Genomic DNA, 57,671 nt, shown 5'->3' on the forward strand with positions numbered 1-57,671 from the left:
GGCAACAAATCGTTGTTTGCTCTTCGAAACTTAACTTCTTCCAATTATATGTCACTCAAGCCGAGTGCTGACAGACCACGGACCGCGAGCGTACACGCTTTGGTACCCGGGCCTTCACCTCCGGTCTTGTTAAAAATATTCAGGTGCCTATATCGGCGGTGTCCACCTCTTCCCATTCCGAACAGAGAAGTTAAGCCCGCCAGAGCCGATGGTACTGCGGTAACACGTGGGAGAGTAGGTCGGTGCCAGATCTTAAAGAGAGGCCCCGTAGCAACAGCTACGGGGCTCTCTTCGTTTATGGCCCTTTTCGAGCGGCATGGGCCTCCAATCACAAACCCGGGCCGGGCAAAGCCCTGCTCTTGACAGGCAAATTTTATTTATGTTATTCCAAAAAAGAGTGAATTAGTGGTTGTTAGGTTTTTATTTTGCTTATAAACGCCTCTGCAAATATTAGGATGTAATTGCTCTACCAAAATAATTACATTTTCGTTAAAAGAACCCTAGTATAAAACTGAATCGATGCAAATATGTTAATATGCTAAGGTTTGCCGTAATATTTGGTTATCTTTGTTTTTAATAAAAATATAAGTATAAGTAATGAGTTTTTTTGCAGATAAAAGAAGGGAAGTAATGATGCATATTGAAAAATATATGCTCGAATCGATGGGAACTTATTTGAAACCTATTGATACAAACTGGCAACCTTCTGATTTTTTACCAGATTCTACAAGTGAAACATTTTATCAGGACATCAGAATTTTAAGAGATAATGCAAAAGATCTCTCTTATGATTTAGTAGCCGTTTTAATAGGCGATACGATTACAGAAGAAGCTTTACCTACATATGAATCGTGGCTTGCAATGGTTGATGGACATAGTGGAGACGAAGAGGGTGGTTGGATGAAGTGGGTTCGTCATTGGACTGCAGAGGAAAATCGCCATGGTGATTTGCTTAACAAATACTTATATTTATCTGGTCGCGTTGATATGCGACAAATGGAGATTTCTACTCAGTATCTTATTGCCGATGGTTTCGATATTGGTACCGGACATGATCCTTACCGCAATTTTATATATACTAGCTTTCAGGAATTGGCAACTAATGTTTCTCACAGAAGAGTAGCATCTTTAGCTAAGAAAGACGGTGATACCTTACTTTCGAAAATGTGTGGGGTTATTGCATCAGATGAAGCTCGACATGCAAAAGCATACAAAGATTTCATGAATCGTATTTTCGAGGTAGATCCTAATGAAGCTATGTTGGCGTTTGAAGATATGATGCGTAAGAAAATCGTAATGCCAGCACATTTCTTAAGAGAAGTTGGTTTAAAAATAGGCCAAACTTTTGGTCACTTTACAGATGCAGCGCAACGTTTGGGCGTGTACACTGCGGTAGATTATGTTGAAATTATGCAACAGTTAATTATCGACTGGAAAATTGAGGGGATGCGTGATTTAGATGAGGCAGGAGAAAAGGCTCGTGATTATATCATGAATTTACCTTCGAGATTATTGAAAGTTGCAGAACGTATGAAAAACCCAACGATTGATTATAAATTCAGCTGGATTGCTGGATAAGCATTTCATACAGTAAAATATAACCCTGTTTCTTATTCAGAAACGGGGTTTTTTATTTAAATCTTTCGTGAAATGCCCTTTCCAAATTCTCAATATGAGAAGGATGGGCAATACTAATGAGTGCCCTGGCTCTCTGTTTCAAGTTCATGCCGAATAAATTTACTTTTCCATATTCTGTAATAATCCAATGTACATGCCCACGTGTGGTAACCACGCCAGCGCCCTCTTTTAAATATGGAGTAATTCTAGAAATGCCCTTATTAGTGATTGATGGTAAAGCGATAATAGGTTTTCCACCTTGTGAAAGAGATGCCCCACGCATAAAATCCATCTGTCCGCCAATACCAGAGTATTGATAAGTGCCTATTGAATCTGCACATACCTGTCCGGTTAAATCAATTTCTATTGCACTATTGATTGCGATCATATCATTGTTTTTTCTAATGATACTCGTGTCGTTTACATAACTGATATCCAATACTTCTATTTCTGGATTATCATCTACAAAATCATATAGCCGTCTAGTACCAGCCATAAAACTAGTCACCGATTTACCTCTATTTATTTTCTTCTGACTGTTATTAATAGCTCCATTTTGGATCAACGGAATTACTCCATCGGAGAGCATTTCGGTATGAAGGCCTAAATTTTTATGATTTGTTAGATTTTTTAAAACTTGATCTGGAATTGTACCTATTCCAAGTTGTAATGTAGCTCCGTCATCTACTAATTCTGCAATATTTTTGCCAATCTGTTTTATCGCTTCTGTTGCACCATGCTCATAATTTATTTCTGGTAAATCAGCTTCATGCCAAACTAAATTATTTATTTTACTCACATGAATGAAACTATCACCGTGAGTACGTGGCATTTTTGGATTGACCTGTGCAATTATAAATCTTGCCATTTCCACTGCAGCTCTTGCTATATCCACAGATGTTCCTAGTGAACAATAACCATGTTTGTCTGGAGGAGAAACATGAATAATTGCTACATCAATTGGTAAAATATTACTTTTAAAAAGCTGTGGAATTTGGCTTAAAAATACGGGCACATAGTCACCGAAGTTGCTATTTGCAATTTGTCTTGTGTTAGCGGATACAAAGAGAGAATTTATGTAGAAACTCTCTCTGAATTTTTCATGATTGAAATCAACATCTCCAAAACTGGTGATGCTCACGAGCTCTACATTTTTTAATTCCTGGTATCTGTTTTGAAGTGCATGAATAATATGAATTGGTGTTGCAGCACTTCCATGAAGAAATACACGATTACCAGAATGAATACTTTGAACGGCTTCAGCAGCACTTATATAATGAAATGTGGACATGGATACCTTGAAATTAGTTTGTACTAAGTTATTGATTGCCAAATGAGAGCATAGTTTTTACAATCTCAAAATAATATGATATTTATTACTTCTTATTCGAATTTCGTTACATATTTCTTCTATATTGCCCTCCAACCTCGTAAAGGGCTTTACTAATTTGCCCCAAGGAACAAATCTTACAAACCTCCATTAACTGTTCAAAAATATTATCACCGGCAACAGCAGATTTCTGGAGTTGTTTTAATAGGCCAGCAGATTTATCTTCATTTCTATCTTGAAACTTTTGGAGGGCTGAAATTTGATATTGCTTTTCTTCTTCAGTTGCACGAATAACTTCACCAGGTATAATTGTTGGAGAACCATTTTTGTTTAAAAAAGTATTGACACCAACTATAGGATATTCTCCGGTATGTTTTAGAGTTTCATAGTACAAACTTTCTTCCTGAATTTTGCCACGTTGATACATGGTTTCCATAGCACCGAGAACTCCACCACGATCGTTAATTCTTTTGAATTCGGCCAGAACTGCATTCTCAACTAATTCTGTTAATTCTTCTATGATAAAAGCTCCTTGTAATGGATTTTCATTTTTTGCTAAACCTAATTCTCGATTAATAATGAGTTGAATGGCCATTGCCCTACGCACAGATTCTTCAGTGGGGGTGGTAATCGCCTCATCATAGGCATTGGTGTGAAGAGAATTACAGTTATCATATATTGCATACAATGCTTGTAAAGTTGTGCGAATATCGTTAAAGTCTATCTCTTGAGCGTGCAAAGATCGGCCAGATGTTTGGATATGATATTTTAATTTTTGAGAACGGTCATTTCCCTTATATTTATTTTTGATTGCTTTTGCCCAGATTCGTCTTGCTACACGACCGATAACTGCGTATTCCGGATCAATTCCATTAGAGAAAAAGAAAGAGAGATTTGGAGCAAAATCATCAATATGCATCCCACGACTTAAATAATATTCTACAAAAGTAAATCCATTACTTAATGTAAAGGCAAGTTGCGAAATTGGGTTGGCGCCTGCTTCAGCAATGTGATAACCTGAAATAGAAACAGAATAAAAATTTCTAACTTTTTCATCAATGAAATACTTTTGAATATCGCCCATCATTCTCAAGGCAAATTCTGTTGAGAATATACAGGTATTTTGAGCTTGATCTTCTTTTAAAATATCTGCTTGAACGGTTCCACGGACTGAACTTATTGCTTTTGCCTTTATTTTTGAATAAACATCTGATGGTAAAACCTGATCTCCTGTTACACCCAAAAGTATTAATCCCAAACCATCATTTCCTTCTGGTAAAGTGCCTTCATAAACTGGGCGGTCTATATTTTTATCTTTATAGATGATTGCTATTTTTTCCTGTATCTCAGTTTGTAAATCATTTTCGATGATGTATTTTTCGCATTGCTGATCAATTGCTACGTTCATGAAAAAGCCCAATAGCATGGGAGCGGGGCCATTTATGGTCATGGATACCGATGTAGAAGATGCACAGAGGTCGAAACCTGAATAAAGTTTTTTTGCGTCGTCCAAAGTAGCAATGCTTACTCCCGAGTTTCCAATTTTACCATAGATATCTGGGCGAATATGAGGATCTTCACCATAAAGTGTAACGGAATCGAAAGCGGTTGACAAACGGTGAGCAGGCTGACCTAATGATACATAATGGAAACGTTTGTTTGTTCTTTCTGGGCCACCTTCTCCAGCAAACATTCTAGTAGGATCTTCTCCTTCGCGTTTTAAAGGGAATACGCCAGCAGCATAAGGGAATTCTCCGGGAAGATTTTCAGTTAGGAGCCAACGCAAAATATCGCCCCAATCTTCATATCGTGGTAAAGAAACTTTAGGAATGTTCAGTTTAGATAAGGATTCGTAGTATAGCGGAAGTTTAATTTCCTTATCCCTGACTTTATATATAAAAAACTCTTCTTTATAAGCTTTTTTTGTTTCAGGCCATTGGCGGAGTAGTCTCTTACATTCTCCATCTAACTGCTCTTCAAAAAAAGTGTAAGCTTCTTTTATTCCATCACCCAAAGAAAGAGATTGATGTTCTTCGGACAAATCAATAACGCCTTTAAGTTGATACATTTTTCTTGCAATACTAGCTTGCTTATCAACCCATTCATTATACGTTTGGCTAGATTCTGCAATTTCCGCTAAGTATCTAATTCGATCTGGCGGAATGATGTAAATCTTTTCTGATTGATCGGAAGTAAGCTCCATTTTTGCATGGAAATCAGTTTGCGTTTTCTCTTTTATTTGTTGCATTAAGGCTACAAATAAATTATTCATTCCAGGATCGTTAAACTGAGAAGCCATTGTTCCGTAAACGGGAATCTCCTCATCCTTGGCATCAAAAATATTGTGATTTCTTTTATATTGTTTGCGTACGTCTCGCAAAGCATCCAATGCACCTCTCTTATCAAATTTGTTTATTGCCACTAAATCGGCAAAGTCGAGCATATCGATTTTTTCCAGTTGAGTTGCAGCACCAAACTCGGGTGTCATAACATAAAGGGAAACATCGCAATGCTCGGTAATTTCTGTATCAGATTGGCCAATTCCAGAAGTTTCTACAATAATCAAATCGTAGCCCGCCGCCTTGCAGATATCTATACTTTCTTGAACATTTTTTGATAGGGCAAGATTTGCCTGGCGTGTTGCTAGGGATCTCATATAAACTCTAGGATTATTAATCGCATTCATACGGATTCGATCGCCTAGAAGGGCTCCACCAGTTTTTCTTTTAGATGGATCGACAGAAATAATAGCAAGCGTTTTATCTTTAACTTCAACAAGAAATCTTCTTACTAACTCATCTACTAAGGAAGATTTACCTGCGCCACCTGTTCCAGTAATTCCTAAAACTGGTGCTTTATTATTTTTTGAAAGTTTTTTTAACTCATCAACAAATTTTTGTGCACCTTCGGGATCATTTTCTGCAACTGTTATTGCTCCTGCAATTGCTTTAATATCTTTTGATGGGATGGTTTCCAATTCATTGGTGATGCTAGTTTTTGTAATGAAGTCCGTTTTTTGCAACATATCATTGATCATTCCCTGCAAGCCCATTTTGCGCCCATCATCTGGAGAATAAATTTTTGAAATTCCATAAGCCTGCAATTCTTCGATTTCCGAAGGAAGAATTACACCTCCACCACCGGCAAATATTTTAATATGACCCGAACCTCTTTCTTGCAAAAGATCGTGCATGTATTTGAAATATTCGATATGCCCGCCCTGGTAGGAAGTCATCGCAATGCCTTGAACGTCTTCCTGAATGGCACAATTAACCACTTCATCTACCGAACGGTTGTGACCTAAATGGATAACCTCGGCACCAGATGATTGCAGAATTCGACGCATAATATTAATAGTAGCATCATGACCATCAAATAAAGAAGCAGCGGTTACAAAACGTATTTTATTCTTTGGTTTATATATTTCTACTTGTTGCATAGTACGGAATTTTTTGATTAGGAATTTGAAGAATTCCTAGACTTTGGCCTATTTATATTTGGTATGCAAATGTAACAAATACTTATAATAGGATTGGTTTTTAATGGTATTGATACATTAATATAACAAAAATGCCCCCATTAAGTGTGTATCACTTTTGGGGGCATTTGGAGTTGGTGATTTTAAGCTTTATTTATTTGTAATTTCAGTTATAGGTTCTCCCACACATCCATTTGGCATTTGTATGTGGAGTAAAGCGGCCAATGTTGCCGAAATGTCCGTCATATAATGCGTTTTGTTTGATGCACCTTGTTTAATGCCCCAGCCCATAAATACCAATGGAATATGTGCATCATAAGGATTCCAGCTTCCGTGAGTGGTACCCGTGCTACCACCATTAAACCAGTTTGGATTTAGAATGTAATAAAGATCTCCGCTTCTTCTTGCATTGTAGCCATTAGTAATCATCTTTTTCTGAATCTCTGGGATGGTTGCCTGTGCTATTCTTGAAATATCAACAACATTTGCAAAGCCATCCATTCTTTTTAAGAATTCAATAGATGCTGCTTTAATTACATCAAAACTTACGGTACCATTATCGGTTTTATCATGATCGAAGATGATTTGATTGTTCATCGATTTTAGCACCACATTGTTCACTTTAAATTTTTCATTTAAGAATGCATTTAACTTAAAAACAATATCTCTGTCGCTAACAACACCTGCAGGGATTTTATTTTCAGCCATGAAACCTGGGACGTGGGCAGCACCATGATCTGCAGTTAAGAATATTGTATAGTTTCCTTTGCCTACTTTTTTATCTAAATAGTTAAGGAATTCTTCTAAATCTTTATCCAAACGCAAATAAGTATCTTCAGCTTCAATTGAATTTGGTCCATATCCGTGACCTACATAATCGGTTGCTGAACAACTCACCGCAAGAAAATCGGTAATGTTATCTTGGCCCAAATCTTCTGATAAAATAGCCAGTTTAGCTAAATCTAAAGTGATTGTATTGCCGTACGGTGTACTTCTAATCGCATCAAAGTTTTTATCGATATTTTGCTTAAGCATATGTGGAAAAGTACTTGTTTTTCCTTCATAAACTTTTTCATCAGCTGTACTGTTTACGTAGGTGTTAATTGGGTAGAGTGTTTCCCAGTTTTTAGCATAAAACTTATTCGCCAATTTTAATTTATTGTAATCTGCAATCCAGGTTGGAACTTCTTTCATGTAATATGAACTGGTAATCCAGTTTCCAGTTGTACCTTGATACCAATATGCTGCGTTTGCTGCATGGCCAGCGGGAAGGATTGAACCTCTATCTTTTAAAGAAATGCCAATTACTTTACCTCTAAAATTAGTCGCTAACCTAAGTTCGTCTGTAATTGTACTCGTTAGCATGTTTTTAGGAGACATTTGACCTTCGGGCGATGGGGTACTTCCAACCGTTACTACTGAAGTATCTTCCGTACAATACATATTCTTTTTGGTTTCAGAATCGTACCAATCGTTTCCAATTATACCGTGAATTGCTGGAACAGAACCTGTATAAATACACGTATGACCGCAAGCCGTATAAGTTGGAGTATAAGGAATGAACGTATTTTCTACAGAAAAACCTTCGTTAACCAATCTTTTAAAACCACCATTTGTATAGCGATTATAATATCTGTACAAATAATCCCAGCGCATTTGATCGACTACTAAACCAATTACCAACTTTGGTCTTGCAACTTCAGCAGGAAAAGCTTTTGGTTGAGCTGTAGTTGCTTTTTTTGTTTGTGCAGATGCAATAGATAGGGTAAAGAGAGATAGGGAAAGGACTAAATAGGATATTTTCTTCATTCTTATTTTGTTATTTGGCTAAAGTAACAATTTTTAGATGAAGAATTTTTGAAGTTTTTGTAAAGTTTATATTGCTTCTGCTACTACAAAAGTACTTCCGCCGATGAATATTAAATCATTAGAACTTGCTGATTCTATTGCTTTTGCCTTTGCCTCGGCAACTGAATTAAATTTGTGTCCTTTTAATCCAAATGTAGAAGCTTGTTCTTGTAAATCTTTAACTTCAAGACCACGCTCTAAATCTGGTTTGCAAAAATAATATTTAGCTTGTTTTGGAAGTAAGGATAGTACTTTGGAGATATCCTTATCTTTCACCATTCCAAAAACCATATGAAGATTTTGGTGTGGTGTTTGAATAATGTTTTTTACAACTTCAGTTATTCCAGCTTCGTTGTGGCCGGTATCGCAGATAATTAACGGATTTTTACTCAAGGTTTGCCAACGACCTTGTAAGCCGGTTCTTTTTTTAACTTCTTTCAACCCTTTATAAATACTTTCTATCGAAGTTTTAATTTCGGTTTGCTGATTTAAAATAGCAAAGGTTTCTAAAACTGTCAGAATATTTTTTGGTTGATAAAGCCCTGTTAAATCACTTTGGAGATTTTTATACTGTGGTTTGTTTCCCCGAAATATAGATAGTGATAGTTTGTTATTTTTTACCTTAATCTCTTGAGCTGATAACACTGCATCGGCAAAAATAATCTGGGCGTTCATTTCCTCAGCCTTACTTAAGAAAACGGCTTTTGATTTATCTTGTGTTTCTCCAATAACCACTGGCGTATTTTTTTTTATAATGCCCGCTTTTTCTCCGGCGATTTCTTCTATCGTATTACCGAGCATGTTTGTATGGTCTATACTGATGTTGGTGATTACTGAAATCTCTGGCTGAATGATATTTGTTGAATCCAATCGACCACCCAAACCAACTTCGATAACTGCGACATCAACTTTATGCCTGGCGAAATAATCAAAAGCCATTGCTACGGTAACTTCGAAAAAGGAAGGCTCAACTTCTTTTATCAGTTTCTTTTGCTGTTGAACAAATGTTATCACCTCGGCTTTCGCCATCATTTTACCATTTATTCGAATGCGTTCGCGAAAATCTTTTAAGTGAGGGGAGGTGTATAAACCGGTTTTATAACCCTGTGCCTGTAAAACCGAAGCAAGCATATGGGATGTGGAACCTTTACCATTTGTACCTGCAACATGAATACTTTTAAATTTATGCTGAGGATTATCTAAAGCTTCGCAAAAAATTATGGTGTTGGTTAAATCTTTTTTGAAGGCAGATGCACCAACACGAGTAAACATGGGCAGTTTACTGTATAAATAATCAAGCGTTTGCTGGTAGTTCAAGATGGATAAGGATAAGCGTAATAAAATTTAAATTCTAAATTACTTCACTTTAAAGTTAAAAACAACCACACCAGTTTGGCTATCGCCACCTATATCTGTTTTGCTCAAAGCCGAATTCAAAACGGCTTGAATACATTTGTTAACCAATTCAGTATCTGTAATTGTAGAACCTTTTAACTCTTGATTGGCTCTTGTAATTGTTCCCGATTTATTAAAATAAATCCTTATGGCAACCTTGCCGGTTTTTTGACCATCATCCTTCGGGATAACTAAATTTGAAAAACGACGTAATTCTATAGGTTTATTTCCAAAACCAGATCCACCTTCTCCATAATTATTTGATAAAGGGTCTCCATTAACAGATCCTTGATTGCCAGCTGTAGTTCCAGTTCCATCGCCACCACCTTGTCCGGTGCTTTTTTTACCTTTATATAAGGCATTTTGGTTGATAACAGGTTTTGAAGGTTTTTCTTCAGTTGTGGTAGTTGGTGTTGTGGCAGTTGCTTTTTTAGGTTTGGTATTAATACTCAAAGCTTCCTCAGTATTCTGAGTTTGAATGTCTTTATCGCTACTTTCTGTAGATGTTGTTGGTGTTACTTTTTCTTCAGGAGTTACCTTATCTGGTTTTTTATTGTTGGCGTTAGGATCTGCAGATGGCTCTTCGATACTTGTGTAATCATCGCCCATTCCTTCTGCCGAAGTTCCATAGTTTACAACCATGCCACCCATGCCCAGTTCTTCGGGTGGTTGGAAAGTACCAATCACAATAATAAAGCTTATGGCTAGTAAAATAGCCATAATGCCAGTAGAAATGGCAACTGCTTTTGGATAATTATTTTCTTCTTTATGAGTCATTATTTCTTAGGCTCAACAGCTACAACAAGCTTTAATTTTAATTTGTTTGCAATATCATTCACTACAAATCCATCCTGATAAGTTACATTACGAGATACATATAACAAAATCGTCATATCTGGCGCCAATTTTTGATAACCTTCTAATACGGGCTGTAATTCTTCTATAGTTACTGGTTTCTTATCAACGAAATATTTTAAATTTTCGTCTATCGTTACGGTAACTGCTTTTTTAGCAGTAGATTGTTGTCCGCTAGAGGATTGTGGCAAGAGTAATTTAACTACTGTTGGATTTACCACGGCAGAGGCCAATAAGAAAAACAACATCAGAAAGAACATGATATCGTTCAGTGCTGATGTATGTACTTCTACACTTCCTTTTGTTCTTTTGCGTAAATTCATTATTTGCCTGGTTCTTCTAATAAATCAATAAAATCAATTGCATCGGTTTCCATTTTAAGAATAATTTTCTCTACCATAATATTTAAAATGTGGTATAAAACATAAGCGATAATCCCGATAATTAGTCCAGTTGCCGAAGTAATCATTTTGGTATATAAACCACCAGAAATGGTTCCGATTTCAATGGCTCCTTTAATTGATACCTGGTGGAAAATGGTAATAACCCCAACAATTGTACCTACGAAACCAAGCATTGGGGCAATACCCGCAACGATTCCTAAAATGCTGATATTTTTTTCCAGTTTGGAAACTTCTAATTTACCAACATTCTCAATGGCGCCTTCAATGTCTTTAATTGGGCGACCAATGCGTTTTAGACCTTTTTGCAACATACGAGAGAGAGGAGAGTTGTTGTTCCTCAACATTGCAGACGCACCTTCTAAGTTTCCTGATTGGATATAGGATCTAACTTGAACCATTAAATTAGATTCATCTTTAGTTGCTTTTTTGATGGTTAAATAACGCTCAAAGAAAATAACCAAAGCTAAAACGGCTAAGAAAGCCAATGGAATCATTACCCACCCACCTTTAAAAAGCAAATCAATAAAATGTATTTCTGGTGCGGGCTGACTTAAATTTGGATTAACCGCGGTTGCCGTATCCTGCAATGCTTTTGTTGTATCTTGAATAATTGTTAATAAGGTTGTCATTACGGTGTGTTTATCTGTTTAATATCTAATTCTTTTATTCTAACTTTTTTACTTAATGCTGGCCTTGCTTCTAAAGCCTCTTTTTCTGTTTTAAAAGAAGCTATACTTACCTTTTTATATGGCCCTTCAATCGGTACTATTTTGGCCACTATGCCATATCCTTTCATTTGCTGTACAAATTGCTCAGCCTTTTTAGTTGTTTTGAAAGATGCTCCAATAATTTCATAACTTAAGGTTCCAGTTTTTGTACCTAGAACTACAGGTTTTGTTGGAACAACAGCAACTTTTTTAACAGTATCTTTTTTCGGTATAACCTGATTGGCTTTTAAAATGCTATCTGTTTTTGCGATGGAATCTTGCTTTGCTTTATTTGTATCTATTACAACTTTAGGCGAATCAATAATTACTGCTGGAGTTGGGCTTTTCTCTATTTTGGCAATTGGATTGAACAGCTCTGGATTGATGAAATAAACAATTGCGCCAATAACAATTAAAATTAAGATGCCAATAAATATTTTAGGCCAAACTGATTTGCTTTCTGCTTCAATTGGTTCATCCAAAAGTGGGTCATGACCAAATCGATTTGGATGTTCAGCATGCTGTTCCTTAATAAACTCTGGTGCTTCAATTATTTCTTCGTGAGGAACTACTTCTTCAGTTGAAACAACTTCATCATGTAAATTAATGTAAGTTTTGGGTGTTTCAACTTCTGGTGTATGTCCGAAACGGTTGGGGTTTTCCTCATGTTGTTCTTTTATAAATTCTGGAACAACAACCTCTTCTTCGTTTGTGTTGACTAAACTCTCTTCAGATTCTGGTGTGTGCCCGAAACGATCAGGATTTTCTTCGTGTTGCTCTTTTATAAATTCTGGAACCTCAATTTCATCTTCTGATGGTTTTTCAGAATGTTTTAGTGTATTCTTAAGATCGTCTTGAACCTCATCTAACTCTACATTTTCTACGACAGGAAAAACATTTTCAGTCTCTTCAATTTTATCGTTTTGCTTTGAAGGTGCTTCTGCAATTTCATCGTAAACTTCCTCTTCATCTTCTTTTTGGGCTGAAGATATTACTTCCTCAGGAGGATGTACAGTTTCTGCAATGGTAGGTAAGCCAAAAAATTCTGATCCGTAATTTATATCATTCGATGGCTCAAAACTTAAGCCATCATGCTCCGTATAAAATAATCTTCCGGTGTTTTCGAGTTCAGCTTCATGCTCAATTTCCAGCTTTTTATTAACATCCTCAACAAATTGAGAAATGTAATATTTAGCACTTTCGAGAGAGATATTTCTTTTACTAGAAATAAAGCTGGCTAAAGCTTCTTCATCTTTAACTTCCTTTGAAAACTGCAAAGTATATCCCGGAGGTAAAAACGATTGTTTTTCCTTATCGTATCTGCCCGGAAATTTCTTTTTATAGAAAGTTCCCAAGCCAGTAATACCGACTTCTTTGCTTTGTTGCAAAAGTTCTAAAAGGTATGATAAGATATCCATTCGGGTAAAATTAAGCGTTTTTTCTAAACCTACACAATAATTAATTTAATGTGTTTAAAATGAATAAGTTAGTCCGCCGAAAATATTAAATCCATTTACCTGATAAAATAAATACTTGCTGTAATTGCTATTTAAGATATTATTTGCCTTTGCAAAAACAGAGAATTTGTTGTTGATTCTATATTCTGCACCTAAACCCAAATCAACATAACCTTTAACAGTAACAATAGATTCTATTGCTGGATTTGGAACTACATATTGCAACGGACTAACTGGAGCAGAAACATTTATTTTAGCTTTTACATCATCTTGAATAACTACACCAGCATTAAAGCTTAGTTTTTTATTGTAGGTATAAACGAAGTTGGAGCTTACTTTTAATCCCGGTTTAAACCAGCTGTAAGTTTCTTGAGCAGGTTTCCAATCATCAATATTTAATTTTCCAGTCCATTTTAATGCATCGCTAACTTGAACAGAGATTTCGCCTTCTAAGCCAGTTAACTTTGTTTTGCCGAAATCATAAATAACATCGAACTTATTAAAATCTGTATAGTTATTTACGAAAAGAGGCATGTCATCAAATTGCTTAACGTAAACACGAGCTTTATAACCAAAACCTGGTCCGCCTGTACCTTTAATACCAGCACTGAAACTTAATTTCTCAACCGTATTTTTAATTAAGATATTGCTATTTAACCAAGGGTTTTCATCTGTGAAACCTTTTAAAGAATTTCTATTGACATCGCCTTTTACTTCTCCAAAAATCTGTAGATAATCTGGAATCAAAGTGAAGTCTGCCGTAACTGCAGGAAAGATTCTTGAGCTACTGAAAGCACCAAACTCTTGAACGAAATTAATTCCTGCCGTAATTTTTGCGCCTTTAACCTGTAAACGGATGTATGGATTTAAACGCAATAAGTTATTACCAACTCTTGTTAAAGCGTCTTTAGTGTTTCCGAATTCTGCTGCTGCTGCTAAACCTAAATTTAATGAGCTAATGCGTTTATTTAAATAACCATTAACCGTAAAATAATTTTCTTTAGCATTGAATTTATCGCTCCATACGTATCCATCAGCTTTTAACGCATAACTTAAAGCATCTTCATCTTCTGTAAAGTTTTTAACCAATTCACCTTCGGCTTCGAACATCGTTAAAGCCTGTTTTTCTGGATTAGGATTTAAAGTTGGGCGATCGTTATCGATGCCATAAAAATGAACACCATTGCGCTCGAAGTTAACCCGACCGCTAACCGTATTTTCATCTAAAATACTGCGACCAAAAACACTAAGTTGTTGGCTGCTGCTATTTTGTTTGTTTAATTTACCTTCCTGACTGAAGTGTTTAAAGTAACCGCCAACTTGCAGGCCTTCATCTTTTCCGGAGTTAAAATAAGCTTCACCTAAAAGCGTAGCTTGAGAACCAAATGCGCCCTTAACATAATTGTTAATTAGCTCTGTTGCCTTTTCATCTACCAGTTGTTGTGCCTGTAGTTTTTTAATATCGCTATTCAGCTCTAATTTTCTATCCATTAGGCTGTAATTTAATTTTGCTTTGTATGTTTTTACATCATCCAAATTAGGGCTTCTTCTCAGCTTTACAGCTTCTGCCAAAATTGGTTTATAAGGACGTACAACTTCAATCTCTTCGTTAACTGCAGCTTTTTCTTCAGGTTTCTTATCCTGTGCCTGGGCTGTCATTAATCCGGCAGCCAAGAAAAAAAGTGAACTATATATATATTTAATCGACTTCATAATTCTACTTCTTCTGGTTTAGTTTTTCTAATTTTTGTTTCGCAGTTGGGATAATATCATCCTTACCATCATAATTATCGATAATACTTAGAAGTGTACTTTTTGCCTGTAAATTATCTTTCAGCGCAACATAGTTATCAGATAATAAGATAAATGCTTTAGCTACCCAATAATCATAAGAAGCCATATTGTTAATAATGTCGAAACACGATTTTGATGAAGTTTTATAATCACCCTTAGTATATTCCAATTGAGCTAAATTATATTTTGCTTCTGCGGCTGCAATAGTTTTAGTAGTTGCAACAACATTTTTGAATTCTTTAACCGCGGTTGTTGTATCTCCTTTTAATAGATAAGCCTTACCTGAGTATAATCCAGAACTGTTTTTTTCTTCTTCAGAAGCTTTTTCAGATTCTTTGGTTAATTGCGCATATTTCAACATATCATCAGGCATACTAAGTGCAGTATATGCTTTTAATAAACTGTTAATTGCGTAACTATAATGTGCTTTATAATCTGTTGTGGTTTCTAATCTTTTCAGATAAACAATGGCCTCATTGTATTTTTTCTGATCCAAGAATACTTGTGAAATACTCAATAAAGAGCGTTCAGTATAGTCACTTGTCCAATCGTTCAAAATAAATTCGTAATCTGCAACGGCTTCATCTGGGCGCTTAAGTTTAACTAAAGATTCTGCTCTGATAAACTTGGCTTCTTTCTCATGAATTGCTTTCGGAAATTTATCGAAGTATGCATTAACAGCTTGCAAAGCACCGTTTGCATCACCCTTAAGATATAGGTTGTTGGCAGCGCTGAATATTATATTATCCTGCTCTGCATTTGAGTAATTTCCAAGTGGAGTAGTTCCTGCGTAAGCAATAAAGCCATTTGCATCACCTTTATCAACATAAATATTCTTGATCGATTCTAAGGCTTGCTTAGCTTCATCCGCACTCGGATAATCGCGGATAACTTTTTTGAAAGATTCTAAAGCCGCATCATCCTGATCTTGATTGTACTGAACCAAACCAATTGTTACTAAAGCTTTTGGAACATAACTGCTTCTTGGATATTTTGCAACGAGTTCTACCAAATCTGATTTAGATTTATCGAAATCGCCTTTGTTAAAGTAGGTATAGGCAGTTTCGAAACCAGCATCATCAGCGTAGTTAGAGTTAGGGAATGTTTTCAACAAGCTTTGCATGGTAGCAATTTTTGTATCATACTGAGTTTCCAAACCTTGGATCATTCCTTTTTGAAATAGGGCGTAATCTTCTGCGCTCGTTTTGCGACTGATGATTTTGTTATAGTTCGCCATTGCATCGCCATAGTTTTTATTTACAAAATATGAATCGGCTAAGCGGATGGTTGCATCATCAATTGTTTTTTGATCTTTATCGTTTCCGGCTAAAAATTTCTCAAAATAATTAGCTGCTGTGCTATATTTTTCATCTTCGAAAGCCGCATACGCTAAAGCATAGTTTGCAAAATTGTAAACGCCGGTTTTATCGGCATCGGGCATTTTTAAGAACAGTTCGAATGTTTTAACAGCTTCGCTAAATTTACGAAGCTCGTACATCGATTCGGCTTTCCAATAGGTGCTTAAAGCATGGATTTCATTGTCTTCAGGGAATTTTTCCGAACGTAAAAACATAGCTAATGCATTTGGGAAAGCCCTTTCGTTATAAAATTCTAATCCTCGGAAATAAGTAACCTTTTGATAAGCTTCCTTGGCTTCTAATGTTTTATTCGGAATTGGCTCCAGAATATCAACAGCAGCTTGGTAATTTTTTGTCGTTAATAAAACTTCACCCAATAATGTTTTGGCTTCATTAATTTTTTTAGAGTTCGGGAACTGTTTTAAGAAACCTTGGGTGGCATCTAAAGCCTGCTGATGAAATTCTAACTCGTAACTTAACTTGGCATAGTTTAACCAAGCTTCTTCTTGAATGGCTTTATCAAAACTTAATCTAGATGCTCTGAAAAACGCACTTTGTGCTTTAGGTTTATCACCCAGTTGAATAAATGCTTTACCTAAAGTGTGCATTCCGTTTTGAAGATAAACATCATCCGAATTAAGCTTCTCTAAAACAGAAACAGATTCTTTATACTTTTTATTTTGGAATAAAGAATAGCCGTATTGATAAATAAAGAGGTTGTTTTTGGTGTCGCTTTTATCTTTTGCATAAAATTCGGCAAAATATTTTTCAGCATTTTTGAACTCAGATTTTGCGAAATAAGATGCTGCTACCAAGCTTAACATTTCTGGTTCGAACTGCTGTTTGGTTTTTTGCATTGCAGGGATCGCATAACTAATCACATCATCATAACGCTCATCTAAATAATACATAGATGTGATGTAATACGGATAGCTAGCCTCATAAGTCGGAGAGCCTTTTAGCTTTTCAAAATTTGCTAGCGCCGTTTTGTACTCTTTGTTTAAATAATTAATGTAAGCAAAATAGTAGGTCGCACTTTCTTGAAAATCGCCTTTTTCTTTTTTAACCTGTTCAAATAAAGGTTCAGCCTTTTCATAATCTTTTAGCTCAAAATAGGAGTAGCCTTGTTTAAATTGATACTCATTGCGTTGCTTTCCAGAAAGAGTAGAAGGATCTGTTTTTTCGAACCATTCTAATGCTTTTTTATAGTTTTTTTGGTTGAAATAAGTTCTTCCAACGTAAAAATAAGCAAGTTTGGTATTAGGATTTAGAGGGTAATCGCGAATAAAAGCCTGAAATAAACTTTCGGCATCACTGTTAGTAAGTTCTAAAGCGCAAACAGCTGCGTAGAACTTAGCATTTTCTTTAAGTAAAGATAATTCCGCATTACTCTCGGTTTGTGTAGACGGTTTAAAGCGTTGTTGCTCAACAAGTTTAAACTGTTGCGAGGCCGCGGTGTATTTTTCCTTATCTAATAATTCTAAACCCGTTTGATAGTTTTTATTGAGGTTTTGTACCGCGCTAACTTGAGCGTATGTACTAAAACTTCCTGCTAAAAATAGCGGAATTAGTAAGTATTTTTTCTGCATTGGTTTCAAATATGGTTGGTACTAAATTATAAATAGTATCAAAGCTTATCAACAGAAGTAATTAACATCTGTTAATAACACAAATAAACGAAGGGATTTTTGGTTTGGTATTAGGAAGATGGCGATTGTTGAAAATTAGGCTGGCTCAATGGTTCATTGGTCATTTGTTCATTGGTGGAATGAGCGCTAAAAAAAGCATATCGAGGATTGTTGAAAATTAGACTAGTTCAAAGGTTCATTGGTCATTTGTTCATTGGTGGAATGAGCGCTAAAAAAAACATATCGAGGATTGTTGAAAATTAGACTAGTTCAAAGGTTCATTGGTCTTTTGTTCATTGGTGGAATGAGCGCTAAAAAAACATATCAAGGATTGTTTACAGGTTAATTGTTTAAACGCTTATTCGTTATGTGCTGAAAAATTATAATAAGACATAAAAATTAATCATGCGCAATTTGCTACGCTTTACACTAATGACCAATGAACTAATGGCTAATAAACTAATGACTAATGAACTATCCTAACCTTGACTTGCTAATAAATAGAGTACAGCCATTCTAACGGCTACGCCATTTTCTACCTGTTCTAAAATAATAGATTGCTTGCTATCGGCAACATCGCTGGTAATCTCTACACCACGATTTATTGGACCGGGATGCATTACAATTATCTCTTTATCAAGGCTATCCAGAATCTGTTTGTTTAAGCCATACATCATTGCATATTCCCTAAGTGATGGAAAATATTTAATATCTTGTCGCTCGAGTTGAATGCGAAGCATGTTTGCTACATCACACCAGTTCAGGGCTTTAATTAAGTTATGCTCAACTTTTACTCCAAGTTGATGAATGTGTTTTGGGATTAGTGTAGTTGGTCCGCACACCATAACTTCTGCACCTAAACGTTGTAAACAAAGTATGTTTGAAATTGCTACTCTAGAGTGCAAAATATCACCAACTATAACTACTTTTTTCCCTGCAACATCACCAAGTTTTTGGCGAATGGAAAAAGCATCAAGTAAGGCCTGCGTTGGGTGTTCATGTGCGCCATCGCCAGCATTTACAATTTGAGCTTTAACATGCTTGCTTAAAAACTGACCCGCACCGGCGTACGGATGGCGCATTACAACCATATCAACCTTCATTGATAGAATGTTGTTAACGGTATCTATTAAAGTTTCGCCTTTGCTAACGGATGAAGAAGAGGCTGCAAAATTTACAACATCTGCAGAAAGTCTTTTCTCAGCCAATTCAAAAGAAAGTTTTGTACGGGTAGAGTTTTCGAAAAATATATTGGCGATGGTAATATCACGGAGAGAGGGCACTTTTTTAATTGGCCTGTTAATTACCTCTTTAAAATTATCTGCAGTTTCGAAAATCAATTCGATATCATTCCGGTTAATATCTTTAATGCCTAAAAGATGTCGGGTTGATAGTCTGTCTGCTGCCATTTCTTATTTATTGTTTTTCAGATAATAAAATCACTTTGTCTTCTGCACCTTCACTTGCCCAGGTTACTTTTACCTGTTGCGAATTTAAGCTATCTACTTGATGGCCAATGTAATCAGGCTCTATAGGTAGGTGTCTGCTAAATCTTCTGTCAATCAAAACCAAAAGTTCAACTTTTTCTGGTCTACCATAAGCCAAAAGCGCATCTAATGCAGCTCTAATGGTTCTGCCTGTCCAAAGTACATCATCGATTAAGATAACTTTTTTGCCTTCAATTATAAAATCGATAGAGTTGCTATTGGCGGTTACCAAGCCATCTTTTCTTCTGAAATCGTCTCTAAAGAAAGTTATATCAAGGTTTCCCTTTAAAATTTTCTTGCTTTTTAGAATAATTTGAAGCTCTTGTTGAATCCGGTCGGCCAAAAAAATACCCCTCGGCTGGATGCCAATTAAAACGGTATTCGCGAAATCGTCGTGGTTTTCAATTAATTGATGGCAAAGCCTCTTAATTGTAATCTGAATTTTTTGTCCGTCAAGAAGTGTTTTCTTTTGCATTGAAGAAGGATTGGGCAAATATATAAAAATGTTTCAAGGTTGGAAAGTTGCAGGCAGATTGTTTTATTATTTCAACGCTAAATCGTTCTGTTACAACATTAAATTGTTTGTTTTTTAAACTTTATTAGAAAAGCAGGTTCCAGTTTACATCGGAAAAATGAATCCGGCTTTCCGCTTTACTTCGTAGGCAACCATGAAGGTTACCACTGCGTGTTCGCTTCAATCCGGTTTAAATGGCCTGTTTTGTATTTCTATTTGTCTGCTAACGGCATATACTCAACCATCTGATCTAATGCAATTAAGGCTAAAAGCTTTTCGTTAATCCTGCTGGTAATTTCATTTTTTCCATCGCCAATTAACTTTCCATCCACTTTATAAATGGGAAATGCATTTTTTGTAGAACTGCTTATAAAGGCTTCTTTGGCATTATATACTTCAGCTAAAGTAAAATCTCTTTCCGCAAAAGTGTGATTTGGAAGATCTAAGCTCAAAATTTTACTTCGGGTAATTCCATTTAAAATTTCGTTTTTGGCCGTTATAATTTCGCTATCGGTAATTATGAAAAAATTTGCTCTCGGGCATTCTCTCACTAAGCCATTATTATGATATAGAAGATCATCTGCATGGTTTTCCCTTACAAATTTCTGCAAGCGAATGGCCTGTAAATAATCAATGGTTTTTACGTGAGGAAGTTGGCGCTGATGATTGTAGCTCACCAGGGCTATTCCTTGTTCGGGTAAAATTTCATTGATGTCTAAGGGTGTTTGAATAATCACCAAGTTAGGTTTAATCATGGTATAGCCATCTTCAGAATAACCTCCAGTAAGAATAATTTTTATCCCCGAATTTGGAATATCGTTCTTCTCTATTAGTTTCTGAATTGAATTACGAAGTTGCTCTCTATTTAGCTCAACCTCTAGATTCATTTCTCGGGCAGAATTATAAAAACGATCTAAATAATTCTCAATAAATATTGGTTTATTGTTAATCGTTTTTAGAAAATCGAAAATGCCATAACCTCTTTGAATGGATAAATCAGAAACCGATATTTTGGCATCTTCTTTTAAATATAACTCGTTATTAATGGAAATATACATGCTTATTGGGCTTTAATAAGTTGAGCTAATGTACAGGAATATTCATTTTATTGCCAATAAATCTCGTTAAGAATATTAATAATACACAAATCTGATTTTTATTAAAGCTTAAATATCTAACTTTATTTATGGCTCAACCTGTAATCTTCTTTGATGGTGTTTGCAACCTTTGCAATGCATCGGTTCAGTTTGTTATTGAGCATGATCATGAAAATCTTTTCAAGTTTACAGCTTTACAGAGCGCTTATGCAAAAGAGGTGTTGCCACAATTTAATGTCGATCCGGAAAAGTTAAACTCTATTTTGCTTTTAGAAAATGGAATCCTCTATACAAAATCATCTTCAGCATTGCGAGTTGCCAAAAAGCTGAATGGACTTTGGCCTTTACTTTTTGGGTTTATCATTATCCCGAAGTTTATTCGCGATTGGTTTTACGATATCATCGCCAAAAACAGGTACAAATGGTGGGGTAAACAGGAGAGTTGTTGGGTACCAACACCCGATTTAAAAAGTAAGTTTTATTTGTAAATCTAATTTAAGGTTACTTAATTTTTCTGCTTGAGATCCAAAGCCAAAGTGTTAAAATAATTAATGGAACAGTTATGCTGAGCGCCGTTAATTCTAATTGGTTTCTTTGGCTTACAATATCAGCATCAGTTGAAGTGAAGATATAAACAGTTTCCTTAATTGCAAAAATGGTTATTACAGTACACAGAACGGCTAGAATTTTACGCATGTTTTAAGTTTGCAACAAAGATTGGATTATTTTGTGAGAACGCAAGTAACAAAAAAGCCAGCTGGAGTTCTCCAACTGACTTAATCTAACCAAATAAATATTATTCTGCAATTTTAACGGGCTCGAGATCTTCGAGTTCCTCGGTAGTAAAAAGTCTATAATGTATTTTAAATGTTTTTTGTAATGGCGTTTCTAACGAGAAACCACCAACACCGAAGCCATCTAAAACATCTAAATTAAAATGCGAAAATTTCCAGTATTCAAATAAATCTCTATCTACCCAAAATTCACAACCCTCAACTTCTCCAAGGCAAACATCACGCATTCTTAAGTAATAGCCTCCTTTTTCAAAACACTGAGGTTGTGTGCCTTCGCAACATCCACCGGCTTGATAGAACATTAATTCGCCATGTTTTTCTTTAAGAATAGCAATTAATTCCTTTGCTTTTTCGGTGCTATCAATTCTAATGATCATGTTTCGGATTTTAATTAAAATAGGTAATTTCCATCAGATTGAAATAAAATCGCAGATTAATTTGATGAACCTGCGATTGCTTAACAATAGGATTAGAATTAAAATAAGTTTAACTAAAAGAAACCTAATTTGTTTTTGTCGTAAGAGATTAACATATTTTTGGTTTGGCGATAGTGGCCAAGCATCATTTTATGGTTTTCTCTACCGACACCAGATTGTTTGTAACCACCAAAAGGAGCTCCGGCAGGATAAGAGTGATATTGGTTTACCCAAACTCGCCCAGCTTGAATGGCTCTTGGAACTTGATAAAGCTCATGAGCGTCACGAGTCCAAACACCAGCACCTAAGCCATATAATGTGTCGTTAGCAATTTCGATAGCTTCTTCAACGGTTTTAAATGTGGTAACTGCCAATACCGGACCGAAAATTTCTTCCTGAAAAATCCTCATTTTATTATGGCCTTTAAAAATGGTTGGTTTAATATAATAACCAGTTTCTAAATCGCCTTCTAATTTATTTACATCGCCACCAGTTAAAAGCTCGGCGCCTTCTTCTTTACCTAACTTAATGTATTGCGCTATTTTTTCATATTGAATTTTCGATGCCTGAGCGCCCATCATTACGGTTCTATCTAATGGGTTACCAATTTTTATAGCTTCAGTTCGTTCAATTACCTTGGCAATAAACCTTTCGTAAATGTCTTCTTGAATCAATAATCTAGATGGCGCAGTACAAATTTCACCTTGGTTTAAAGCAAACATTACAGCACCTTCAACGGCTTTATCCAAAAAGGCATCATCATGATCCATTACCGAGCTGAAGAAAACATTTGGAGATTTTCCGCCTAATTCTAGCGTTACTGGAATAATATTTTCAGTTGCATATTGCATCACTAGTCTTCCAGTCGGGGTAGAGCCAGTAAATGCTGCTTTCGAAATTTTAGGATTGGTAACTAATGCTCTTCCAAGCTCTGCACCAAAGCCATTTACTACATTGATTACACCTGGAGGAAGGAGATCTCCGATTAGTTCCATTAAAATCATAATAGAAACTGGAGTGCTTTCAGCAGGTTTTAGCACTACACAATTACCTGCAGCCAATGCCGGAGCTAATTTCCAAATGCCCATTAACAAAGGGAAATTCCATGGAATAATTTGAGCCACAACACCAATAGGTTCGTGTACAATTAGCGAAACTGTATTTTGATCCAGCTCAGAGAGAGAGCCTTCTTCAGCACGGATAACGCCTGCAAAATATCTAAAATGGTCAATCCCTAAAGGTAAATCTGCGGCAAGCGTTTCTCTAACGGCTTTGCCATTATCAATTGTTTCTACAGTAGCCAGATATTCTAAATTATCTTCCATCCGTTGGGCAATTTTATTTAGAATAATGCTTCTTTCAGTTGAAGATGTTTTGCTCCAAGTTTTAAAAGCTTCATAGGCGGCATCAACAGCAAGTTCTAAATCTTCTTTTGTAGAATGTGCGGCTTTAGTGAAAACTTTTCCATCTATTGGCGAAATATTATCAAAATATGCGCCTTTTACCGGAGCTACAAATTTGCCTCCTATGTAATTATCATAATGGGTTTTGAATGCTGGTTTTTGAATTAAATTGCTCATGATTTATATAATTTGGTTATACAAACCTAATGGCAAAGCCTAGCGGATAGATAGTATAATCGTAGCATTTGGTAGCATTATCGTTTCAGGGTATGTAACCTTATTGAAATACTTTTATATTTGAGTATTAGGTAAATATCTCTAACCAAATCTTTTTGATATGCAACATACATTGGATCAGGTAAATCTTAGCAATTCGAAAAGTTTGCAAACACTCGTCGAAAATAGAACATCATACACTTTGGAGCGTTGCGAACTAAATGTTTTTGAAACCTATACCGAATCTTATAAAGTTCCACTTACATTCAATGATTTTGTAATTACCAGCATGTTGAGGGGTAAGAAGGTAATGCATTTGTTTGATAAAAAAGGCTTTGATTATTTTCCTGGTCAAACCGTTATCGTTCCACCAGCTATAACGATGGAGATTGATTTCCCGGAAGCTACAAATCTTAATCCCACTCAATGTATTGCATTGGCTATAGATCAAGAGCAGATAAAAAAGACGATTACTTATTTAAATGAATTTTTCCCGAAGGAGGGAAGTAATGAAAAATGGTTGCTAAATTATGATGAGTACCATTTTTATAATAATGAAGAGATTGCTTATCTCATTAATAAAGTAATTAGAATTTGCTCCGAAAGAACGAAGGAAAAGGATGTTTTGGCCGATTTAACTTTGAAAGAACTGTTGGTGAGAATTATGCAAACGCAGAATTTGAAAACCATAAGTGATGATGGCTATAACCTTAATCAAAATCCTTTAGCATTTGTATTAAGCTACATTAAAGCAAACCTGAACGAAAAGATTAGCATCAATAATTTAAGTGATAAAGCCTGCATGAGCAAGGCAACGTTTTATAGGCTTTTTAAAAGAGAATTGGGCATTAGTCCAAATGATTTTATTCTTTCAGAGAAAATCGCGAAAGCAAAAATCCTGTTATCTCAACCAACCGCTAAAGTCGCATCAATAAGTTACGAGCTCGGATTTAGTGATGCAAACTATTTTATTCGTGCCTTTAAAAAGATTGTTGGAATTACACCGGGTGCTTATCAAAGCCAGGTAGTTCATACTATTCACTAGTAATTAAGTACCTTTTACTGTAGGTAATTCCCATTAAATCGTAACGTTTAAACTGAGTTTTTAAGCGCTTTAAAAAATCAGGATAATTGCGTTTCTCTTTCGGACTCCATAAAATTTCGCTTAGTGCATCTAATCTTGGGAAGAGCATATATTCTGCTTTTGCAGGATTTGTAATGTATTCGCTCCACAAACAGCCTTGTGCTCCCCAAATATATTTTGCCTGCTCTGGGGTCAATTCTGCCGGCACTGGTTCATAATTGTAAACATCTATTAATGGCGAAAATTTATTTGCTGTTAAGCTATCTTCTTTAACAAATTGAGCATGATTAAAGTACATTTTAATTTCTGGAGTCATGATGGCTTTATGTTGAAGTTTAGCAGCATCTATTCCGCCTTTTTCCCCTTGCCAACTCATTACTACAGCGTTTGGAGCCAGTCCGCCTTGTAAAATTTCATTCCAACCAATTATGGTTTTGCCTTTGCTATTTACAAATTTTTCCATTCTGCGGATAAAATAACTTTGCAGTTCGCTTTCATCTTTGAGTCCATTTGCCTTCATAATCTGTTGAGAAACCTCTGATTTTCTCCACCAAACTTTCGATCCTTCATCGCCACCAATATGTATATATTGCGAAGGGAACAGATTCATTACCTCGGTTAGTATATCTTCTAAAAATTGAAATGTTTTTTCTGATGGTTGTAAAACGTTATTGTATTTGTTCATCATTCCCCAAGTTTCTGCAACTTCATATTTTTTATCGGGTTCGGTTCCCAATTCTGGATAAGCAGCCAAAATTGCCATGCTGTGAGCAGGCATTTCGATTTCTGGAATAATGGTGATGTATTTTTTAGACGCATAATTAATCACATCTTTAATTTGTTCTTGAGTGTAAAAACCACCATATCGAATGCCATCGGTTTTAATTACCGCATCTTTAGGGGTAATTTTAATTTCTTTGGGTAGTATTTGGTATTTTATGTTTTCATTGCCTTTTCCTGGCCATAAACCAATAATACTGCCATTACGCCAAGCGCCGATCTCTGCAAGTTTCGGATATTTCTTAATTTCAATTCTCCAGCCATGGTCATCAGTTAAATGCCAGTGGAAGTAATTCATTTTATGAAGCGCTAAATAATCGATGTACTGCTTAACAAAAGCAACGTCAAAAAAATGGCGACTTACATCAAGATGCATTCCGCGGTAATCGAAGCGAGGATAATCGGTTATATTAACTGATGGAACTTGCACGGGAAAAGCTTTACGAGAGTAGGGTAAAAGCTGAATTAAAGTTTGGATGCCGTAAAATATTCCTTTTGAGGATGAAGATAGAATTTGAATTTGTTTATTGTCTGAAGTTAATTCATAATAATCTGGTTTTGTGGTCTTAACATTACTTATACCCAGTTTAATAATGTTTGATACTTTGTTGGATGTTGAATCTCTTGTAATCGTAATTCCATAATATTTTGATAGATAATCCTGTAGATAGGAGATACTATTTATTAAGGAATCTGGTGCAATAATTTGCGTTCTGTTATCTATTTTGAAGGGTGATGTTTTCGGGTTTATTTCCAATTTTACAGGCTGTGGAATAATATTTACTTCTTGAGCAGACAGATTTAAGCAAAAAGCAATTGATAAAAATAGAAAGATAATTTTTTTCATAGTAAGGCGATTTTCCTTTTCAAAAGTAATAATTATAGAGGGATGAAAGCGAAAGGTAGGGTAGAACGAATTATAGATGTTACATAAACCCGATGGGAAGAAAATCCTTCTTGATGTAGCAACCCTGAATATTCTGACATGCTGAGGTACGAAGCATCTGCAACCGATGAAACAGATGCTTCGTGCCTCAGCATGACAATCGCCAAAAAGATTAAACGAACAGCGGGGCAGGAGTTAACGATTATTGCTTGCTTTCGTTTTCAAAAACCTCACCCTGTTAAAGCAAGTGCCAAGGCTTATTGCTACAATCCCTCTCCTTAAAGAGAGGGGTTTATGGGTAGAAGCTATAACCTAATATTGATAAGGGTTCAAATCACAATCTCTTGTTTCCCTCTCTTCCGGAGAGGGACTACCACTAAAAAACATAAACCACAAACATTCATAGGGTGAGGCAAAAAAAAACGCCCCCCCGATTTAACGGGAAGGCGTTTAATATATTTAGTTAAAAAGAACTAGCCTTTTTTAGCTTTGCTTTCTTCGCCTTCTAATTGCGATTTCAATTGAGCCAATACGTCTAAATCTCCTAAAGTAGATTTCTCTACAGAATCTTTAACTTTTTTAACTGCTGTAATAGATGCTTTCGCTTCTTTTTTCTTAGCATTTCTTTCTTCTGCTACAGCTTCAGCTTTAACTTCTTCCCAAATACGAGCGTGAGAAACAACGATGCGTTTAGCTTCTTTGTTAAACTCGATGATTTTGAAATCGTTAGTTTCTTCAGCTTTAACCGAAGTACCATCTTCTTTAACCATGTGTTTAGTTGGTACGAAACCTTCTACACCATATGGTAAAGCAATAACAGCACCTTTATCAGTTACCTTAACAACAGTACCTTGGTGAACCGAATCTAAAGTGAAGATCGTTTCGAAAGTATCCCAAGGGTTTTCTTCTAATTGTTTGTGACCTAAGCTTAATTTACGGTTATCAACGTCTAATTCTAAAACAACAACATCTAATACATCACCAACTTTAGTGAATTCGTTAGGGTGGTTTACTTTTTTAGACCAAGATAAATCAGAAATGTGGATTAAACCATCGATACCTTCTTCAATTTCAACAAACACACCGAAGTTAGTCATGTTTTTAACTGTAGCTGTGTGCTTGCTTCCAACTGGGAATTTAGCAGCAACTTCTTGCCAAGGGTCGTTAGATAATTGTTTAATACCTAAGCTCATTTTGCGCTCGTCTCTATCTAAAGTTAAAACTTCAGCTTCGATCTCATCACCAACTTTTAAGAATTCTTGTGGATTTCTTAAGTTTTGCGACCAGCTCATTTCAGAAACATGGATTAAACCTTCAACACCTGGGATGATTTCTAAGAAAGCACCGTAATCTGCAACAGTTACGATTTTTCCTTTTACTTTAGAACCAACAGCTAAATTAGCATCTAAATTTTCCCAAGGGTGAGGAGTTAATTGTTTTAAACCTAAAGCGATACGTTTTTTCTCATCATCGAAATCTAAAACAACCACGTTGATTTTTTCATCTAATGATAATACTTCTTTTGGATGCTCTATGCGGCCCCAAGAAATATCAGTAATGTGAAGTAAACCATCAACACCACCTAAATCGATAAATACACCGAAATCTGTAATGTTTTTAACAGTACCTTCTAATACTTGTCCTTTTTCTAATTTAGAAACGATTTCTACTTTTTGGCTTTCTAAATCGTCTTCAATTAACACTTTATGAGAAACAACTACGTTTTTAAACTCATGGTTAATTTTAACAACTTTAAATTCCATTGTTTTACCCACGTACACATCGTAATCGCGGATAGGTTTGATATCAATTTGAGAACCTGGTAAGAAAGCTTCAACGCCCATGATATCAACAATTAAACCACCTTTAGTACGGCTCTTAACGAAACCGTTGATGATTCTATCATTTTCAAGAGCCTCGTTAATAGCTTCCCAAGATCTTTGAGTTTTTGCTCTTTTGCGAGAAAGGATCAATTGACCGTTAGCATCTTCTGGTGCTTCAACGAATACGTCAACTGAATCGCCGATTTTTAAATCTGGTGTATCACGGAATTCTGAAGTAGAAACTAAACCGTCTGATTTAAAACCAACGTTTAATACTACATCTTTGTTGTTAATTGAAACAACGATACCGCTAATGATTTCACCTTTAGTGATTTGATTGAATGTTCCAGCATACATATCTTCAAACTTTTTACGGTCTGCATCATTGTAATTACCGAAAACTTTTTCATCTGCATCCCAATCGAAATCTTCGGTTGGTGTTGCTAATGATGATTTGATCGATTCGATCGAAACTGAATCAGCTTCAGATTCAATAGTTTCTTTTTCAGTCAGGCGTCCGCCTTCTCCCTGAAGTTCAGCTGTTTTAGCTGCTAATTCTTTTTCTGCTACTTGTTTTTTAGCCATTAATTAATTATCTCCTTTTTTCCCTATTTAGGGACTGCAAAGGTAAAACTTTTTTAATAAATAGAAAAGATTTTTTTAATAAATGTTGCTGATTTTTAGTGGATTAGAAAAGGAGTATCAAGTATTTAGTCCCAAAGGGATGCTTTTGGCATATCAAGTATCAAGATTTGGATCGAAAAATAGACGTTTTGCAATTCCTCCCTATCAGATGATTCTCGATGTAGAGTGTTATTTTAAAAATATCAAGAAGTTAATTATTTGGAAATGAGCGTTCAGTTATTCTTCTGGGGCTGTAGTCCCGCTTTCGCTTATAGTCCTCGCCCGATAGAAGAAAATCGGGCTCCGGGCTATTCCGCTCCATCGGGTTTAAGAATGAAATCTGTGCTTTGAACGCAGATAACCTAATTTTTTATTCTGAAATAGAACTCAGCAATTCTAGCAATTCTTTATCTGTGATATTATCTTTTTCAGATTTATCATAAATAGCAAGTAAATAAACTATTCCATCACTCACAACAAAATTAGTTATTATTCTTGCTCCACCAGATTTGCCTTTACCTTTGGACGCTATTGCAATTCGAATTTTATAACAGTTTTTTCCAATTGGAATGCCAATTTCTGGCTCAATTTTTATTCTGAACTAATGCTAAAAGTTCGCCTTTTAGTGATGTGTACTTTTTGAACAGTCGTTTGGTTTGTTTTTCAAAAGACGAGATAGTTTTTACATTATAAACCGTTCAAAAAAGTCTCAGCATCATTACCCTTCAACTTCCCTTGCTTAATCAGATTCAATTCTTCAACAGCTTCTTTTATTTCCGCTTTTAAAATATCTTTCGGTTCAATAATAGTTTTGGCTTTAACATATGGAATGCTATTAAGTACATCCATTAAAGAGGATGCCTTATTATCTGGAATTTCTAATAACACTTTCATAACAACAAATATACAAATTTTAAAAGCCTATTTCTTAGTAAAAGTGCCTCTCGTAAAGCCTTCTCCAATCAAAGTGTTTTCATCCCTAATTAATAACATAATCATATTCTGCTGATCATATAATTTAATCATATCACCTTCAATAACATATTTCGCTGTAAAGGTAGAATCTGTATAAACATCTTTAACGATAACAGAATCATTTGTGCCAAAATCAAAAGATTTATATTGAGTATCCGCATTACTTGCAAATGTTCCACTTATCGTTTTTTCTTTTATAAAAGTTATAAAGCAGAAGTAAGCAACAACAAGAACAATGATTGTGGAAAAGCTAATTAGAAATTTATTCTGACTAGAATATTTAAATATGAAGAATAAAATCGTTCCCATTAAAAGCGCAACAACAGCGAAAAAGATAATATTAGAATAATCTTTAGCAACTTTTGGAACTTCTACGGCAATTGTGGGTTTGGCTTGTGCTGGTTTTACTGCTGACGCAATTTTAACCAAGAACTCTTTGCTCACCCAACCTTCGCCATTGGTAACTTTAACTTTAAAGTATTTAGCATCTGCAGAATCTAAAACAACTACATTTTCATCTTGCTTTATAAAGCCAATAACCTTGCTTTTTGGATCATTTGTAGATCTAACATTTAATTTATCGGCCTTTACCCGATATATATCTTGAGCTTGCAAGTTGATAGAAAAAAGAGACAGGGCAATAAAAACGAAGAATATTCTAGTCATGATTGGTATATTGTTGGATTGCATTTTAATTAAATCGATGCATTGACGCTATGCGCAAACACCGTGCTAAACATTCCAAAACTATGAAATACTTTTAAACAGAAGCCAATAAGTTTTAATCGAAATGCTTTACCAACTTCCACCAGTTCCGCCACCGCTACTACTGCCACCGCCCCAACTACTGCTAGATGAAGATGATGAAGAAGAACTACTACTTGATGATGATGAGCCTGATGAAGAGCTAGATTTTACCAACATGGCTAGTGTTATCCATTTTATAAATTCTGTATGCTTACAAAAGCCACATTCGTTTATAAGTTTAGCTTGTCCTTCATGGCTGTATGTTGCTTCTGTAACTGTTTCTCTCTTTTTCAGCTTATAAGTTCTAAAACTACAGGAAGGACATTCTACATAATCCTCATAGTTTTCTGCTGGCCATGCTTTAATAATATGTTCTTTATGATCAGCACTTTCCCAAATATCATAATCGTAAGTTTTAATCGTTTCTTCTTTACGTTGGCCTAGAGATAAAAAAGGCTTACCTTCAATATTTATATCTCTATCCATCCGAATCATCTCATTTTTTTTGCTATCCAGAATGGGTTTAAAACGATCTGCAGTTTTATTTCGTTTTATCAAGTGAATAATTATGGCAATTAAAATTATTGGCGAGAAAAAAATTAGCCACCAATTCCTTTTATGAAATGTTTTAACTTCATTAAAAAAGTTTTCATCATCGTTATGTGCCTTCCTTAAACTAGAAATGTAAAAGAGATATCTAAAGAAAAGCCCTATCGCTAGTATACTATATAATATTATTGGAATATGTGTTAACCTTATTTTTTTTAATAATTCAAAACTTTCTGTGAAGACAATAACAAAAATAGAAATGAAAACAATGAAGAAAAGTACGGCGCAACCTTTTGCAATTGCAAGATCCGAACTTGGTTTTTTTATAAATTGACTTCCAGAAATATTTTTTGCTTGTCTCTTTATAATTTTAAATATCCCGAAAAATACGAGCAAGATTATAGCTGTTGGAAGCCAAACATTTTCCCAGTCATTATTGCCTTTTGTTATTTGAGTAAAAAATTGATTAAGCTCCGATTTGTTTTCAGGTTTTAGGATAATAACGCCTAAAGCATCAACTGTATTTATTATTCCTTTACCAAAATCATTTTCTCTAAAAGCGGGAATTAAATAATTTTCTGCAGTATGTTTAAGGGTAACATCCGGTAAAATACCCTCAGTGCCCGTGCCTGTTATAAATCTATATTTACGTCTATCTTTAGAAATAAATAGGAGCAGACCATTATTGCTAGTTTTCTGCCCAATTCCCCAAGTATTAAAAAGCTCATAGGCAAAATCGAAGTCTTCTTTATCATGATCAAAATCATTTACAATGATTACCGCGAGTTGTAAATTTGTTTTGCTTTCAAAATCAGCGATGGTAGTATTAAGATTTGAAACGTCATCACTGCTTAAAATTCCATCAGGATTACTAACATAACCACCTCCATTATTTTTTGGATCGGGAATTTCATTTATTTTATAGGCGGTTTGAGCAAATGATACTACGGAAATAAATACAGCAAGTAAAAGTAAATTAACTCGTTTGTGCCAATTTTTGTTCAACATATTTTTCGGTTAAAATTTATGCGTTGCATAATTTAACAATAGGGAAGGAGGATATTTATTCTTTTAATATTTTTTCCAGTACCTGATCAAGCTTAGCCTTGTTCTTCATGTATGGTTCTAAATTGTAAAGTTGTACTGTTTTAAACTCAATCGGGTGGCTCTCACTTTGTAATGCAATATAACCAGATGTTAAAGCTTTACCATCAATTTTAACCTTTGGATCAAAATTAGAAACATTTCCACCTCCAATTTGGGGCTTTGTGTATTCCAAAACGACTTCACCGCCAATTATGTGTTTTATAACGGAATCTTGCAACACTAAAAACTCTGCCGTTACCCATTGATTACCTGCATAGGTTTTTGATTTTGAATCTAAACAATGAGGTGTAAATAATGCACCATTATAATTTATTAGTGTGCCTGGAGTACAAACATTGCTTGTATGGCGCTCATGTTCACCATCGCCACCTAAAATTTGTCCTTCAATAGAAATTGGAAAATCCTGATCTTTGAGCATGGTTGAAGGATCTTGGCAATGCAACATTGCACCGCTGTTTCTTAAAGCCCAGCCTTCGCCGCCCTTGGCTTGTTCTCCAACAAAACGATAGGTTACTTTTAATAAATATGCAGAGAAAGGTTTTTTATAAAAAATGTGTCCATATTGTTGATCAAACTCTTTATAACCATCATAACTTACTTTTATAAGTCCATCTTCAACCCGAAAAGTATTTGCATAGTTTTCTCTATACTCGTGCTTAGAGATTTTTATGTTCCAATCTTTTAGGTCTTTACCATTAAAAAGATCAATCCATCCTTTTTGAGCAAAAAGATTTTCTGCTGAAATTGAAAAAAGGAAAAGTAAGGTGCAAAATATTTTAATTTTCATAGATAGGAGAATTTGGTTCTCGCTAAAAATATGAAATAAAATTAAACTGATACTGCCATTAACTTAAAAAAGGTTCGGCACGTTCTAATGCAAAGGCCAATTGTTCTTCTTGTGTTAAGTTGGTATTGTCTAAAATCACGGCATCTTCTGCTCTAACCAACGGACTTTCTTTCCGTGTTGTATCGGCATAATCGCGGTGTGCAAGATTTTCAAAAACTTCTTCTAAAGTGGTTTCGTTGTTGCCCTTGCTTTCTAATTCTTTGAATCTGCGTTCAGCTCTTATTTTTGGATCAGCAGTCATGAAAAATTTAACTGGCGCTTCAGGGAAAACTGTAGTGCCGATATCACGTCCGTCCATTACAATGTTTTTTGATTTGCCCATCCGTTGTTGTTGTTTCACCATTTCGTGGCGAACAATTTTGTGTGCAGAAACTTCGCTCACTTTTTCAGAAACAGGCATTAATCGGATTTCATCAGAAACTTCTTCACCATTTAAAGTAATGTGCGATTGATAATCGCGTGAATGAAAGTTAAGTTCAATATGCTGTAAAGCATCAATAACCTTATTGTCATCAGAAATGTTGATGTTATTTCTCAAAAAATATAAGGTAACTGCACGGTACATGGCGCCGCTATCAATATAAATAAAACCTAATTTTTTAGCTAAAGCTTTTGCTAAAGTACTTTTTCCGCAAGATGAATAGCCATCAATAGCTATAACCAAGTTTTTTTTCATTACCACAAAGGTAAAAAAAGACCATGTACTTGTTTAACTTTTTATCACAACTTCAGTCATAAAAACTATACCTAACTTAAATTCAAGATTTTATTTATCAAACTTGGCAATCCATACAGCTGTGTAAGGATGAAGCCAACCTTTGTGTTGCAAATACCAAAACAAACCTTCGTTTATATGGAACTCAAATAAACCATGCATGGCGTGTACGGCATTTTTGGTTGTATAATTTTTACGATACTGAAACGGCGTAATTAATACCGCTTTTTTGTAAGTTCCTTCATCAGTAATTTCAATTGTACAAGGATCAAAAGCTGCAGCAAACCTAAAATTACCATTTAAACGTTCATTCCATTTATTCCAGGCAACCGTATTTTTTCCTTTTTTATTTAACAATGGTTGAATGTCATGGGCTCTCAGATAGGCGTTACTGTAAAAAACTCTCGTTTTATTTTCTTTGGGAAACAGCATGTAAAAATTCATTACACTCGCTTCACGTAGTGGGATGTAATCAAGAACAATGATCATTAAAACATTTCCATATATGCCACACTTCTCTTTAAAAGTAAGTGATTTGCCTCTATTTACCCTAGCCTGAAAACCTGCCGCGTTATTGTTGTATTGCGTTAAATTATAAGGTGTAGCAATTAAAAAAATAATTAATCCCACTACTAGAATTGCTGATAAATCTCTTCTTTTTTTTCTTCTGAAATAAAGAATCAAACCAATTGCTAAGACAATAATAAAAACGTAAAAAATATTTAAAGAGTAGCAGAATGTCCAGATTGTTAAGAAGAGGTAAACAATACAGAGAATAGTGAACAGGAATGCTTTTAAGAAGCTTTTTAGTTTTTGAGCAAACGATTTTAAAGTCATGGGACGTTTAAGGGTATTTAGAGCTTAATATGGATGAATCTTTGAAGTTAAGATTTTATCAACGAATTAGCAAAAAGAGCACTCAATTAACTATAATTTTAACATTATTGATTAATTTTTTCTAAATATATTTGCATTCAATAAAATTTAGAAAAAATAAAATGTTACCTACAAGAGAAGAAATTTTAAAATCAGTTGCATTCAATACTTCTCGAAGTGGTGGCAAAGGCGGACAAAATGTAAATAAAGTTTCGAGCAAAGTGGAGCTGATTTTCAACTTAGAAAACTCAGAATATTTAAGCGATGAAGAAAAGCTAATTCTAAAAACCAGGCTCGAAAATCGTTTAGATTCGGAAGGGTTGTTACATATTGTTTCTCAAGAGGATCGAAGTCAGCTTTTAAATAAAGAAAAGACCGTTGCCAAATTAATTGATTTGCTTAAACGTTCTCTTATAGTCCAAAAAAAGCGAAAGCCAACTAAAATCCCAAAGGCGGTAATTCAGAAAAGATTGAGGAATAAATCCGTTAACGCAGAAAGGAAAGAAACTAGAAAGAAACCAGGTTTTGATTAACCTTAGATTTTGCCAAACCTGTAATATAAACTCAAGCCACCGTAATTTTGTGCTTTTGCAACACTCTTAACTTCTTTGGTTTTAAAAATCACGTTAAAATCTGCCGTAAATCTTTTCGAACTGTAATTAACGCCAAACTGTTGCTCAAAAACGATTGGCTTAACTCCAAAAGTTACTGGGCTATTATTGTTAAACAAACTTCCCTGAATGGTTGCATCATAGGCAACAATGTTTAATTGAGGTTTTGCGTAAAAAAATAGTTCTGATTTATTGAGACTAGCGGTTTTTGAATTTCCGATTACTGCATTATGATAAGCACTATTAAATAATTGATTTAATCTTCCTGCTCTAAACAATACAGAGCCTCCCAAACCTGAAAATGTTGTGCCTAAATTAGCATAACCTTGTCCACTAAAATCAACCACATTATCGTCTGTTCTATAAAGTAATTTGCTGTAATTCGCAGCTAAATTAACAGCAACCTCATTCTTAATTTGATAATCCCACCCAGCAGGAGTGTAAAATCCTACCGTTTCATGAAGAAATCTTTGCGCATCTTGAGCGAGAGAATTTGGCCCAACCGTTCCAATTTCTGTACTTAATTTCAGTACACTTTCGTTTTTGTAAAATATAGAATAAGCACCACCAACATATAGGTATCCAGCAAAAGGCCTGTCTTGATCTGCCTTATTAGGTACCTGTCCCCAATATGGCGTGTACATTTTTTGGCCAGCAGAAATTTCGTAGGTTTTCTTCTCTATTTTTTCTCCAAATTTTTCTGGATTTATCGCTCTGCGGAAATAAATAAATAATCCATTAGTGTAGTATCGATCATTTAATGTGGCCAAATAAGCATCATTTTCTGTTTTAAAACCGAATTCATTTTTGTAGGATTGGGCAAAACTTGTAGAAACAACCAATGAAAGGATTACTGCGAATAAAAAAAATCTCATAAAAAAAGCCTAGGTGATTTAACCTAGGCTGTAAAAGTATTTATTGTAATCGAATTTTAAAGCTATAAAGCCAAAAGATTACAAATTAGTTAACGATTGGAGCAATTTTAATGCTTAAATCCAATGGTTTTTTAACCTTATTTTTTGTTAAAGCTAATTCAATTACCTCACTCATTTCTGTAACGTAATGGAAAGTTAAATCTTTAACGTAGCTTTCTTTAATCTCTAAAATATCTTTGCGATTGCTTTTACAAAGGATAATTTCTTTGATGTTCGCTCTTTTAGCTGCTAATATTTTTTCTTTGATTCCACCAACTGGTAACACTTTTCCACGAAGTGTAATTTCACCAGTCATGGCCAAATGTTGTTTTACCTTACGCTGCGTAAATGCCGAAGTTAATGCGGTTAACATGGTTACACCTGCAGATGGACCATCTTTTGGCGTTGCCCCAGCAGGAACGTGAACGTGAACGTCCCAATTATCAAACAGGGAATAATCAATGCCAAATTCTGATGCGTGCGCACGTAAATAAGCTAACGCAATTACAGCAGATTCTTTCATTACATCGCCTAAATTACCAGTTAAAGTTAATTTTCCCTTACCCGGACTTAAACTCGATTCAATAAAAAGAATGTCACCCCCAACGCTAGTCCAGGCCAAACCTGTAACAACTCCGGCAACTTCATTTCCTTCATATAAATCTTTATCGTAAATGGGCGCACCTAAAATACGTTCAACATCGGCAACAGTTAAATTAGGATCGTAAGTTTCTTCCATCGCAATTTTTGTAGCTACCCCACGAACTAACGAACCAACTTTTTTCTCTAATCCGCGTACTCCAGACTCTCTTGTATAATCTTCAATTACTTTTTCAATTAACGAAGTTTTTAAGTTGATGTCTTTATTCTGCAGGCCGTGATTTTCTTTTTGTTTTGGAAGAAGGTATTTTTTTGCAATCTCAATTTTCTCTTCGATTGTATATCCATTTACCTCAATAATTTCCATTCTATCTAACAACGCAGGCTGAATCGTACTTAATGAATTGGCTGTTGCAATGAAAAGAACATTCGATAAATCGTAGTCCATTTCCACATAGTGATCATAAAAAGAGCTGTTTTGTTCAGGATCTAAAACCTCAAGCAAAGCTGATGAAGGATCGCCACGATGATCTGTACCTACTTTATCAATTTCATCTAAAACAAATACAGGATTATCTGCACCAGCTTTTTTAATGGATGAAATAATACGGCCTGGCATTGCGCCAATGTATGTTTTACGGTGCCCTCTAATTTCGGCTTCGTCGCGAATACCACCAAGGGCCATTCTTACATATTTACGACCTAAAGCTTTCGCAATTGATTTTCCCAATGATGTTTTACCCACTCCCGGAGGACCAACTAAACATAAAATTGGTGCTTTCATATCTCGTTTTAACTTTAATACGGCTAAATATTCAATAATGCGTTGTTTAACTTTTTCTAATCCAAAGTGATCTTTATCTAATATGCGTTGAGCACGTTTAAGATCAAAATTGTCCTTAGTAAATTCGCTCCAAGGCAAATCCAATAAGAGCTCGAGATAATTTAATTGGATTGAATAATCTGGCGCTGCCGGATTCATTCTTCCAAGTTTATCGAGTTCTTTATCAAAGTGGTCATCAACTGCTTTAGCCCATTTTTTCTTTTTTGCTCTTTCCTGCAAAGCATCAAACTCTAAATCTGCAGAGTTTCCTCCAAGTTCTTCTTGGATGGTTTTTAATTGTTGATTTAGAAAATAATCGCGTTGTTGCTTATCAAGATCGGTTCGGACTTTAGATTGAATTTGATTTCTCAATTCCAACATCTGTAATTCGACCATTAAAAGCTCCATAACTTTTTGAGCTCTTTCCTGCAATTTATCCATTTCAAGGATTTTTTGCTTATCAGCCATTTCGGCATTCATGTTTGACGAAATAAAATTGATCAAAAATGAATTGCTTTCAATGTTTTTAAGTGCAATACTAGCCTCGCTCGGTATGTTTGGAGAAAGCTGAATAATCTGAGAAGACATCTCCCGGATTGAGGCAATTAAAGTCTTAAATTCTTTATCTGCTTTATGTTTTTGCTCTTCAAATTTTTTAACAACCGCTTTAATATATGGCTCATTCTGCGCCTCTTCTATTAAACTAAAACGTTGCTTCCCCTGAATAATAACTGTTGTATTACCATCGGGCATTTGAAGCAATTTTATAATATTTGCAACTGTACCAACGGTGTTAAGTTGCTCAAAGGTAGGGTCTTCTATAGAAACATCCTTTTGAGAAACAACACCTATAATTTTATTTCCCTTGTAAGCTTCTTTAATTAATTTGATGGATTTATCCCTCCCAACGGTAATTGGAATTACCACCCCAGGAAATAAAACAGTGTTTCTTAGTGGCAAAATTGCCAAGGTTTCTGGAGTTTCCTCATTATTCATTTCCTCCTCGTCTTGTTGAGACATTAGTGGGAAAAACTCGGTATCTTCATTTATGATCGGCATAGCTGAATTGAAATCAAATATATCTTGTTTACTCATTATCTACATCTTCCTCTAACGACAAACTGGCAGTATCATCGTGTATTCATTGTTTAATTTAATTGTTAAGGTAATAATTTCAACTCTTGTGCCAAAGTGAAAATAACATTAATCTTTTGTTAAAAAGGCAGGTTTGTTTTTAAATATTTATTGTATTATCATATTAAGCAAAATTTAGCGTTTAAGCTAATGTTTGCTGGATAAGGTTGTGCGAAAGAAATTAAAAAAACTTTTAAATTCTCAGAATAGGATTATATTGCGGAAAAATATTCCCTATTAATCCCACTGATGTGTTAGATTTGTTAACTTATTATTAATACATGAACTATTTTAAACAAGCCGTTTTAGGACTTATTCTTTTCTCATCGACAGCCAGTTTTGCTCAAAGCAATTATGATAAAAGCATGCAGGCAATGATGAAAGGCGATTATAAAACTGCTGTTATTCAGCTAGAAAAGGCCGATACAAAAGATCCTGATAATGCAAACGTTTTAAAAATGCTGGGTTATTCTTATTTTCAAAATGGAGAATATGAAAAATCTATTTCAACTTATAGCCGTTTAGTGGTGATAAAACCAGGTGAAGTTTCTGCGTATTATTACCGTGGAAAAGCTCGCTTAAATATTGCCAACGATCCGAAAGAATCCTTAAATTCTATGCGGGAGAACTTTTATACTGCCTCCATTAAAGATTTTACAAAAGCAATTGAAATTAGTGGTGAAGAAGATTCACAAATGTTGCAAAATAGAGCCTTAGCTTATAAAGATTACGCCATTTTCAGATCTTTCAAAGTAAAAAAGAAAGAAGAAAAGGCTGCTTGTGTGGCGTTGTTTAACAATTCTATTTCTGATTTTCAGAAAGTGTTAACTATGCAACCTTTGCGAAAAGATATTATTGATTGGGTAGCCTATGATAAAGCTCAGATTTTGAGCCTGAAGTGAATAGACCCTAAAGCAAAAAAATAGTCCTGAATTTCTTCAGGACTATTTTTTTTATCTCAGTTTTCCGATTATGCTATATTTCTTTGCACTAAGCAACCTTATTTTCTGTCGCTTTTCAATTTGATACAAACTATCTGGGTAATAAGTTAAAGTATCATTTGAGGTATAAAGAATGTTTTTATTTGCAATGAAAATTTCAACTTTTCTAATTTTATTCCCATTCTTTTCTATCAAAATCTTTTTAACCGGAATCTTCTTGCTAGAAGAAGTATAAGTTTCTTGATGATTATTTTTTATAGCTACAAAACTTCCCTTCCAAGATGTTTTATTAATATCAGCATCTACAAATACAGAGAGCTCTTTGGTCCAATCCTTTATTACCAAAGATTTGTTTTCTAATGCTCCATTTATGCTCACCGATTTTTTAACCACAGGTTTAAGCTCCTGAAGATGGATTATTTCCTTTGCAAAATAACCTTTAATATCAAAATAAATTAAATCTGTATTTGCTTCAGATTCTTTACGCTGATTGCAGGAAAAAAGTGCTAAAGCAAATACAAATAAATATCGTTTTTTAATCATTATACCAAAACGTTTCCTGTCATTTCTTCTGGAATAGCTACGCCCAATATTTTTAAAACAGTAGGGGCAATATCACCTAGTTTTCCATCCTCAATCATTTTATAATCTGTATCAATCAAAATGCATGGAACCAAGTTGGTTGTGTGCGCAGTATTTGCAGATCCATCTTTATTTACCATAAATTCTGAATTGCCATGATCTGCTAAAAGGATAAATGAATAACCATTTTCCAAACCTTTATTAACGACAATTTCTGCGCATTTATCTGCAGTTTCTACTGCTTTAATTACGGCTTCAAAAACACCTGTATGTCCAACCATATCTGGATTTGCAAAGTTTAAACAGATAAAATCTGCCCAACCGCTTTCCATTTCAGCCGTTATGGCTTCTGTGATTCCTGCAGCGCTCATTTCTGGTTGTAAATCGTAAGTTGCAACTTTTGGCGAAGGAATTAAAATGCGTTTCTCGTTTTCAAATTCGGATTCTCTTCCGCCAGAAAAGAAGAATGTTACGTGTGGGTATTTTTCTGTTTCCGCAATGCGGATTTGATTTTTTTGACTGCCCGCCAATACTTCACCCAAAGTTTTGCTCAAATCATCTTTGGTAAAAACCACATTTACTTTTTCAAAATTTTCATCGTATGTAGTCATCGTAACATAATACAATGGCAATTTATGCATTTGCTGTTCTGGATAATCTTTTTGTGTTAGTGCCGAGGTAATTTCTCGTCCTCTATCGGTGCGGAAGTTAAAGCAAATTACAACATCATCGTTTTGAATGGTTGCAATTGGTTCTCCATTATCTTGGGTTAAAACAATGGGTTGCAAAAACTCATCTGTAACGCCAGCCTCGTATGATTTTTTGATTGCGGCTAAAGCATCTTGGGTTTTTTCTCCGATGCCATTAACCATAACATCATAAGCCTGTTTTACACGCTCCCAGCGATTATCTCTATCCATTGCATAATAACGGCCAACCATTGTAGCAAGCTTTGTATTAGAGTTTTTAATGTAGTTTTGTAGATCGGTAATAAATCCTAATCCTGAATTTGGATCAGTATCTCGTCCATCAAGAAATGCATGCACAAAAGTTTTTTGAACATTTGCTTGGTTTGCAGCATCGCTTAATGCTTTTAAATGCTCAATGTGGGCATGAACGCCACCATTGGAAACCAAACCAATAAAATGAACCGCTTTGTTATTTTTCTTGGCATAATCAAATGCACTCAGCAAAACAGGGTGGCTATGTAATTCTCTATCAGTAATCGATTTATTTATTCTGCCCAGTTCTTGATAAACCACTCTACCTGCGCCTAAATTCATGTGGCCAACTTCTGAGTTCCCCATTTGGCCAGCAGGTAAGCCAACCGCCTCGCCAGAAGCCTCTAACTTTGAATTAGGATATTTTTGTAATAATGAATCAAAAAAAGGTGTATTGGCCGCATAAGCAGCATCGGATTTGTCTTGATTTCCGTAGCCCCAGCCATCTAAAATAATAAGTGCGAGTTTTTTATTTGTCATTAGTTTTGCTTTTTTAAGATAACACTGCTAATAGAGTTATAAATTAATTTTAAAATGAACAACTTTAACAGCTATTTTATCTAAAGTGATTCTATAATTAGGAAACATTTTTAAAACATTTTCAAGCTGCTCATGTTTTATTATTTTGTTTCGAACGCAAATATAACTTTATTGAAGGTTATACAAATTAAGAAATCCTTTTTTTGATAAGCTAATGGCATAATTTTAGCTATAGGGTTCTGTATAAAATGCAGAAATGATCCGGAGCTTATTTTTACTAGTTATTAGTTTGTCGTCATTATATCGTCCTATAGCCTTCCAAGCGGATATTATTGATGATTTATCTTCGTATTTTAAATCTAGTAATTCAAAAGAAATTGCCAAAAATTTTGCTTCAACCATAGAATTGATCATTATTGATGAGGAGGATGTATATTCTAAAGCACAGGGTGAGCAGATTTTAAAAGATTTTTTCATCAAGCATCCCCCAGTAAAAACAAGTATTTTTCATAAAATTAATACCAATCCCAACTACCGTTTCGGCGTAATTCTTTTTAGCACCGCTAAAGAAACTTTTCGGGTTTCCATTACCATGAAAAAGTTTAACACAAGCTTTTTAATTACCGAATTGCGCATCGAGCCAGCTAAAGATTAATTCAATTTATTTATTTCTCGATTAGAATCTGCTTAAATTAACTTTTTAAGCCTGTCAGGCAATTGTCTGATGATAAATAATTCTTATTTTTGTAATCAAATAACTTGTTTTGGATAAAGAACTTATAGATCAATTCATAAAAAATGCCCTCGCTGAAGATATAGGTGATGGCGATCATACCTCATTATCAACCATTCCTGTCGGTACTCAAGGCAAAGCAAAACTTATTATTAAAGAGAATGGAATTTTAGCTGGGGTGGAACTAGCTTTAGAAATTTTTAAAGTTGTAGATGCCAATTTAAAAGTTGATTTATTATTAAACGATGGAGTGCCTGTAAAAGTCGGCGACATCGGATTAACGGTAAGTGGCAGTACACATTCTATTTTAATTGCCGAACGTTTGGTTTTAAACTGCATGCAAAGAATGAGTGGCATTGCTACCAAAACAAATCACATTGTGGCGCTTTTAAAAAACACCAAAACTAAAATATTAGATACTAGAAAAACAACCCCAGGTTTACGCTATTTAGAAAAATGGGCTGTAAGAATTGGTGGTGGTGTAAACCATCGAATTGGTTTATACGACATGATTTTGATAAAGGATAATCATGTAGATTATGCTGGTGGAATTTCAAACGCAATTAAATCTGCTCAAAAATATTTATTAGATCAGCAAAAAACTCTACAGATTGAGATAGAAGTGAGGAATATTGGGGAATTATCTCAAGTTTTAGAAATAGGGGGAGTGGATCGGATTATGCTTGATAATTTTAGTTTTGAAAAATTAAGAGAGGCAGTAAAATTGATCGACGGAAAGTTCATAACTGAAGCATCTGGAGGAATTACAGAAGAGAATGTAAAGGAATATGCCGATTGTGGTGTAGATTATATCTCGATGGGCGCACTAACGCATTCAGTTAAGAGTTTAGATATCAGCTTAAAAGCATATTAACATGATGAGCTACTCAATAAAAGGCTTATTTTTTGTATCATTGTAGGCTATGGTTACGGTTTATTCTCTCAGCGCTCTATTACTCGCTTACCTTTTTGGGTCGATACCAACGGCTGTCTGGTTAGGACAGGCTTTCTATGGTGTTGATGTTAGAGAATATGGAAGTGGGAATGCTGGTGCCACGAATACCTTCAGGGTTTTAGGCAAAAAGGCAGGCATTGCAGTGATGGTTATTGATATTGCAAAGGGCTATACTGCTACTAATCTCGCTTATCTAATCGGTATGTCCGTAACTGGGCCACAAAATTCGGTTGTTTTTGTTAATTATCAATTGGCACTTGGTGTAACTGCAGTTATGGGGCATTTGTTTCCTGTTTTTGCTGGTTTTAGGGGTGGTAAAGGTGTCGCTACACTTTTTGGAATGATTTTGGCAGTTAACTTCGAAGCATCTATGCTTTGTGTTCTGGTTTTTGTGGTCATTTTATTATTAACTAAATATGTTTCATTAAGTTCAATATGTGCTGGATTTACCTTTCCGCTTAGTGTTGTCTTTTTGTTTCAGGTTTCCATAAAATCCGAAGTGCTATACGGAATGGTTGTTTGTATTCTGATTTTAGTTACACATCAAAAAAATCTTGAAAGATTGCTGAAAGGCAAAGAATCCAAAGTGTATTTGTTTAGGAAGAAAACTAATTAATTAACAATTCACACACGCTTTGAAACTTATTTGTAAGCTAAATGTTACTACATTGTTTGCTTATGATTAAAGTTCACAATCCTTAAAAAAAAATATTATTTTTTATGAAAAAGTTATTACTAACCGCTAGTGTTGCAGGTTTACTTTTATTTAATTCTTGCTCTACTGTTCCTTTAACCGGACGTAGTAGATTAAATTTAGTAGGCAACGACCAAGTTTTGCCAATGGCTTTCCAAGCTTACAGCGAATTTTTAACCGAAAATAAAACGGCTGTTTTGCCAGCATCCAATGCTCAGGCTTTAAAAGTAAAAACAATAGGTAGCCGATTAATTACAGCGGTGCAAACCTATATGAACAATAATAACTATGGTAATTTAATTCAGGATTACAAATGGGAAGTTAATGTTGTACAAAACAATGAAAAAAATGCTTGGTGTATGCCGGGAGGGAAAATCGTTGTTTACACCGGTATTTTATCGGTAACACAAGACGATGCAGGTTTAGCAACTGTTATGGGTCATGAGATTGCTCACGCAATTGCAGGGCATTCGGCAGAGCGTATGTCGCAAGAAATGGTGGCGCAAGGAATTGGTACAGCAGGAGGAGTAGCCTTATCTAAAAATCCTAAAGCGCAATCTACATTTAATACGCTTTATGGTGTTGGTGCTCCAATTGCAATGTTAAAATACTCTCGTAACCAAGAATTAGAAGCAGATAGATTAGGCTTGATATTTATGGCAATGGCTGGATATAATCCTCAATCTTCAGTAGGTTTTTGGAATAGAATGGCTTCCGCATCAGCAAATGCGCAAAAACCAGCTGAGTTTTTAAGCACGCACCCGAGTGATGCGACACGTATTGCTCAGATTCAAAAATACTTGCCAGAGGCGCAACAGTATTACAAGAAATAAAAACTTTAGTTAGAAGGTTTCGAGGTGGAAAGTTTTTGTATTAGCAAAAGTTTCCACCTTTTTATTTTGATGATTTAGTTCAGGATTTTATTAGTTATTTGGCATAGCCTAAAAGATGCTGATCCGATAGCTTTCGGATCAAGTTTAGCATGACGAGGCTTTTTGATTAAGGAAATCATAAACTAAGCGGATTGTTTTCACTAGTAAATAAACTAATCTCCTAAAACTTTTAATATTGCTGACGCTTTAAGTAAACACTCCTCGTACTCCTTTTTTGCATTACATTGATAAGTAATTGCCCCCCCAACTTGAAAGGAAAGATATTTTGATTCCGAATTATATAAAATACTTCTGATTACCACATTAAAATCGAAATCTCCGTTTGGATTAATGCAACCAAATGATCCAGAGTAAATACCTCTTTTGGTTTCTTCGTATTGTTCAATTAACTGCATTGCCTTAATTTTTGGCGCACCAGTCATTGATCCCATTGGAAAAGCATTTTTAATCGCATCAATAAAATGTATTTCTGGATTAAGCTGGCAGCTGATGGTCGAGATCATTTGATGGACTTGGGCAAAAGTATAGATACCGAAAAGCTCTTCTACTTTGACTGATCCTTTAACAGCGGATTTTGTAAGGTCATGGCGGACTAAATCTACAATCATTACATTTTCTGTTTGTTCTTTAATGTCACCTCTAAGAGCATATTTAATTGCTTCATCTTCGGCAGGATCAAGACTTCGCTTTGCGGTACCTTTTATCGGTTGAGAAATTAGTTTATTGCCTCTTTTGCATAAAAATCTTTCGGGCGTAGCAGATAAAATATAATGTTCATTAACTTTAAAGAAGCCCGCAAATGGTGTGGGCGATAATCTATTTAAAGCTTCAAAGGTTTCAAGAGGATTAATTTCTGCGTGTTCTGCAAAAAACTCTTGACAAAAATTAATCTCATAAATATCACCTCTAGAAATGTGTTCTTTTAGAGAATCAATTTTTGTGAGATATTCAGCTTCTGATAATCTGGATTTGATTTCTAATTTTCCGCTCTGCTTCGAGGGAATTTTCTCAAAATTTTCTATTTCATTTAATACAGAATCATGGCCAATTAAGACTTTTTCGATCCCATCTTTATATGCGATAAGATATTTTGGAACGAAGAAATAGAGGTTTGGAAAATCTAATTCATCTCGATTATTGGACGTTAGATCTTCAATTTGATTTTTTAAATCGTAACTGAAGAAGCCAAAAACCCATTGCTGATGCGCTTCATAGAAAGCTTTTAGATCGTCGAAAGAGTTTCTGCTAGATGATTTTAATTCAAATTGAAAATCTGCAGCTAATAAAAAATCAAATTCTGAATAAGCTTGATTGTATTGATTTGAATCCAGGAAGCAACAAACATCAAATTGGTTGGCCCAGTTTAATGCCTTGTATTTAAAATCGGTAACGGTTTGGAGGTGTTTCAAGCAGAACAAAGGTAACTAAACCCAACATAAGTGTAAAGCCCCTTGATGGATTCTTTCGTCTGTAAAAACTTTAATTACCATTTTAAAACATTATCGGGACTGAATAGGTGCACCGACACTAGTTTTCAAATTGAAAGATAAAAACCTTAGCTTTTAATGAAGCACTATTTTTATTCTAAATTTTTACCGCTTTGTTTATCGTTAAGCTGTTTAAAATTTTGGCTACTAACTATCTTTTTGCCTGACTTTTGTTCTAAATCTTCTCGAGCTTTACCTGCAACACTACCACCAGCTTGTGCAGCAACATGATTTTCTTCGAAGCCTTTTGCATCTCTATTTTTAGCAATTTCTGTTGTAGAGGCTTCTCCAAGCATAGAAAAAATCAATTCCAAATCTGTCATATGATCTCTCAGATTCTCAGAAGATTTTGTTAAACCTTTTAGTTTCTTGTAATCACTTGGAATGATGCCGAAGGTTGCTTTACTTATTTCTGCGGTTAAAATAGAATATTCTCTTCCTTCTTTTACCCCTCTTTGTTTCCATTCGTTGGTTAATTCATCACGAACGAGAACGCCTCTGATTCGTTTTTCGATCCATTCATCACTATAACCTTTGGCTTTATAAGTTGCTCTAATTCTGGATTGTGCTAATTCAGGGTTTTCTATTTCGGCAATTCTTTCTGCACCAACTTGTGCTAGCCATTGTTTAAAGGGTTCAGCTTTTGGCGAGGGAATAGATTGGATAAGACGTAAAATTTGTTCGGTGTCGGCGACGTCGGTCATTCGCATTTTTCCATCATCTGCCGACATTTTCAACTGTCCCAATTTATGGGACAGTTCACTTCCTTCATTTTGTAACTTTGTTTTTAGAGCATTCCAATATTTCCTAGGGCGTGGAGAATTTGTTAGTACTTCAACAACGTCAATTATGGAGAAATACCATTTGTCTTCCTGTTCATTCCAAGTGGAACGTACTTTTTTGTCTTCAAATAATTTTAAGCTATTCATTTACAATTATATTATTTTGATACAGAAATAAAAGGATGTGATTTTACAGGGAAGGTGCTCTAAGATAGATAAAGGCTACTAAAAAACTAAATAATGTTATAAACAAAAGAAGCAACCCAAATATGGATTGCTTCTTAATTTTTTTCAATATTTAACCTCAACAAAATCTCTCCGCAATGCTTGAGATGATGAGTTTAGGTTAACGTAATTCTAAAGTTTGTGCTCTATCTGGTCCTACTGAAAGGAATTTGATTGGAACTTGCAACTCTTTCTCTAAATATTCGATATAAGCAGTAAGTTTTGCAGGAATTTCATCAACCGATGTAATTTTAGTAACATCCGTAGCCCAGCCGTCAATTGCTTTTAATACTGGTTTTGGTTCAATCGAAATGATGTCGTAAGGCATATAATCTATTGTTTCTCCATCATATTCATAATGCGTACAAGCATAAATTGTATCGAAAGTATCTAAAACATCAGCCTTCATCATAATTAAATCGGTAACACCATTTAACATGATCGCATATTTTAGCGCAGGTAAATCTATCCAACCACAACGACGAGCACGACCCGTAGTTGCACCAAATTCATGCCCTAGTGTACGTAAGTTTTCTCCAACTTCATTATCTAATTCCGTCGGGAATGGTCCGCCACCAACACGCGTACAATAGGCTTTGAAAATACCATAAACAGCACCAACTTTATTAGGTGCAATACCCAAACCTGTACAAGCACCAGCAGTTGTGGTATTACTTGAAGTTACAAAAGGATAAGACCCAAAATCAACATCTAATAAAGTACCTTGAGCACCTTCTGCTAAAACAGCTTTTCCTTCTTTCAAATAGCCATTTACGAAATGTTCGCTATCTACGTGAGGAATGCTTTTTAAGAATTCGATTGCTTCAAAAAACGAAGCCTCTTTCTCTGCTAATTCATATTCAAAACCTTCATAGTGAGAAAGTATTTCTATATGCTTTTCTACCAATTTGGTGTAACGCTCTTTAAAGTCTGGCAGGGTGGTGTCGCCAACGCGTAAACCGTTACGACCAGTTTTATCCATATAAGTTGGACCAATACCTTTTAAAGTAGATCCAATCTTATTTTTACCCATTCTAGCTTCGTTAGCCGCGTCCAATAATTGGTGGGTTGGTAAAATTAAATGGGCTTTACGAGCGATAACTAATTTGCCTTCAGCAACTGGATCATGACCAGCTTTTTTTAAATTATCAAGTTCTCTTTTTAATATGATCGGATCGATAACTACACCGTTACCGATAAGGTTCATGGTTTTATCGTTAAAGATTCCTGATGGGATGGTATTCAAAACGAATTTTTTACCATCGAATTCCAATGTATGTCCGGCATTTGGCCCACCTTGAAAACGGGCGATAAGATCATATTTTGGACTTAGAACATCAACGATTTTTCCCTTTCCTTCATCGCCCCATTGCAGGCCGAGAAGTACATCTACTTGCGTCATTATTAAAAAATTAAGCTGGTTTTATTATTTTGGATTTATTTAATTTGATTCAATTTTTGCAGCAGCTGCCGCGTTTTCAATTACTTTTCTTGATACACTGCAATCGGAGCAGAAACCATACATATTTAATGAATGGTGTTTAATATCAAATTTTAAAAGATCACCAACCATAGTTTGAATTTGGTGTACACGTGGATCACAAAACTCTACAACTTTACCGCATTCAATACATATTACGTGATCGTGTTGACGATATCCATAAGATTTTTCGAATTGTGCCATGTTTTTACCAAACTGATGTTTGGTAACTAAATCACAAGATACGAGTAACTCCAAAGTATTATAAACCGTAGCACGGCTTACACGATACTTTTGGTTTTTCATGTGAATGTAAAGGGTTTCAACATCAAAGTGGTCGTTTCTAGAATATATTTCTTCCAATATGGCGAAACGCTCTGGTGTTTTACGTAGATTTTTGTTTTCTAAATAAGCCTCAAAAATCTTGCGAACGAGCTCATTTGTTTTTTGTTCAGACATAGTTTTCTAACTCCATTCAAAGGTAGGTAAATTGTTTGATTGTTCTATTGTTTGATTGTTGAAATGTTGTCAAAGTCAGAAAGTCTGAGGTCGGGAGTTAGGAGATTATATGATCAATAGTTTCTAACATAAACTTAAAATCATCTCTTCGAACCCCAGACTCCAAACTCCCAACTTCTAAGCATCAAATCTTGTTACACCAGTAACGCCTCTAACTTTTAATAAATTCTTAATTAGGTTTTCTAAATGTTCGGTATCGTTTACAAAAATCATAATAGATCCCTCAAAAATCCCATCGTTTGTATCCACAGTAATTGAACGCATATTAACTTTAAAATCAGTAGAAATTACTCTTGTAATGTTGTTAATTAAACCAACATCATCAATCCCAACAATTTTTAAGCCTGTCAAGAATGTAAGTTCTTGCTGTTTATTCCATTTTGCTTTAACTACGCGATAACCATAATTGGCCATCAATTGAGTGGCATTCGGACAATTTGTTCTGTGGATTTTGATGCCTTCACTTACCGTAATGAAGCCAAAAACATCATCGCCTGGAATTGGATTACAACACGCAGCAAGTGTATAATCAATGCGTTGCATATCTTCGCCAATCAGTAAAATATCCGATTCGCCTCCTTTGATTTTATTTTTAATTCCATCAACAGAAAGATTTTCTGGACGTTCCGGCCCACGGCTTTCTACCTCTTTTTCGCTATTTAAATATTCCTTAATATCCTTAAGTTCTATTTTACCCAACGCCACATTTACAAAAAGTTCTTGTGTAGATGGAAGCTTGAAAAAGTAACTTATTTTTTGAAGATTATCTGTGTTGTAGGTGATTTTGAGTGATTTTAACTTCCGCTCTAAAATCTCTTTTCCATTATCGGCAATTTTCCTCTTTTCTTCTTTTAGGGAGGATTTAATTTTGGATTTAGCTTTCGCAGTAACCACAATATTAAGCCAATCTTCTTTAGGTGTTTGCTTATTGGAGGTGATAATTTCTACCTGATCGCCATTTTGCAGTTTGTACGAAATGGGAACCAATTTGTGATTAACCTTGGCGCCAATACAGGTTGCACCAACGCCAGTATGAATTTCAAAAGCAAAATCTAAGGCAGTTGCACCTAATGGTAACTGAATTAAAGAACCTTTTGGTGTGAAAATGAAAATCTCATCAGAGAAGAGATTCATTTTGAAATCATCCAAGAAATCGAGCGCATTTGCTTCAGGGTTGCTCAACATTTCTCTAACTTTCTGAATCCATTGATCCAAACCGTTATCGTTACTAGATTCTTTATATTTCCAATGTGCAGCAAAACCTTTTTCAGCAATTTCGTTCATTCTCTGCGTACGAATCTGTACTTCAACCCATTGTCCGCGTGGACCCATTACCGTCGTGTGCAAACTTTCGTAACCATTTCCTTTCGGAGAAGAAACCCAATCCCGTAAACGATCCGGATTTGGACGATATAAATCGGTCACGATAGAATAAGCTTTCCAACAATCGGCTTTTTCGTTTTCTGGCGGACTATCCAAAATAATTCTAATGGCAAAAAGATCATAAACCTCTTCAAAAGGAATGTTCTTTTTCTTCATTTTATTCCAGATGGAATGAATCGATTTCGGTCTTCCGTAAACATCTGCAACCAAGCCTTGTTCGTGCACAATTTCATCAATAGGTTCTACGAACTTTTTGATAAACATGGCACGTTCTGCTTTTTTCTCGTTTAATTTTTTGGCAACAAATTTATAGGTATCAGGCTCCAGATATTTCATTGAAAGATCTTCGAGCTCGGATTTTATGGCGTATAAACCCAAACGATGGGCAAGGGGTGCGTATAAATAAATGGTTTCTGAAGCGATTTTAAGTTGCTTATGGCGAGGCATAAACTCCATGGTCCTCATGTTGTGTAAACGATCGGCCAATTTGATCAGAATTACCCGAACATCATCTGCAAGGGTAAGCAACATTTTTCTAAAATTTTCTGCCTGTAAGGAGCTATTGGTATCAAAAACACCAGATATTTTAGTTAAACCATCTATAATTTTGGCCGTTTTTTTGCCAAATTCGCGTTCAATATCTTCAAGGGTAATATCGGTATCTTCAACAACATCATGTAGAAGGGCGCAAACGATAGAAGTTGTGCCCAAGCCAATTTCTTCTGCAGCAATTTGCGCTACAGCAATTGGGTGATAAATATAAGGTTCGCCAGATTTACGGCGCATATCTTTGTGGCTTTCTAGCGCCATATCGAATGCTTTGCGTATTTCTTTTTTATCGCCTTTTTGTAAAGTAGATTTGCTTGCCCGTAATAATGCTCTGTATCTTTTTAGAATTTCCTGCTTTTCCGCCTCTAAATCAATCACTAACTCTGTTTTCATTTGTATTTTTTGCGTAAAAAATTGCGTCTTATTTATGAATAAAACCTATATTAGTTTTGTGAAACACCTAATATATGAAATAACACCTAACTTTGTAAAAGTATAAATTTATGAAATTTAAAGGGCTCTTTTTTCTGTGTATTGTAATGATTTTTAGCATTTCGCTAAAAGCACAAGACCCTGTTGCGCCAGTTTTTCCTAAATTGGGTAAAGCGGATACCATTAGAGTTGCTTCTACAAATGATAACGGTGTAATGATTCCCTGGATGCAGCTTAATGATGTAACCATTTTGGCTGCTAGAATTTGGAAATCGCCAGCAGAACAAGCAGCTTACAACCGTTTGCGTTATAATGTTTTAAAAGTGATGCCTTACGCTTTGTTTGCTAAACGCAGATATGAGCAATTGGAGCAGGATTTAGCTAGAACCCCAGAGAAAAAAGAACAGAAACAGTTGGTTAAAGCCTGCGATAATGAAATTAAAGATATGTTTAATCGAGAGATTAAGGAGTTGACCATAACGCAAGGACAAATTTTAACCAAACTTATAGATAGAGAAGTTGGAAGAACTACTTATGATATTGTGAAACAGACTAAAGGTGGTTTTGCCGCGTTTTCTTATCAAATTGTAGCCCGAGTTGTTGGGCATAATTTAAAAAGTACTTACGATCCCAATCAAGACAGAGACATAGAATCCATTATTCGTACCTCTGGATATTATCAATAATCCAAAAAATGCAGGAAAGCGTTCCGAATATTTACCCATTCAAAGTAAAGAGAATTAATGGCGATGAACAGCCGTTATCTGCTTACAGAAACAAAGTTGTTTTAATTGTAAATACTGCTTCAGAGTGTGGTTTCACCCCTCAACTTAAGGAACTTCAGCAACTTAAAGACGAAATAAATAATCCTGATTTTGAAATATTAGGCTTCCCGACCAATGATTTTGGAAAGCAGGAACCACTTAATGGAAGTGATATTAGTGCATTTTGTGAGATAAATCACGGCGTTAAATTTCCAGTATTTGATAAGATTATGGTTCGTGGAAATCAAGTACATCCTTTATATCAATTTTTGAGTAATAAAAAACAAAATGGAAAATTAAGCTCGAAACCGAGATGGAATTTTCACAAATATCTCATCAATAAAAATGGTGAGCTTGTAGATTTTTTCTTCCCTTTTACAAAGCCGTTAAGCTCAAAAGTTAAAAAGAAAGTTCAACGTTTGTTGGATCAAAACTCGTAGTAAAATAATGAAATTAGATATTTTAGTAATTGCCGTACATCCTGATGATGCTGAACTTTGCTGTTCGGGAACTATTTTAAAACACATTGCTCTCGGTAAAAAAGTAGGAATAGTAGATTTAACCAGAGGCGAACTTGGTACTCGTGGTACAGCCGAAACCCGGGATGAAGAAGCTGCGGATTCTGCAAAGATTTTAGGTTTACATGCTCGTGAAAACCTAAGATTTAGAGATGGTTTCTTTCAAAATGATGAACCTCATCGTTTAGAGGTTATTAAGATGATAAGAAAATACCAACCAGAAATTATTTTGAGTAATGCTTTAGAGGATCGTCACCCAGATCATGGTAGAGCCGGAGATTTAGTTTATGATTCTGTGTTCTTATCGGGCTTACCAAAAATTGAAACCGAATTAGATGGAGTAAAACAGGAAGCCCATAGACCGAGATTATTGTTGCAGTATATTCAGGATAGATACATCAAACCAGATATCATAGTAGATATTACGGATCATATGGATGCTAAAATTAAATCTGTTCAAGCTTTTAAAACACAGTTTTTTACACCAGGAGTTGAGGGATTAAATACATATATTTCTTCTCCCGAATTTTTTGAAAGTTTTATTGCAAGATCGAGAGAGTTTGGTAAAAATATTGGCGCAACTTTCGGTGAAGGTTTTACTTCAAGAAAATTGTTGGGTGTAGATAATTTGTTCGATTTGAAATAGGTTTTTTTATAAAATCTACCACCTCAGACACCTAATAAGATCTTAGTTTTATTTGCCCTTTTAGATATTGCTTGATCTCAGATCTAAGTTTTCTTAGGTGCTTAAAAACTCGCCTCCAACAAAACCATTAGTTATTTGTTACTCTAAAAACGAATAATAATGGCGAATATATTTTCTTCACTCAAAAATGCTTACAATCTTTTTAAACACGTAGATTTCGACAAGTTAGAAGCTTTATCCAAGAAAGTTGATCTCCCAAAAATGGTCGAAACCATTTCAAACCTGGATGATAAGCAAATTCAGGGCATGATGAAAATGATGGGTGGTTCTGGTAAAAAAAGAGAATTACCGCCGATAGAAGGCGATTTTTATCATCTGGGAGATGAAGCACTTAAAGATGAAGATAGAGCGTTACAACTTAAAGTACGAGCTTTTTTAGAGAAGGAAGTAAAGCCAATTGTAAATCACTACTGGAACAAAGCCGAATTTCCTTTTGAAATAATTCCGAAACTAGCGGAGTTAAATATCTGCGGATTAACTTACCAAGGTTATGGTTGCCCGGGAAAATCTAATTTAATGGAAGGTATTTTAGCTATGGAAATGGCGAGGATTGATACTTCTATCTCAACATTTTTCGGCGTTCAGAGTGGCTTAGCAATGGGTTCAATCTACCTTTGTGGATCAGAAGAGCAGAAACAACAATGGCTTCCCTTAATGCAACAGTTTGAAATTATTGGCGCTTTCGGTTTAACTGAGCCTGAAGTTGGATCGGCCGCTGCCGGAGGTTTAACAACCACCTGTAAAAGAATAGACGATAAATGGGTTTTAAATGGACAGAAAAAGTGGATTGGTAATGCAACTTTTGCCGATATATTAATAATTTGGGCAAGAGATGAGGATAGTGGAGAAGTAAAAGGTTTCATTGTTAAAAAGGATAATCCAGGTTTTGCAGTCGAAAAGATGCAAGATAAAATGGCCCTTAGGATTGTGCAGAACGGAATTATAACCTTAACCAATTGTGAAGTTGATGAAACAGACCGTTTACAAAACGCTAATTCATTTAAAGATACAGCCAAAGTTTTACAGATGACAAGAGCAGGTGTGGCTTGGCAGGCTGTGGGTTGCGCAAGAGGTGCATATGAAAATGCATTGGAATACACCAGAACTCGAAAACAGTTCGGAAAACCAATTGCTTCATTTCAGTTGATTCAGAATCATTTGGTTGAGATGTTATCTAATTTAACGGCGATGCAAACGTTGTGTTTTCGATTGTCTCAATTGCAAGACCAAGGATTGTTAAAAGATGAGCATGCTTCTTTAGCTAAGGTTTTTTGCTCTTTACGTACCCGCGATGTTGTGAGTAAAGCCCGTGAGGTTATGGGTGGAAACGGAATTTTGCTCGAATATAACGTTGCAAGATTTGTGGCCGATGCTGAAGCAATTTATTCTTATGAGGGTACCAAAGAAATTAATACTTTGATTGTTGGAAGAGCAATAACTGGATTTTCAGCATTTGTTTAGCATGCCAAGTTGTTAAGTTTAACGAAAAAAAAGTATAGTGAAAACTTTTTCATCTTCCTTAACTTCAATCAGCTTTGAATACTTTTTCTCTAAAAGTCTAACAAAGTTGTGAAAACTTTTGTATTGATGAAATTTTTTGAAAATGAAAGTCAGTATTTCATGGGTGCTAAAGTCCCGCCATTCGCTTTAGCCCAATGAAGAATTGGGGCAATCGCTTCTGTCTGGTTTATTAACATAGATTGTTCTAATAAATAGCACAAAACCCTTCAAAAAGGCAGTAAACTTTGTTTATAAACCCGATTGGAACGGATGCCAATTTCTTCAATTGGCAGGAGGAAAAGCGGGACTGAAATGGCCAAAAGTACCGAACCACTCATTTCCAAGTATTAAAATCAGTCAGTCAATAAGAAATTAGGCTGAGATTATGTAATAAGATTCCCGTCTGCGTGAGAATGACGGTTTAAATGAGTGAAGACGTTTATGGCATTTATTGAAAAAACTAAACATAAACGGTCGTCATCCCCAATTTAGTTGGGGATCTTAATACGATTGCTGGGCTGATGCATCAAGATTTATACTTATTGGAAATGACTATGAACTATAAGCAAATAAAAATATTTTTTTAAAACGGATGCTTATTAAATGCAACTTGGCTCATTGCACTTTTCTCGAATAAGGCAATACAAGATTTATTATATTGAGGATCAAAGTTTACTTCTCCCGGATGCAATGTTTTGGGGATATTTGAATTTTCCATGAAGAAGTAAACCTTGGTATTTCCATATTTTGTATGAGGCATTATATTTCCATAATCTTCCATTTCGCTCCAAATACTGTCTTTTACCGTAACAACGTAAATTCTTTGTACTGGGCCGGTATTATTGTCATTTCTATATTTTACAATTTCTTTAAAACCCGATTTCATATCATCGATTCCGGGTTGGTTAAGTGTATCTCTAACAATAAAAAAAATTAAGATTAAAATACCAATTATAAGAATGTAGAATAAGGATTTTTTGCTCATGCTTACAATAAAGGCAATATTTTTTCCATAACTGTCAAGCCCTCGTCAATATGCTTTTGTTCAATACATAGGGCAGGGCGGAAGCGGATTGTTTTGTCGCCACAGCCTAAAAACATCACATTATTTTCTACTCCTTTATTAATGAAATTATTTCTTATTTCTTTTGTTGGGAAATCAAATGAGCACAATAAACCTCTTCCACGCACATTACTCATTTTATCATATTTCTGTGAAAGTTTGTCTAGATTATCTTTCAAATAAGCACCAACTTTTGTCGCATTCTCACAAAGATTATCTTCTTCCAAAATTTGAAGAATTTGTGTAGAACGAACCATGTCTACTAAGTTTCCGCCCCAAGTAGAATTTATTCTGCTCGGCACTTTAAACACGTTGGTTTCTATTTCATTTACCTTATTGCCAACTAAAATTCCGCAAACCTGCATTTTCTTGCCAAAGGCTACAATATCTGGTCGAGCTTTTTCGCTAAAGTGCTGGTGGCACCAGAATTTGCCTGTTAAACCAACGCCCGTTTGCACCTCATCGTAAATCAAAAATGCTTCGTTTTCATCTGCCAAGGTTTTCAATTGAATTAAAAACTCTTCGCGTAGGTGATTATCACCACCTTCAGATTGAATAGGCTCGATAATTATAGCGCAGATTTCATCTTTGTTTTCTGCGAATGCTTGTTTTACCTGAGCTATAGAAATTTCTTCTGTTTGAATGGCATGTTCTAAATTACTTCCCTGTAATGGAAATTTAACCTCTGGAATACTAACTCTAGGCCAATCGAATTTTGCAAACCATTTCGTTTTATCGGGTAAAGTATTGGTTAAGCTTAAAGTATAACCTGTTCTTCCGTGAAAGGCACGCTCAAAATGTAATACCTTAAATCCTTTTTCTTCTTTATATCCTTTGGCGAAGTTTTTCTGTACTTTCCAATCCATGGCCACCTTAATGGCATTTTCTACAGCTAAAGCACCGCCAGCAATAAAAAATGCGTGAGGCAAATAATCTGGAATACCGATTTTAGAAAATGTTTTTACAAACTGAGCATATTGTTGCGTGTAAACATCAGAGTTTGATGGGTTGGCAATGGCGGCTTGCAATAGACTACTTTTAAAAGCTTCATCGTTAATCATTTTAGGGTGGTTATAACCTAAAGGAACTGA

50 protein-coding genes and 1 rRNA gene (1 of these 51 running past the window's edge) are annotated in these 57,671 nt (G+C 35.2%); 15 read left to right on the top strand and 36 right to left on the bottom strand.

Annotated features, from left to right (window positions below; translation table 11 throughout):
- Positions 1 to 139: 139 nt before the first annotated feature.
- A 5S ribosomal RNA gene (gene rrf / locus H7U22_RS13140) occupies positions 140 to 251 on the top strand.
- Positions 252 to 597: 346 nt separating this feature from the next.
- A complete protein-coding gene (locus H7U22_RS13145; protein WP_187071814.1) occupies positions 598 to 1,578 on the top strand; it encodes an acyl-ACP desaturase in 981 nt (326 codons plus the stop codon).
- Positions 1,579 to 1,630: 52 nt separating this feature from the next.
- On the opposite strand, the gene H7U22_RS13150 is transcribed toward H7U22_RS13145, so the two are convergent.
- The 13 genes from H7U22_RS13150 to H7U22_RS13210 form a co-directional block, all read right to left on the bottom strand.
- Positions 1,631 to 2,908: an acetyl-CoA hydrolase/transferase family protein gene (locus tag H7U22_RS13150; RefSeq protein ID WP_187071815.1), complete on the bottom strand. Its 1,278-nt coding sequence runs from the start codon at positions 2,906 to 2,908 to the stop codon at positions 1,631 to 1,633.
- Between the two features lie 106 nt (positions 2,909 to 3,014).
- Positions 3,015 to 6,386 carry a methylmalonyl-CoA mutase family protein gene (locus H7U22_RS13155; protein WP_187071816.1) on the bottom strand — a complete coding sequence of 1,124 codons (3,372 nt, stop codon included), beginning with the start codon at positions 6,384 to 6,386 and terminating at the stop codon, positions 3,015 to 3,017.
- Positions 6,387 to 6,575: 189 nt separating this feature from the next.
- Positions 6,576 to 8,234 (bottom strand): alkaline phosphatase PafA, encoded by a 1,659-nt coding sequence (gene pafA / locus H7U22_RS13160; RefSeq protein ID WP_187071817.1) that lies wholly within the window; start codon positions 8,232 to 8,234, stop codon positions 6,576 to 6,578.
- A gap of 66 nt (positions 8,235 to 8,300) precedes the next feature.
- Positions 8,301 to 9,590, bottom strand: a complete 1,290-nt coding sequence (locus H7U22_RS13165) for a bifunctional folylpolyglutamate synthase/dihydrofolate synthase (RefSeq protein WP_248284748.1) — start codon at positions 9,588 to 9,590, stop codon at positions 8,301 to 8,303.
- A 39-nt stretch (positions 9,591 to 9,629) separates the two neighbouring features.
- Entirely contained in the window at positions 9,630 to 10,445 is an 816-nt protein-coding gene (locus tag H7U22_RS13170; RefSeq protein WP_187071818.1) for an energy transducer TonB, read from the bottom strand.
- Positions 10,445 to 10,846, bottom strand: a complete 402-nt coding sequence (locus H7U22_RS13175; RefSeq protein WP_187071819.1) for an ExbD/TolR family protein — start codon at positions 10,844 to 10,846, stop codon at positions 10,445 to 10,447. Before H7U22_RS13175 ends, H7U22_RS13170 begins: the two co-directional genes overlap by 1 nt.
- Positions 10,846 to 11,556 (bottom strand): MotA/TolQ/ExbB proton channel family protein, encoded by a 711-nt coding sequence (locus H7U22_RS13180; RefSeq protein ID WP_187071820.1) that lies wholly within the window; start codon positions 11,554 to 11,556, stop codon positions 10,846 to 10,848. The genes H7U22_RS13175 and H7U22_RS13180 overlap by 1 nt, the downstream gene beginning before the upstream one ends.
- Positions 11,556 to 13,052: an HU domain-containing protein gene (locus H7U22_RS13185; RefSeq protein WP_187071821.1), complete on the bottom strand. Its 1,497-nt coding sequence runs from the start codon at positions 13,050 to 13,052 to the stop codon at positions 11,556 to 11,558. Before H7U22_RS13185 ends, H7U22_RS13180 begins: the two co-directional genes overlap by 1 nt.
- A gap of 54 nt (positions 13,053 to 13,106) precedes the next feature.
- Entirely contained in the window at positions 13,107 to 14,804 is a 1,698-nt protein-coding gene (locus tag H7U22_RS13190; RefSeq protein ID WP_187071822.1) for a porin family protein, read from the bottom strand.
- A gap of 4 nt (positions 14,805 to 14,808) precedes the next feature.
- Positions 14,809 to 17,832, bottom strand: a complete 3,024-nt coding sequence (locus H7U22_RS13195; RefSeq protein ID WP_187071823.1) for a tetratricopeptide repeat protein — start codon at positions 17,830 to 17,832, stop codon at positions 14,809 to 14,811.
- A gap of 518 nt (positions 17,833 to 18,350) precedes the next feature.
- The gene (locus tag H7U22_RS13200) at positions 18,351 to 19,280 is read right to left on the bottom strand and encodes an aspartate carbamoyltransferase catalytic subunit (protein ID WP_187071824.1); all 930 of its coding nucleotides are present in this window, start codon (positions 19,278 to 19,280) and stop codon (positions 18,351 to 18,353) included.
- A 7-nt stretch (positions 19,281 to 19,287) separates the two neighbouring features.
- The gene (gene pyrR / locus H7U22_RS13205; RefSeq protein ID WP_187071825.1) at positions 19,288 to 19,833 is read right to left on the bottom strand and encodes a bifunctional pyr operon transcriptional regulator/uracil phosphoribosyltransferase PyrR; all 546 of its coding nucleotides are present in this window, start codon (positions 19,831 to 19,833) and stop codon (positions 19,288 to 19,290) included.
- Positions 19,834 to 20,084: 251 nt separating this feature from the next.
- Positions 20,085 to 20,930: an aminotransferase class IV gene (locus tag H7U22_RS13210; protein ID WP_187071826.1), complete on the bottom strand. Its 846-nt coding sequence runs from the start codon at positions 20,928 to 20,930 to the stop codon at positions 20,085 to 20,087.
- A 128-nt stretch (positions 20,931 to 21,058) separates the two neighbouring features.
- Here H7U22_RS13210 and H7U22_RS13215 point away from each other — a divergent pair, with 128 nt between their 5' ends.
- On the top strand, positions 21,059 to 21,457 hold the full coding sequence (locus tag H7U22_RS13215) for a thiol-disulfide oxidoreductase DCC family protein (protein WP_187071827.1): 399 nt from the start codon (positions 21,059 to 21,061) through the stop codon (positions 21,455 to 21,457).
- A gap of 13 nt (positions 21,458 to 21,470) precedes the next feature.
- Here H7U22_RS13215 and H7U22_RS13220 read toward each other — a convergent pair whose 3' ends face one another.
- The 3 genes from H7U22_RS13220 to H7U22_RS13230 all read right to left on the bottom strand — a co-directional run bounded on the left by H7U22_RS13220 (position 21,471) and on the right by H7U22_RS13230 (position 23,759).
- Entirely contained in the window at positions 21,471 to 21,665 is a 195-nt protein-coding gene (locus H7U22_RS13220; protein WP_187071828.1) for a hypothetical protein, read from the bottom strand.
- A gap of 100 nt (positions 21,666 to 21,765) precedes the next feature.
- Positions 21,766 to 22,140, bottom strand: coding sequence for a DUF779 domain-containing protein (locus tag H7U22_RS13225; protein ID WP_187071829.1), 375 nt, complete (start codon positions 22,138 to 22,140; stop codon positions 21,766 to 21,768).
- Between the two features lie 113 nt (positions 22,141 to 22,253).
- Positions 22,254 to 23,759 (bottom strand): aldehyde dehydrogenase family protein, encoded by a 1,506-nt coding sequence (locus H7U22_RS13230; protein ID WP_187071830.1) that lies wholly within the window; start codon positions 23,757 to 23,759, stop codon positions 22,254 to 22,256.
- Positions 23,760 to 23,919: 160 nt separating this feature from the next.
- Between H7U22_RS13230 and H7U22_RS13235 the strand changes: the two genes are divergently transcribed.
- Entirely contained in the window at positions 23,920 to 24,843 is a 924-nt protein-coding gene (locus H7U22_RS13235) for an AraC family transcriptional regulator (RefSeq protein WP_187071831.1), read from the top strand.
- Here the strand turns inward: H7U22_RS13235 and H7U22_RS13240 are convergent.
- Positions 24,833 to 26,509 (bottom strand): beta-N-acetylhexosaminidase, encoded by a 1,677-nt coding sequence (locus H7U22_RS13240; RefSeq protein WP_187071832.1) that lies wholly within the window; start codon positions 26,507 to 26,509, stop codon positions 24,833 to 24,835. The two genes, H7U22_RS13235 and H7U22_RS13240, sit on opposite strands and share 11 nt — an antisense overlap.
- Positions 26,510 to 26,647: 138 nt before the next feature.
- Between H7U22_RS13240 and H7U22_RS13245 the strand changes: the two genes are divergently transcribed.
- Positions 26,648 to 26,830, top strand: a complete 183-nt coding sequence (locus H7U22_RS13245) for a hypothetical protein (RefSeq protein WP_187071833.1) — start codon at positions 26,648 to 26,650, stop codon at positions 26,828 to 26,830.
- 191 nt (positions 26,831 to 27,021) lie between these two features.
- Here the strand turns inward: H7U22_RS13245 and rpsA are convergent, their stop codons facing one another.
- The 8 genes from rpsA to H7U22_RS13285 form a co-directional block, all read right to left on the bottom strand.
- Positions 27,022 to 28,956 carry a 30S ribosomal protein S1 gene (gene rpsA / locus H7U22_RS13250; RefSeq protein ID WP_131561150.1) on the bottom strand — a complete coding sequence of 645 codons (1,935 nt, stop codon included), beginning with the start codon at positions 28,954 to 28,956 and terminating at the stop codon, positions 27,022 to 27,024.
- Positions 28,957 to 29,365: 409 nt separating this feature from the next.
- Complete coding sequence (locus tag H7U22_RS23410) at positions 29,366 to 29,590, bottom strand: type II toxin-antitoxin system RelE/ParE family toxin (protein ID WP_317172981.1); 225 nt, start codon at positions 29,588 to 29,590, stop codon at positions 29,366 to 29,368.
- Positions 29,591 to 29,682: 92 nt separating this feature from the next.
- Entirely contained in the window at positions 29,683 to 29,889 is a 207-nt protein-coding gene (locus H7U22_RS13260; protein ID WP_187071834.1) for a hypothetical protein, read from the bottom strand.
- A 27-nt stretch (positions 29,890 to 29,916) separates the two neighbouring features.
- On the bottom strand, positions 29,917 to 30,636 hold the full coding sequence (locus H7U22_RS13265; protein WP_187071835.1) for an SH3 domain-containing protein: 720 nt from the start codon (positions 30,634 to 30,636) through the stop codon (positions 29,917 to 29,919).
- Positions 30,637 to 30,765: 129 nt separating this feature from the next.
- Positions 30,766 to 32,274: a TPM domain-containing protein gene (locus H7U22_RS13270; RefSeq protein WP_187071836.1), complete on the bottom strand. Its 1,509-nt coding sequence runs from the start codon at positions 32,272 to 32,274 to the stop codon at positions 30,766 to 30,768.
- Positions 32,275 to 32,329: 55 nt separating this feature from the next.
- Positions 32,330 to 33,160, bottom strand: a complete 831-nt coding sequence (locus tag H7U22_RS13275; protein ID WP_187071837.1) for a 3-keto-disaccharide hydrolase — start codon at positions 33,158 to 33,160, stop codon at positions 32,330 to 32,332.
- Positions 33,161 to 33,218: 58 nt separating this feature from the next.
- A complete protein-coding gene (gene cmk / locus H7U22_RS13280) occupies positions 33,219 to 33,896 on the bottom strand; it encodes a (d)CMP kinase (protein WP_187071838.1) in 678 nt (225 codons plus the stop codon).
- A 90-nt stretch (positions 33,897 to 33,986) separates the two neighbouring features.
- Positions 33,987 to 34,772 (bottom strand): hypothetical protein, encoded by a 786-nt coding sequence (locus H7U22_RS13285; protein ID WP_187071839.1) that lies wholly within the window; start codon positions 34,770 to 34,772, stop codon positions 33,987 to 33,989.
- 161 nt (positions 34,773 to 34,933) lie between these two features.
- On the opposite strand from H7U22_RS13285, the gene arfB reads away from it, so the two are divergent.
- Positions 34,934 to 35,344: an alternative ribosome rescue aminoacyl-tRNA hydrolase ArfB gene (gene arfB, locus H7U22_RS13290; RefSeq protein WP_187071840.1), complete on the top strand. Its 411-nt coding sequence runs from the start codon at positions 34,934 to 34,936 to the stop codon at positions 35,342 to 35,344.
- 2 nt (positions 35,345 to 35,346) lie between these two features.
- Here the strand turns inward: arfB and H7U22_RS13295 are convergent, their stop codons facing one another.
- A complete protein-coding gene (locus tag H7U22_RS13295; protein ID WP_187071841.1) occupies positions 35,347 to 36,297 on the bottom strand; it encodes a lipid A deacylase LpxR family protein in 951 nt (316 codons plus the stop codon).
- 85 nt (positions 36,298 to 36,382) lie between these two features.
- Positions 36,383 to 38,854 (bottom strand): endopeptidase La, encoded by a 2,472-nt coding sequence (lon, locus tag H7U22_RS13300; RefSeq protein ID WP_187071842.1) that lies wholly within the window; start codon positions 38,852 to 38,854, stop codon positions 36,383 to 36,385.
- Positions 38,855 to 39,174: 320 nt separating this feature from the next.
- Between lon and H7U22_RS13305 the strand changes: the two genes are divergently transcribed.
- Positions 39,175 to 39,795: a tetratricopeptide repeat protein gene (locus H7U22_RS13305; RefSeq protein ID WP_187071843.1), complete on the top strand. Its 621-nt coding sequence runs from the start codon at positions 39,175 to 39,177 to the stop codon at positions 39,793 to 39,795.
- Positions 39,796 to 39,846: 51 nt separating this feature from the next.
- Here the strand turns inward: H7U22_RS13305 and H7U22_RS13310 are convergent, their stop codons facing one another.
- Positions 39,847 to 40,377, bottom strand: a complete 531-nt coding sequence (locus H7U22_RS13310; protein WP_187071844.1) for a hypothetical protein — start codon at positions 40,375 to 40,377, stop codon at positions 39,847 to 39,849.
- The gene (gene gpmI, locus H7U22_RS13315; RefSeq protein WP_187071845.1) at positions 40,377 to 41,897 is read right to left on the bottom strand and encodes a 2,3-bisphosphoglycerate-independent phosphoglycerate mutase; all 1,521 of its coding nucleotides are present in this window, start codon (positions 41,895 to 41,897) and stop codon (positions 40,377 to 40,379) included. Before gpmI ends, H7U22_RS13310 begins: the two co-directional genes overlap by 1 nt.
- A gap of 289 nt (positions 41,898 to 42,186) precedes the next feature.
- On the opposite strand from gpmI, the gene H7U22_RS13320 reads away from it, so the two are divergent.
- The 4 genes from H7U22_RS13320 (at position 42,187) to H7U22_RS13335 (ending at position 45,112) form a co-directional block, all read left to right on the top strand.
- Positions 42,187 to 42,552: a DUF4783 domain-containing protein gene (locus tag H7U22_RS13320; protein WP_248284749.1), complete on the top strand. Its 366-nt coding sequence runs from the start codon at positions 42,187 to 42,189 to the stop codon at positions 42,550 to 42,552.
- 109 nt (positions 42,553 to 42,661) lie between these two features.
- Positions 42,662 to 43,504, top strand: coding sequence for a carboxylating nicotinate-nucleotide diphosphorylase (gene nadC, locus H7U22_RS13325; protein ID WP_187071847.1), 843 nt, complete (start codon positions 42,662 to 42,664; stop codon positions 43,502 to 43,504).
- Positions 43,505 to 43,553: 49 nt separating this feature from the next.
- A complete protein-coding gene (gene plsY, locus H7U22_RS13330) occupies positions 43,554 to 44,201 on the top strand; it encodes a glycerol-3-phosphate 1-O-acyltransferase PlsY (protein WP_187071848.1) in 648 nt (215 codons plus the stop codon).
- 104 nt (positions 44,202 to 44,305) lie between these two features.
- Positions 44,306 to 45,112 (top strand): M48 family metallopeptidase, encoded by an 807-nt coding sequence (locus tag H7U22_RS13335; RefSeq protein ID WP_187071849.1) that lies wholly within the window; start codon positions 44,306 to 44,308, stop codon positions 45,110 to 45,112.
- Between the two features lie 212 nt (positions 45,113 to 45,324).
- Here the strand turns inward: H7U22_RS13335 and H7U22_RS13340 are convergent, their stop codons facing one another.
- From H7U22_RS13340 to H7U22_RS13360, 5 genes are all read right to left on the bottom strand, one after another.
- On the bottom strand, positions 45,325 to 46,581 hold the full coding sequence (locus H7U22_RS13340; RefSeq protein ID WP_187071850.1) for an anthranilate synthase component I family protein: 1,257 nt from the start codon (positions 46,579 to 46,581) through the stop codon (positions 45,325 to 45,327).
- A gap of 170 nt (positions 46,582 to 46,751) precedes the next feature.
- Positions 46,752 to 47,588, bottom strand: a complete 837-nt coding sequence (locus H7U22_RS13345; RefSeq protein WP_187071851.1) for a BRO-N domain-containing protein — start codon at positions 47,586 to 47,588, stop codon at positions 46,752 to 46,754.
- A 199-nt stretch (positions 47,589 to 47,787) separates the two neighbouring features.
- On the bottom strand, positions 47,788 to 49,068 hold the full coding sequence (locus H7U22_RS13350) for an adenylosuccinate synthase (protein ID WP_187071852.1): 1,281 nt from the start codon (positions 49,066 to 49,068) through the stop codon (positions 47,788 to 47,790).
- Positions 49,069 to 49,107: 39 nt separating this feature from the next.
- The gene (locus tag H7U22_RS13355) at positions 49,108 to 49,605 is read right to left on the bottom strand and encodes a Fur family transcriptional regulator (RefSeq protein ID WP_187071853.1); all 498 of its coding nucleotides are present in this window, start codon (positions 49,603 to 49,605) and stop codon (positions 49,108 to 49,110) included.
- A gap of 177 nt (positions 49,606 to 49,782) precedes the next feature.
- Positions 49,783 to 51,990, bottom strand: a complete 2,208-nt coding sequence (locus H7U22_RS13360) for a RelA/SpoT family protein (protein WP_187071854.1) — start codon at positions 51,988 to 51,990, stop codon at positions 49,783 to 49,785.
- Positions 51,991 to 52,100: 110 nt separating this feature from the next.
- Here H7U22_RS13360 and H7U22_RS13365 point away from each other — a divergent pair, with 110 nt between their 5' ends.
- From H7U22_RS13365 to H7U22_RS13380, 4 genes are all read left to right on the top strand, one after another.
- A complete protein-coding gene (locus H7U22_RS13365) occupies positions 52,101 to 52,715 on the top strand; it encodes a DUF4294 domain-containing protein (RefSeq protein ID WP_187071855.1) in 615 nt (204 codons plus the stop codon).
- Between the two features lie 8 nt (positions 52,716 to 52,723).
- Positions 52,724 to 53,233: a glutathione peroxidase gene (locus tag H7U22_RS13370; protein ID WP_187071856.1), complete on the top strand. Its 510-nt coding sequence runs from the start codon at positions 52,724 to 52,726 to the stop codon at positions 53,231 to 53,233.
- Between the two features lie 7 nt (positions 53,234 to 53,240).
- Positions 53,241 to 53,957, top strand: a complete 717-nt coding sequence (gene bshB1, locus H7U22_RS13375) for a bacillithiol biosynthesis deacetylase BshB1 (protein WP_187071857.1) — start codon at positions 53,241 to 53,243, stop codon at positions 53,955 to 53,957.
- A gap of 159 nt (positions 53,958 to 54,116) precedes the next feature.
- A complete protein-coding gene (locus H7U22_RS13380; protein ID WP_187071858.1) occupies positions 54,117 to 55,478 on the top strand; it encodes an acyl-CoA dehydrogenase family protein in 1,362 nt (453 codons plus the stop codon).
- A gap of 622 nt (positions 55,479 to 56,100) precedes the next feature.
- Here H7U22_RS13380 and H7U22_RS13385 read toward each other — a convergent pair.
- Positions 56,101 to 56,502: a hypothetical protein gene (locus H7U22_RS13385; protein ID WP_187071859.1), complete on the bottom strand. Its 402-nt coding sequence runs from the start codon at positions 56,500 to 56,502 to the stop codon at positions 56,101 to 56,103.
- Positions 56,503 to 56,504: 2 nt separating this feature from the next.
- On the bottom strand, positions 56,505 to 57,671 hold the 3' portion of the coding sequence (gene lat, locus H7U22_RS13390) for an L-lysine 6-transaminase (RefSeq protein WP_187071860.1). It continues 165 nt past the right edge of the window; only the last 1,167 of its 1,332 coding nucleotides appear in the window; the start codon falls outside the window, past its right edge — the gene reads right to left on this strand; it ends in the stop codon at positions 56,505 to 56,507.

The organism is Pedobacter fastidiosus (genome assembly GCF_014306625.1).
In the GTDB taxonomy this organism is placed as follows: Bacteria; Bacteroidota; Bacteroidia; order Sphingobacteriales; family Sphingobacteriaceae; genus Pedobacter; species Pedobacter fastidiosus.

What these genes read in the sequence shown, in the direction of transcription:
- H7U22_RS13155 (WP_187071816.1), bottom strand. Translation starts at nt 6,386, where the DNA reads ATGCAACAAGTAGAAATATATAAACCAAAGAATAAAATACGTTTTGTA.
- H7U22_RS13265 (WP_187071835.1), bottom strand. Translation starts at nt 30,636, where the DNA reads ATGACTAGAATATTCTTCGTTTTTATTGCCCTGTCTCTTTTTTCTATC.
- H7U22_RS13195 (WP_187071823.1), bottom strand. Translation starts at nt 17,832, where the DNA reads ATGCAGAAAAAATACTTACTAATTCCGCTATTTTTAGCAGGAAGTTTT.
- H7U22_RS13240 (WP_187071832.1), bottom strand. Translation starts at nt 26,509, where the DNA reads ATGAAAAAAATTATCTTTCTATTTTTATCAATTGCTTTTTGCTTAAAT.
- H7U22_RS13210 (WP_187071826.1), bottom strand. Translation starts at nt 20,930, where the DNA reads ATGTATATTTCCATTAATAACGAGTTATATTTAAAAGAAGATGCCAAA.
- H7U22_RS13285 (WP_187071839.1), bottom strand. Translation starts at nt 34,772, where the DNA reads ATGACTTTAAAATCGTTTGCTCAAAAACTAAAAAGCTTCTTAAAAGCA.
- H7U22_RS13270 (WP_187071836.1), bottom strand. Translation starts at nt 32,274, where the DNA reads ATGTTGAACAAAAATTGGCACAAACGAGTTAATTTACTTTTACTTGCT.
- gpmI (WP_187071845.1), bottom strand. Translation starts at nt 41,897, where the DNA reads ATGACAAATAAAAAACTCGCACTTATTATTTTAGATGGCTGGGGCTAC.
- H7U22_RS13200 (WP_187071824.1), bottom strand. Translation starts at nt 19,280, where the DNA reads ATGGCAGCAGACAGACTATCAACCCGACATCTTTTAGGCATTAAAGAT.
- H7U22_RS13355 (WP_187071853.1), bottom strand. Translation starts at nt 49,605, where the DNA reads ATGTCTGAACAAAAAACAAATGAGCTCGTTCGCAAGATTTTTGAGGCT.
- H7U22_RS13380 (WP_187071858.1), top strand. Translation starts at nt 54,117, where the DNA reads ATGGCGAATATATTTTCTTCACTCAAAAATGCTTACAATCTTTTTAAA.
- plsY (WP_187071848.1), top strand. Translation starts at nt 43,554, where the DNA reads ATGGTTACGGTTTATTCTCTCAGCGCTCTATTACTCGCTTACCTTTTT.
- pyrR (WP_187071825.1), bottom strand. Translation starts at nt 19,833, where the DNA reads ATGCAAAAGAAAACACTTCTTGACGGACAAAAAATTCAGATTACAATT.
- H7U22_RS13245 (WP_187071833.1), top strand. Translation starts at nt 26,648, where the DNA reads ATGCTGAGGTACGAAGCATCTGCAACCGATGAAACAGATGCTTCGTGC.
- H7U22_RS13275 (WP_187071837.1), bottom strand. Translation starts at nt 33,160, where the DNA reads ATGAAAATTAAAATATTTTGCACCTTACTTTTCCTTTTTTCAATTTCA.
- H7U22_RS13370 (WP_187071856.1), top strand. Translation starts at nt 52,724, where the DNA reads ATGCAGGAAAGCGTTCCGAATATTTACCCATTCAAAGTAAAGAGAATT.
- H7U22_RS13310 (WP_187071844.1), bottom strand. Translation starts at nt 40,377, where the DNA reads ATGATTAAAAAACGATATTTATTTGTATTTGCTTTAGCACTTTTTTCC.
- H7U22_RS13295 (WP_187071841.1), bottom strand. Translation starts at nt 36,297, where the DNA reads ATGAGATTTTTTTTATTCGCAGTAATCCTTTCATTGGTTGTTTCTACA.
- bshB1 (WP_187071857.1), top strand. Translation starts at nt 53,241, where the DNA reads ATGAAATTAGATATTTTAGTAATTGCCGTACATCCTGATGATGCTGAA.
- H7U22_RS13345 (WP_187071851.1), bottom strand. Translation starts at nt 47,588, where the DNA reads ATGAATAGCTTAAAATTATTTGAAGACAAAAAAGTACGTTCCACTTGG.
- rpsA (WP_131561150.1), bottom strand. Translation starts at nt 28,956, where the DNA reads ATGGCTAAAAAACAAGTAGCAGAAAAAGAATTAGCAGCTAAAACAGCT.
- H7U22_RS13365 (WP_187071855.1), top strand. Translation starts at nt 52,101, where the DNA reads ATGAAATTTAAAGGGCTCTTTTTTCTGTGTATTGTAATGATTTTTAGC.
- H7U22_RS13170 (WP_187071818.1), bottom strand. Translation starts at nt 10,445, where the DNA reads ATGACTCATAAAGAAGAAAATAATTATCCAAAAGCAGTTGCCATTTCT.
- H7U22_RS13360 (WP_187071854.1), bottom strand. Translation starts at nt 51,990, where the DNA reads ATGAAAACAGAGTTAGTGATTGATTTAGAGGCGGAAAAGCAGGAAATT.
- H7U22_RS13305 (WP_187071843.1), top strand. Translation starts at nt 39,175, where the DNA reads ATGAACTATTTTAAACAAGCCGTTTTAGGACTTATTCTTTTCTCATCG.
- H7U22_RS13175 (WP_187071819.1), bottom strand. Translation starts at nt 10,846, where the DNA reads ATGAATTTACGCAAAAGAACAAAAGGAAGTGTAGAAGTACATACATCA.
- H7U22_RS13385 (WP_187071859.1), bottom strand. Translation starts at nt 56,502, where the DNA reads ATGAGCAAAAAATCCTTATTCTACATTCTTATAATTGGTATTTTAATC.
- H7U22_RS13190 (WP_187071822.1), bottom strand. Translation starts at nt 14,804, where the DNA reads ATGAAGTCGATTAAATATATATATAGTTCACTTTTTTTCTTGGCTGCC.
- H7U22_RS13150 (WP_187071815.1), bottom strand. Translation starts at nt 2,908, where the DNA reads ATGTCCACATTTCATTATATAAGTGCTGCTGAAGCCGTTCAAAGTATT.
- H7U22_RS13145 (WP_187071814.1), top strand. Translation starts at nt 598, where the DNA reads ATGAGTTTTTTTGCAGATAAAAGAAGGGAAGTAATGATGCATATTGAA.
- H7U22_RS13185 (WP_187071821.1), bottom strand. Translation starts at nt 13,052, where the DNA reads ATGGATATCTTATCATACCTTTTAGAACTTTTGCAACAAAGCAAAGAA.
- H7U22_RS13220 (WP_187071828.1), bottom strand. Translation starts at nt 21,665, where the DNA reads ATGCGTAAAATTCTAGCCGTTCTGTGTACTGTAATAACCATTTTTGCA.
- H7U22_RS13230 (WP_187071830.1), bottom strand. Translation starts at nt 23,759, where the DNA reads ATGAGCAATTTAATTCAAAAACCAGCATTCAAAACCCATTATGATAAT.
- arfB (WP_187071840.1), top strand. Translation starts at nt 34,934, where the DNA reads ATGTTACCTACAAGAGAAGAAATTTTAAAATCAGTTGCATTCAATACT.
- H7U22_RS13260 (WP_187071834.1), bottom strand. Translation starts at nt 29,889, where the DNA reads ATGAAAGTGTTATTAGAAATTCCAGATAATAAGGCATCCTCTTTAATG.
- lon (WP_187071842.1), bottom strand. Translation starts at nt 38,854, where the DNA reads ATGAGTAAACAAGATATATTTGATTTCAATTCAGCTATGCCGATCATA.
- cmk (WP_187071838.1), bottom strand. Translation starts at nt 33,896, where the DNA reads ATGAAAAAAAACTTGGTTATAGCTATTGATGGCTATTCATCTTGCGGA.
- H7U22_RS13235 (WP_187071831.1), top strand. Translation starts at nt 23,920, where the DNA reads ATGCAACATACATTGGATCAGGTAAATCTTAGCAATTCGAAAAGTTTG.
- H7U22_RS13225 (WP_187071829.1), bottom strand. Translation starts at nt 22,140, where the DNA reads ATGATCATTAGAATTGATAGCACCGAAAAAGCAAAGGAATTAATTGCT.
- H7U22_RS13215 (WP_187071827.1), top strand. Translation starts at nt 21,059, where the DNA reads ATGGCTCAACCTGTAATCTTCTTTGATGGTGTTTGCAACCTTTGCAAT.
- H7U22_RS13335 (WP_187071849.1), top strand. Translation starts at nt 44,306, where the DNA reads ATGAAAAAGTTATTACTAACCGCTAGTGTTGCAGGTTTACTTTTATTT.
- pafA (WP_187071817.1), bottom strand. Translation starts at nt 8,234, where the DNA reads ATGAAGAAAATATCCTATTTAGTCCTTTCCCTATCTCTCTTTACCCTA.
- H7U22_RS13180 (WP_187071820.1), bottom strand. Translation starts at nt 11,556, where the DNA reads ATGACAACCTTATTAACAATTATTCAAGATACAACAAAAGCATTGCAG.
- H7U22_RS13350 (WP_187071852.1), bottom strand. Translation starts at nt 49,068, where the DNA reads ATGACGCAAGTAGATGTACTTCTCGGCCTGCAATGGGGCGATGAAGGA.